Here is a 54,886-nt window from a genome sequence, read left to right on the forward strand (position 1 = left end):
CGCGGTAGGTGGCGTCGCCGTGGAACCACTGGCAGATGCCCGCTCCCATGATGATCATCGAGCGGCCGCCGGACTCCTCGGCGTTGCGGGCGAACTCGCGCGCGACCCGGATGCACTGCTCGGCGGGCACGCTGGTGCGCTCGGCCTGCCACGCCGGGGTGTACGGCGTCTCGGCGTCGTCGTAGCCGGTCGGCCACTCGCCGGGCAGGCCGTCGCGCGCTACGCCGTACTGGGCCAGCATCAGGTCGAACACGGTGGTGACCAGGTGGTCACCGACCCGTCGGGCCGGCACACCGCGGCGCAGCACCGAGCCGGACCCGTCGGCCTCGACGAACGCCGGCAGCAGGACCTCGACGGCCTCGCTGCCCTCGCCGCCCAGCGTCAGCGCCGGGGCCACGCCCTCGAGGTCGAGGTTCCACCGGCCCACGCCGCTCTCGGCGTAGCGGAAGCCCATCGAGCCGTTGGGGACGACCGGTTGACCGGTCGCTCCGTCGAGCAGCACCGTCTTCCAGGCGTCCTCGGGCGCGGCGTCGCCGAGGTCGGCGGCCGTGAGGAACTTGCCGGGAACCAGCCCGGCTCGCCCGCCGGCACCGTCGTGCTCCTCGAGCCGGACGAGGAACGGGAGGTCGGTGTACTGCTGCACGTAGTCGACGAAGAACGGCGTGCGCCGGTCGACGAAGAATTCCTTGAGCAGCACGTGCCCCATGGCCATCGCGAGCGCCGCGTCGGTGCCGGCCTGCGCAGGCATCCACTCGTCGGCGAACTTGGTGTTGTCGGCGTAGTCGGGGCTGACCGTGACCACCTTGGTGCCGCGGTAGCGGACCTCCGCCATCCAGTGGGCGTCGGGGGTGCGGGTGACCGGGACGTTGGAGCCCCACATCATCAGGTAGCTCGCGTCCCACCAGTCGCCCGACTCGGGCACGTCGGTCTGGTCGCCGAAGACCTGGGGGCTGGCGACGGGCAGGTCGGCGTACCAGTCGTAGAACGAGGTCATCACGCCGCCGATGAGCTGGATGAAGCGGGTGCCGACGCAGTGGGAGACCATCGACATCGCCGGGATCGGCGAGAACCCCGTGCAGCGGTCGGGACCGTGGGTCTTGATGGTGTGCACGTGTGCGGCCGCGACCATGTCGACGGCGTCGCGCCAGCTGACCCGCACCAGCCCGCCCTTGCCGCGCGCCTGCTGGTAGCGGCGCCGCTTCCCGGGGTCTCCGACGATCTCGGCCCACGCCAGGACCGGGTCGCCGAGCCGGTCGCGCGCCTCGCGGAACATCTCGACCAGCACCCCCCGGGCGTACGGGTACCGGACCCGGGTCGGCGAGTAGGTGTACCAGGAGAACGCCGCCCCCCGCGGGCAGCCGCGGGGCTCGTACTCCGGCCGGTCGGGACCGACCGACGGGTAGTCGGTCTCCTGGCTCTCCCAGGTGATGATGCCGTCCTTGACGTAGACCTTCCACGAGCAGGAGCCCGTGCAGTTCACGCCGTGCGTCGAGCGCACCACCTTGTCGTGGCTCCAGCGGTCGCGGTAGAAGACGTCACCGGAGCGGCCCCCCTCGCGGAAGACCGCGCGACCGTCGTCGGTCTCCTCCCACCGCGTGAAGAAGCGTCCGACCCGCAGCAGCGCCTCGCTGACGGAACCGTCCAGACCTGCCCGAGTGGTGTCGGTCACGCGTGCCAACCTAGGGAAGCCGGGACCGGGTGACAAGGATCCCGCGCGCGTCGGGTCCTTCTCCCCTGCTCGACCACGATCCGTCGTGCTGTGCTGGAGGTGATCGGCACCGGGAGGTCACCATGTCCACGACCGAGATCGTCATCGTCGTCGTGATCGCCCTCGTGGTGCTCGGCCTCCTGGCTCTCTCGATCCGGGTCGTCAAGCAGTACGAGAAGGGCGTCGTCTTCCGTCTCGGCCGGCTGCACGGTGTGCGCGAGCCGGGGCTCCGGATCATCATCCCCGTGGTCGACGTGATGCGCCGGGTCTCGCTGCGCACCGTGACGATGCCGATCCAGTCGCAGGGCATCATCACCCGCGACAACGTGAGCATCGACGTCGCCGGCGTCGCGTACTTCCACGTGGTCGACGCCGTGCGTTCGGTGGTCGCGATCGAGGACGTCGACGCCGCGATCAACCAGATCGCGCAGACCACGCTGCGCAACGTGGTCGGTCAGCACACCCTCGACCAGACGCTGTCGGAGACCGACAGGATCAACGCCAACATCCGCGAGATCCTCGACCGGACGACGACCGAGTGGGGCCTGCTCGTGACCCTGGTCGAGCTCAAGGACATCCAGCTCCCCGACACCATGAAGCGGGCGATGGCCCGCCAGGCCGAGGCCGAGCGCGAGAAGCGGGCCAAGATCATCGCCGCCGAGGGTGAGCACGCGGCCGCGGCGGAGCTGGGCGAGGCGTCCGACGTGATGATGGCCCACCCCCTGGCGCTGCAGCTGCGCAACCTGCAGAGCCTGATCGAGATCGGCGTGGACAAGAACACGACCGTGGTCTTCCCGGCGCCGCTGATGAGCACCGTCTCCGACCTCGGCATCTTCCTGCGTCGTGAGTCCGAGGCAGCCGAGGCCGCGAGCGCTCCGGAGCCGCACCAGGCGACGCCACTCGCCCGGGCCAGCGGCGTCTGATCCGAGCTGCGTGACCTCCGCCTCTGGACAGGGTGCTGCGCCCGGAGTCAGATGGAGGTGGAGAAGGCGTGCGATGAAGCGGACGTTGCTGCGACTCACCTGCGGCCTCGTGGCCGCGGCGCCGCTCCTCGTGGTGGGGGCGGCTCCGGCGTCGGTGCCGACCACGGCGGCGACCCCGCCCGCGCCCGCGTACGTCTTCACCGACCTCGGTGTCCTCGGCGGGCTCGACAGCCGCGGCCACGCGCTCGGCTCGTCGGGGTACGCCGCCGGCCTGGCCGACACCTCGCCCGGCAGCTGGATCTTCGGCTTCCACGCGTTCCGCTGGGAGCCCGTGCGACCCGGCGCCACCACCGGCACCATCGTCGACCTCGGCGCCCTCCACCGGAGGGATCTGAGCGCGGCCACCGCCGTCAACGCCTCCGGCGTGACGGTCGGGGTGTCGCTGCCTCCCACGGGCGGCAGCACCGCCTTCGTGTACGACGGGACCCTGCGGGCGCTCCCCGGCCTCGGCGGCCGGCTGAGCAGCGCCGCGGACGTCAACGACCGCGGACAGGTCGTCGGCGAGGCACGCCGGGCGAACGGCCGCGACCACGCCGTCCTGTGGCAGCCGCCCCGCGGCGCCGGTCAGGCCTTCGAGGTCGTCGACCTCGGCCGCCCGGCAGGTCGGTTCGCCACCTCGGCGACGGCGGTCAACGAGCGCGGCCTGGTCGTCGGGGCCGTGGCGGACCGCGACGGGTACGCCGTGGCCGCCGTCTGGACGCCCGACCGCCCGCACGGCAGCACGGGCACCTGGCTCGAGCTGCCCGTGGTGCCGGGCGCCACCGGCTCGGTCGCCGAGGACGTCAACCGCTCCGGTGTCGTCGTCGGCCAGGCCGACCCCCGCCGCGGCGACCGCGGGTGGCTGTGGGACGGCCGGATGCACCTGCTCCCACCGCTGCCGGGCGGTGACGCGACGTACGCCTACGGAGTCAACGACGCCGGGGTCACCGCCGGCTGCTCCAACGTCGCCGACTTCAGCGCCCGCGCCGTGCTGTGGCGGGACGGGCAGGCAATCGACCTGAACGACCTGATGCCGGCGTGGGCGGTGGAGGCCGGTTACGTGCTGCGCGAGGCGCACGAGATCAACGACCACGGCCAGGTCGTCGGGGTGGCCAGCATCGGCGACCACGCCCACGCCTTCCTGCTGACGCCCGCCGAGAACTGGTCTTGACCGGGCGTTTGGACGCCCGGTCGGCGGGACATCCCCAGATCGTGGTCACGATCATCGCGATCGACGGCCGCTCAGGGCCGTCGGAGGAGCGCAGGATCCTCGGCAGGGTCGACACCGACACACCGGTCGGGCAGGGCGACGAGCTCACGCTGCCCGGGGGCAGCAGGGTCGTCGTCATGGACGTCGTCGACCGCATCGACGGTCCCCGGTGGACACAGGTCGTCGCGGTCGTGGACAACTGGATCGACGACGGCTGAGGCTCCCCCGCCCGGCCGCGGCGTCGGTCAGCCGACGCCGTTTAGTTCGTCGACCACCGCGAAGAGATCGCCGCGGTCGTAGTAGTCGACGGCCACGAAGTTGGGCAGCTGCCCCCGCTCCTCCTCGCACTGCTCGAGCCTCGGCAGCAGCACGTCGCGGGCGTTGACCACCTCGGAGTTCTGCGGCACGTGCTTCCAGTCGTCGATCCAGTGGTTGACGAGGAACAGCGGCGCGCCCCGGCGCCCGCGGTTGGGTTCGCAGGTGAAGTCCCCGGGGCTCTCGAAGAGGAAGGGCGTGTCCTGGACGACGTCGAAGCCCTGGATCAGCCACGGCCAGCGCGCGCCTCCCCCGTGGTGCTCCATCAGGACGACCAGCCGGGTGCCCGCGTCGACCATCTCCCCCAGCGTGGGCCACGAGCCGTCGGCAGGGGGCGTCCAGACGTACGGCAGCAGGCCCGCCTCCTCGATCACACGGGCGGTGTCGGCCGGTGTGACCTCGTCCTGCACGAACAGGGTGACGACCTCGCGGGGGTGCTCGTCGAGCCACTGCCGCGTGTCGCGCAGGCTGTCGAGCCAGAGCGTCGAGCCGAGCTCGCACATGGCGTGGCAGAGGTACGGCGCCACCTCGCCGTGCGGCGCCAGCCCCACCGCACGCCGCAGCCGGAGCGCTGCGTCGACGGGACGGTCGCCGAACTCCGCCCGGGCCTGGGCCGACGACTCGGCGCGGAGGGTGTCGGCCGTGGCGACGATGCCGCGCCGGTCGGTGGGCTGGCCGTACCAGCTGTCGATCAGCAGCACCCGGACACCGGCGTCGAGCTGGGCGATGATCCCGTCGGGCTGCTCGGGCGCGAACCAGCCGAGCTCGCTCGCCGCGGACATGGAGTTGTGGGTCGCCGGGAAGACCACCTCGTCGTAGGCCCGGTCGCAGAGCTCGACGTACCCGTTGCAGGCCGATCCGTCGGCCCCCGACCCGCCTCCGCACCCGGCGAGCACCGACCCCACCAGCAGGAGCACCAGCCGCGCGCGCGTCACGCGCCCAAGGATGTCGTCCGGACAGCGGCTGGGCAACGGCCGGTCGGCGCCCGTGTCGCGAGCCTCACGTGGCGCGCGGGACCTCTGCCTCTCGGCGGCGGCGACGCCCGGGAGAAGAGTCGGACGCAGGAACCTGACGACTGGAGGTCCCCCATGTCCACCCCGAGCACCCCACCGGCACCGACGGCCTACCCCGCGCGTCTCGCCGTCGACTACACCGCGGAGCACGACCGGCTGAAGACCTTCTTCCGGGTCTTCCTGGTCATCCCCGTCGCCGTCGTGTACGGCGCACTCACCGCCGGCGCGACGCGGACGGTCTACGAGCAGGGCGGCGACGTGGTGCAGACGACGAGCGGCGGCATCGTCACCGGCCTGTTCACGGCGACGCTCCTGATGATCCTGTTCCGCCAGCGCTACCCGCGGTGGTGGTTCGACTTCGCACTCGAGCTCGCGCGGTTCGCGGCCCGGATCTGCGCCTTCCTCGTGCTGCTCACCGACGAGTACCCCTCGACGGTCGAGGAGCAGCAGGTGCACCTCGATCTCGACTACCCGGACGCCGAACGTGACCTGAACCGCTGGCTGCCCCTGGTGAAGTGGCTGCTGGTGGTCCCTCACGTGATCGTCCTGTTCTTCCTGACCATCGGCGCCTTCTTCGCGGTCGTCCTCGCCTGGTTCGCGATCCTGTTCACCGGGCGCTACCCGCAGGGCCTCTTCGACTTCGTCGTCGGCGTCGGGCGGTGGTGGCTGCGCGTCCAGGCCTACGCGTGGCTGCTGGTCACCGACCGCTACCCGCCGTTCTCGCTCGACTGAGCCGGCCGTCCGCGCTGCTCCGCCGATGAATCCGCCCGGGGGGCGGGAGTCGGTCACGTCGACATGGTCGGACGACACGGGGGGTGGTGTGGATGCGCAGGGTGGTTGCCTACGAGCTGGTCTCGCTGGACGGGGTCGCGGAGTCGCCGGACTCGTTCCTCTTCGACTTCGACGAGGTCATGCACGACCACCTGCGCGAGGTGATCGAGGAGCAGGACACCGTGCTGCTGGGCAGGCGCATGTACGACGAGTGGGCCGCCTACTGGCCGACGTCCGACATGCAGCCGTTCGCCGACTTCATCAACGCGGTGCCCAAGCACGTCGTCACCTCGACGCCGCTCACCACCCCGTGGACGAACGCGACGGCCCTCGACGGCACGTCGCTGGGCGCGTCGGTCGAGGAGCTGAAGCGCGAGGACGGCCGCGACATCGGCGTCCACGGCAGCATCGACCTCGCGCGCTCCCTGCTCCGGGCGGGCCTGGTCGACGAGCTGCGGCTGGTGGTCGCGCCGACCGTGGCGGGGAGGGGCCGACGCCTCTTCGAGGACGTCGATCTCACCCGGCTCGAGCTGCTGCGCTCGACGACCTCGCCGTCGGGAGCCCTGCTCGTCGACTACGCGGTCCGGCGTTAGGCGATCGCCCGGCGCCTACGAGGTGGCCGCGCCGAACAGGTTCACGCCGCTGGTCACCAGGAAGCTCTCCACGACCAGGCGCGGGCGGTCGCCGCCGTACGGGTTGCGGGGAGCCGTCAGCTCCGGGAACTCGGCCCACCGCTCGCAGAGCTCGAGCGGCGTCACCCCGTGCTCGTCGCAGAAGTCGGCCAGCGCCGCGCGCAGGACCACGATCTCGGCGTCGTCGAGACCCATGCCGTCACGCAGCTGCTGCTCCCAGCGCTTCACCAGGTCGGCACCCGACCCTGCTCCCGAGACCCTCCCCCGTGAGGGCCCCGGGAGCACCTGTGGACCGGTCACCCCGGCACCTGCCGCTGGGCGCGGTGATCTGTTCACGGCCCCGATGGTGGGGGTGCGGCCTCATCCGCGTACCAACGGAACATCAACGGACCATCAACGCTGGTTCCCGGGCCTTTCGACCCTGCTGCCCCGCCGGGTCGGGGTGGTAGCACGGCGGTGTGTCAGCAGTGGAGGCGACCGGGACCGTACCCCTCGTGCTCGTGGTCGACGACGACGAGAACACCCGGGTGGTCGTGCGCTGGCAGCTCGAGGCCGCCGGCTACGCGGTGTGCGAGGCCTCCGACGGGCCGACCGCGCTCCAGGTCATCGACACCCACGCCCCCGACCTGATGGTCCTCGACCTCACGCTGCCGGGCCTCGGCGGGCTCGACGTCCTGCGCCAGCTGCGCAGTGGCGACCACGCGGACCGCCCCGTCATCGTGCTGTCAGGGCGCGGCGGCGAGACCGACCGGATCGTGGGCCTCGACCTGGGCGCCGACGACTACCTGGTCAAGCCGTTCTCCCCGGGGGAGCTGGCCGCCCGGGTGAGGTCGGTGCTGCGGCGTACGGCGCCGCCCGAGCGCAACGTCCGCCTCACCGTCGGCGCCCTGGCCGCCGACCTCGGCAGCCGGACGGTGACCGTCCACGACCACGACGTCGCGCTGACCGCCCGGGAGTACGACCTCCTGCTCTTCCTGCTCCAGCACCCCCGCCAGGTCTTCAGCCGCGAGCAGCTGCTCGACCGGGTGTGGAACTCCCGCACGGAGTGGCAGGGCGATGCGACCGTGACCGAGCACGTCCACCGGCTCAGGAACAAGCTGGGCGACGGTGACGACCTGCCGGTCATCAAGACCGTGCGCGGGGTCGGCTACCTCCTGGCGCCGCCGCAATGACGACGGCCGACCTCGAACGCCTCCTCCGGCACCAGCAGAGGGTGCTCGAGATGTTCTGCCGCGCCGCTCCCCTGGACGAGACGCTGGCCGAGATCGCCTGCGCCCTCGAGGAACAGCTGGGCGACGTCCGCTGCGCGGTGCTGGTGGAACCCGCCAGTGGCCTCCCGGACGCCGTCGCGGCCGTCACGGACCCGCCGTCCACCGTTGTCGAGGAGTCCGGCTGGTCGCGGCCCGTCCGGGGCGGCGACGGCGAGGTCGTCGGCACCTTCGTGGTCCACCCCGCCGACCTGCGCCGGCCGTCGGCCCGGGAGCGCGACCTCGCCGACCGGTACGCCGAGCTGGCCGGCGCCGCCGTCGAGCACGCCCGCCTGGTCGGTGACCTCGTGGCGCACCAGCTGGCCCAGCGCGAGGCCGAGCTGGCCCGGGAGGCCGCCGAGCGTCACGGCCGGGCCAAGACCGAGTTCCTGGCGGCGGTGGCCGTCGAGCTGCGCACGCCGGTCCAGGCGATCACCGGGTTCGCCGAGCTGCTCGGCTCGCTCGACCTCGACGAACCCCACCGGCACGAGGCGTTGCGACGCATCGACCACGCCGCCCAGGACGTCCTGTCCGTGCTGGAGGACGTCGTCGACATCAGCCTGGTCGAGGCGGACGCACTCCCCCTCGCTCCCGAGCAGGTCGTCGTGGGCGACGTCGTGGCCGAGGCGACGCGACTCCTGGCGGAGGGTCCCGCGCGCCGACAGGTCGAGATCTGCGACCGGACAGCAGGCACCACCATCGTGGCGGACCGGCGGCGCCTGCGGCAGGTGCTCGTGCACCTGCTCACCGACGCGGTCCAGCACGGGCCGCCGGGCGGCCGGGTGTCGGTGAGCGCGGAGCGGACCGACGGTGAGGCACGCATCGACGTCGGGCGTCTCGACGGTCCCGGTGTCCCGGACCAGTTCCGGCCCCCCGTCTTCCAGCCGTTCCGGCGCGAGGACCCCGGCTGGGGCCGGGGGCAGGACGTCGAGGGCTTCGGGATCGGACTGGTCGTCTCCCACGCACTGGCGTCGGCCATGGGCGGTGGCCTGGAGATGGCCGTCGGCCCCGGCCACGGCACGGTGATGCGGCTGACCCTCCCCGCTGCCCCTCGCTGAGGGCCCGGGCGACGGATCAGCCGGCCGCCGGCTGGCCGTCCCACCAGGCGGAGACCGCCTCGGCCGCGGTGTCCGGCGCGTCGGCGACGAGGGCGTCCACGCCGCACGCGAGCAGGTCACGCGCCGCGCTGCGACCGTCGCCGAGGGCGGCGGGGTCGGTGCCGCGGCGGTGGTCGGTCGGCAGGAAGTGGTTCTCGTCGCGCAGCGTCCAGACGTGCACCGCGAGGCCCGCGTCGTGCGCGTCGACGACCAGGCCGGTCGGGCAGGTGCCCACCCCGCGGCTGTCCCGCGGGAGCACCAGCTCGTGGTGCACGCCCACCGCCACGGCGTACGACGCGACCCCGGCGAGCCCGGTGGGCGTGAGCAGCGGTCCCCGACGCTGCTCGACGCCGACCAGCTGCACCAGCGGGACCTCGGTGCGCCGGGCCAGGTCGCGCAGCAGGCCGGGGTCGAACGACTGCACCACGACGGGCGAGAGCGCGTGGTCGAGGCCGTGCCGGTCGAGCGTGGCGAGCAGGACGTCGATCACGTCGTACGCGGCGACCCGGTGGGGCTCCTTGACCTCGACGTGCACCCCGACCGGCCGGCCGCCCCGGCGCGACTCGTCCGCGGCGAGCTCGAGCACCTCGTCGAGCGTGGGCACGTCGTACCACCCGTCGTAGCGGGCGTTGTCCGGCCGCAGGTGCGGCATCCGCTCCAGCGCCCGCAGGGCCTTCACCTCGGCCAGGGTCAGCTCGCCGGCAAGCCGCCGGTCCGCGAGGTGCGGGTGGCGTCGGATGTCGGTGGTCAGGCGCAGGTCGTCCTCGTGCCGCGCCACCAGCACTCCGTCACGGGTGAGGACCACGTCGAGCTCGATGCGGTCGGCACCGAGGCGCAGTGCCTGGCGGTACGACGCGAGGGTGTGCTCCGGCCGGTACCCGGGAGCACCCCGGTGGCCGATCACGAGCGGGCGCTCCACGGGCATCAGCACGAGGCTCATGGCCCGAGCCTCGCGAGCGGAGGTGGCGCCGCCCCGACCGCGAGGTGACGGCCAGGTGATCGTCCCGCGGCAGTCAGGCGTCGCCCCGCCGTGGGCCCCCGGGCCTCAGTCCGGCGCGCCGAAGTGGGTGCGGCCGGTGAGGAAGATCGTGACGGTGAGGGAGAGCGACGGTGACGGCCCCCCGCCCCAGGACGTGTCCTCCGAGGTCACCCAGACCTGGAGCTGGTAGCGACCGTCGGCGGAGCGCAGCGCGCCGTCGTCGACCCAGCCGTGCGCCACGAAGGCGTCCTCGACCTCGTGACGCCAGGGGCGAGGTCGCGGCAGGGTGCCTGCGGCTGCGGCGGTCGTCGACGAGCGGAGGGTCGCCTCCACGGCGACGTCCGCGCCGTTGCGGCAGCTGCCGACGCGGGACAGGTCAGGGTCGTAGCCGGCCAGCACCGCCGTCAGCTGCGCCTCCAGCTCGGCGGTGCGCTCCTCGTCGACGACGGTGCACACGGCGCGACGTACCACGACGCTCGCCCCCGGGTCGTCGACGACGAGGACGACGAGTCCCGCCACCACGACGGCGGCAGCGAGAACCGAGGCTGCGGCCCGTGCGGCCAGCGAGACGGTCCCCATCGCGACATCCTCGCCGCGCCGGGACGGGGCGACGTGGTACGCGGGTCGCGGGTTCACCCAGATCGGGTAGGCGGCCACCTCGCTGCGGAGTCCGAGCAGCGCAGCGGGGCCCGCCCCCGGGTCAGCCGCCCGTCATCGCTCCCGTCAGAGGGCGGGAGCCGAGTCCGCGCTGCCGCGGACGCGATCGACGACCTCGCGCTCGATGAGGATCGGCAGGAAGTGGCGCACCTGGGCGTCGTCGTAGTGCCGGTAGGCGTCCTCCAGGTGGCGCTCGAGGACGTCGGAGGCCAGGTCGGGGAACCTGTCGCGCAGTCGTCGGGCGATGCCGTCCCTCGCCTGTCGGTCAGCGGGCTCCATGCCTCCCACTCAAACGGGCAGGAGCGAGGGTCGGCAAGGGACCTTGGACCCGTTCCGCCGGTGGTCGCGCCGGCCAATCCCCCGCCGCAGGGGACGTCGCCGCCGAGCGCCGCTGCGTACCGTGACGCCATGCTGCACAACGTCCGCGAGTACATCGACCGGCTCCAGATCGAGGGGCACACGATCGGTGAGGACCACGACGACGACCCCATCCTGCTCGACGCCGACGGGAAGGCCGTGGACACCTGGCGGGAGAACTACCCCTACGAGGAGCGGATGCCGCGCGAGGAGTACGAGGAGCAGAAGTACCTGCTGCAGATCGAGCTGCTGAAGTTCCAGAACTGGGCGAACGAGACGCGCACCAAGCACGTGCTGCTCTTCGAGGGGCGCGACGCAGCCGGCAAGGGCGGCACCATCAAGCGGTTCATGGAGCACCTCAACCCCCGCTACGCCCGCACCGTCGCGCTGACCAAGCCCAGCGACCGCGAGCAGAACCAGTGGTACTACCAGCGCTACGTGCAGTACCTCCCCACCGCGGGCGAGATGGTCCTGTTCGACCGGTCCTGGTACAACCGCGCCGGCGTGGAGCGCGTCATGGGCTTTGCCTCGCAGCCGGAGTACGAGCAGTTCATGGGCCAGACCCCGCTCTTCGAGCGGATGATCGTCGACAGCGGCATGTCGCTGACCAAGCTGTGGTTCTCCGTGACGCAGGGCGAGCAGCGCACCCGGTTCATCATCCGCCAGGTGGACCCGGTCCGGCAGTGGAAGCTCTCCCCCATCGACCTCGAGTCGCTCGACAAGTGGGAGGACTACACCGCGGCCAAGGAGGCCATGATCCGGCGTACCGACACCGAGTGGGCGCCGTGGACCATGGTGAAGAGCAACGACAAGAAGCGCGCGCGGATCAACGCGATGCGCGCCTTCCTGTCCCGGTTCGAGTACGAGGGCAAGGACGCCGACATCGTCGGCGCGCCCGACCCCCTCATCGTCCAGCGCGGCATCGACGCCGTCGGCGACTGACCGCCGAGGTGGGAGAAATGGCGACGTCAGGTGGGAGAAATGGCGATTCACCGTGACCTTTTCTCCCACCTCGGGTGACCATTTCTCCCACCTCGGGTGACCATTTCTCCCACCTCGGCGGTCAGCCGGCCCGCACGATCTGCTGCAGGGCCCACCGGTTGCCGTCGGGGTCCTCGAACCGCACGAACCTGCCCCACGGCTGCTCGTCGATGCCGTCGCAGTCGATCCCCCGGTCGCGCAGGTGGGCGAGGGCCGCGTCGGCGTCGTCGACGACGACCTGGATGAACTGCGAGGAGCCGTCGGTCATCATGTCGAGCCCGGTCCCGAAGCAGATCGAGCACGCGGAGCCGGGCGGCGTCACCTGGACGAACCGCAGCTCCGAGGAGACCACCCGGTCGTGGTCGACGCTCCAGCCCAGGCCGTCGCCGTAGAACGCGACCGACCGGTCGACGTCCGTGACGGCCAGCGGCACCAGCTCGATCCTGAAGTCCATGTCGTCCTCCACCGCAAGCGGTCCCCCATCAGGACCTCGTGCCTCCGACGGTAGGAGGGATTCAGGTCAGCTCCTGTCCGCAGGTCGAGCCGATCGTGGAGCGGCGTCCACCGTCACCCCGGCGGGTCAGGCAGCACGCCCACGACCTGGTCGGCCAGCAGGACGGCCACCCGCCGCTGCTCGAGGGTGGGGTGGCTGACCCGGGTCGAGGCGGTGACCAGGAAGTGGCCGACCACGCGGTTCCTGCGGTGGACCGGCACCGCGGCGTAGTCCTCGGTCGGCAGCCCCACCCGGTCGACGTCCACGTGGTGCCCGCCACGCGTCACGCTGCCGTCGTGGTCGATCACCGCGACCCGGGGGTCGTGCACCGCTCCCTCGACGAAGCGGCACGCGTCGGCGTGGAGCACCTCGGTGATGTGCTGCGCGACGACGCCGATCACGGCGGCCGGCGGAACGTCCCCGTCCGCCACGGTCTGGGCGACGCCGACCACGCCGTCGAGGTAGCCCGACCGGCGGGAGGCGGCACCCTGCTGGCGCCGCCCCCAGAGCGCCACCTCGGTGACCGCGAGGCTGATCACGACCAGCAGCACGGCGGCCTCGACGTCGTCGGCGCGGTCGATCGCAAAGGTCTGGTAGGGCTCGGTGAGGAAGAAGTCGAACCACAGCCCGCCCGACAGCGCCGCGAGCACCCCCGCCACGCGGTCACCGGTCGCGGCTGCGGCGACCACCCACAGCACCAGCACCAGCACCGCGGTCTCAGTCGTGACCGTGTCGCGCACCCCGGCCAGCACGGCACACGTGACCAGCGGCGCGAGCGCGGCCGCCACCCGGACCGCGGAGCGCGCCTGAGTCACTCTGTGCCAGAAACCCGGACCTGTCTGCTCCACTGCCTGCTCCCGTCCTCCCGGACCCCGAGTCCAGTGTCCCGCTGCCGGAGCCGGTGCGACCGTTCCCTGACGGAATCCTGACGGCGGTCCGCGCCACACCGACGAGGGCGGCCTCACCACCGCCGCGCTTGGATGGGGCCGTGAGCGAGCTCTGGTTGGTCCGGCACGGCGCGACGGAGTGGAGCAGCAACGGTCGCCACACCTCGACGACCGACCTGCCGCTGCTGCCCGAGGGCGAGGAGGCCGCGGCCGCGCTGCGGGACCGGCTCGCGGAGCGGGAGTTCGCGCTGGTCCTCACCAGTCCGCGACAGCGCGCGCGTCGTACGGCGGAGCTCGCGGGATTCCCCGACGCCGAGGTCGACGACGACCTCATCGAGTGGGACTACGGCGACTACGAGGGCGCGACCACCGCCGACGTGCGCGAGCGCCGTCCGGGCTGGACGATCTGGAACGGCGGCGCCCCCGGAGGCGAGACCGCCGAGCAGGTGCGCGCCCGGCTCGACCGCGTCGTCGCCCGGGTCCGGACCGTCGAGGGCGACGCGCTCGCCTTCGGGCACGCCCACGCGCTCCGGGCGCTCACGGCCCGCTGGCTCGAGCTCCCCGTCACCGACGGCCGGCACTTCAGGCTCGACACCGCGACCGTCTCGGTCCTGGGCCACGAGCGCGAGAGCCCGGTGCTGCTGCGCTGGAACAGCTGACGACGAGACGTCGGCTCAGACCTGCGCGGCGAAACGGTCGAGCAGCCCCTGCCAGCCTGCCGGGTCGTCGAACTGCGCGCGGAGCTCGGCCGCCGCGGCGCCGAGGTTCTCGAGCTTGCGGTGCTCGAGCTCGACCAAGGTGGAGGTCTCCGACAAGGCGGTGAACCGCAGCTCGAGCTCGGTGAGCTGCTCGGGGTCGTACTCCCACTGCGCGCTGATCTGCCAGTTGAGCACCACGCGCCCGGGCGGCTCCCAGACCAGCACGCGGCCCCAGTCGCAGCGGCTGCCTCCGGCGTCGACCTCGTACCACGCACCTCCCTCGCGTGGCTCGAGCACGAGGTCGGCGTAGGGCTCGGCACCGATGTGGTGGTCCGGGTTCCACCACCCGGCCATGTGGCGCGTGAACACCTCGAAGGCGCGCTCACGCGGCACCTCCACGCTCACCCGCTTGCGGACCGATTCCAGGCTCTCGACACTCATCTCCGGGTCTTCCTCTCGTGGTTGGGGTCGACGTCCTGCTCGGCGTACGCCTTGAAGGCGCCGAGGGCCTCACCCCAGAACCGGTCGAGGTAGGCGCGGACGGCGGCGATGCCGTCGGGGTCGAGCTGGTAGAGCCGGCGGGTCCCGACCGCGTGGTCGCGCACCAGTCCGGCGTCCTTGAGCACTCGCAGGTGCTGGGACACCGCCGGCCTGCTGACCGGCAGCAGGGCAGCCAGCTCGCCGACGGAGGTGGGCCCCTCGGCGAGCAGCTCGAAGACCGCTCGACGGGTCGGATCCCCCAGCGCCGCGAATGCGTCGGTGCGTGTCGCCACGCTTGGTAAGTTATGACTTACCAATAGGCGGCGTCAAGGTCGGACGTCGACGAAGCTCGCTGGAGCGCGGGTCGGCCCCGCCGGGCCCCCGGAGGCCCCTACCTCTGTGCTGCGGCCGCCGGAGAGGCCGCTCAGGGCGTCTCGGCGGCAGATCAAGGCCCCTCCGGCAGTGGAGGGGCCGGTCGTCGTACGGCGGGGGTCAGGCCCGCTTCGCGGTCGCCTTGTTCTTGTTCTTCTTGGCCTTCGCCGGGTTCCGGTCCCGCTCGACCGTGACGCCCTGCGCCTTCTGCGCGTCCCGGTAGGCCCGCCCCTTCTCCCCCGCGTCCACGGACGAGTCGGCCTCCAGGCGCTTCCCGTCGAGGAGCTCCACGGCCCACGTCGTGTCCTTCTCGTCCTGCTTCTTGAGGACGGCGAAGAACGGGCGAACCCGGGCGACGGTCCAGCCGTCCTCCGTGGTGGTACCGGCAGTCCAGTGGTTCGGCTTCGTGGTCATCTGCGTCTCGCTTCTCTGTTCCGGCCCCCCTCTCGGGGGCCGTGCTTGCTGACCATAGGTCACCCCCGACGCACGTCCCAGACGACGCGAGGTCGCCTCCGGGGTCCCGGCGGGGGCAGCGCTCGCCGCCCCTGCACATCGGGGCTCCACCCGGCTGCTGCGTGTCGGCGGCGCCGATCGGTCAGGATGGACCCGTGACGGCATCCGATGACGGCAGGCAGGCGCACTGGGAGGACGTGTACTCCTCGAAGGGCGTCGACGAGGTGTCCTGGTTCCAGCGCGACCCGGAAGTCTCGCTCCGCCTCGTGGCCGGCGCCCCCGGGTCCGTCGTCGACGTCGGCGCCGGGGCGTCGGTGCTGGTCGACCGCCTGCTCGAGGCCGGACGCACCGACGTGACGCTCCTCGACCTCTCCCCCGCCGCGCTCACCGTCACCCGCGAACGCCTCGGCCCGGCCGCCGACGGTGTCACCTTCGTCGCCGCGGACGTGGTCGGCTGGGACCCCGACCGCACCTTCGACTGCTGGCACGACCGTGCCGTCTTCCACTTCCTCACCGACCCCGCCCGGCAGGCGGCGTACGTCGCGACCGCCGGCCGGCTGGTCGCGCCCCGCGGTGCGGTGGTGCTCGGCACCTTCGCCGCCGACGGCCCCACCCAGTGCTCCGGACTCCCGACCGCGCGGCACGAGCCCGCCGACCTCGCGACGCTCTTCGCCCACGACTTCGACCTCGAGCACGCCGAGCGCGAGACCCACCGCACCCCGTGGGGAGCCGAGCAGCACTTCACCTGGGTCGTCCTGCGCCGCCGCTGACGGCCCGGGCAGCCAGACGGCCGGCCCGGTGGTCCCGAGGAACCACCGGGCCGGCCGGGGCGACCTGGTCAGGACGACGTGGTCAGTCGGTGACCACCGCCCGGAGGACGTCGACCTTCGCCGCCGACCGCGCCGGCCCGACGGCGGCCAGCACGCCGGCCACCGCCGCGACCGCGACGTAGACGAGGATCTGCCCGACGGGGACCGAGATCGCCTTGATCCCCTCGTCCTTGAGCACCTGCGACATCGCCAGCCCGATCCCGATCCCGAGCCCGGCACCGCTGACGGCGCCGATCAGCGAGATCACGGCGGACTCCCAGCGCACCATTGCCCGGACCTGGCCGCGGGTCATCCCCACGGCGCGCAGGAGGCCGAGCTCGCGGGTGCGCTCGAAGACCGACAGCGCCAGCGTGTTCACGATGCCCAGCAGGGCGATCATCACCGCGAGCGCCAGCATCACGGTCATGAAGGTGAGCAGCTGGTCGATGAACCCGCTGGTCTCCTCCTCGAAGCCCGCCCGGTCGAGCACCTTGGCGTCGGGGTGGTCGGCCAGCGCGGTCGCGATGCTGTCCTGGACCGCGTCCCGGTCGGCGCCGGGGTCGACCGTCACGAAGGCGCCCGCCACCAGCTGCGGGCCGGCCATCGCCTCCTGGGCCGCCCTGCTCACGACGTAGTCGTCGCTGATCCAGCCCTTGCCCGCGTAGACCGCGGCGACGTGCAGCCGGTGCCGGCCGGTCTCGGCGAACTCCGCGGCGACGGTGTCACCGACCGACCAGCCGTGCTGCTCCGCTGCGGCCGCGGAGACCATGACGTCGTCGGGCCCGAGGTCCTCGATCGCCCCCTGCGTCACGGCCAGGTTCAGCACCGTGTCGGCGGTGGCCGGGTCGATCGAGGAGTAGCTGGAGTCCTGCCCGGCGAAGCGGGCCTGCCCCCAGCCCTGGCCCGACACCTTGTCGACACCGTCGACGGCCTCCACGGCGGCCAGCACCGACGGGCTGTAGCCCGGCGCCTGCGCGCTCGCGGTGACGACGTACAGGTCGGCGTCGACGCGGTCGGAGAGCACGTCGCCGAACGACGCCTTGAGCGACGAGGCGAACACCCCCATGCTCACGACCAGCGCCAGGCCGATCATCAGGGCCGCAGCGGTGGCGGACGTACGACGCGGGTTGCGCGTCGCGTTCTGCCGGGCCAGGTCGCCCGGGAGCCCGCGCAGCCGCAGCGGTGCCGCGATCGCGGCCGCCAGCGGCCGGACGGCCACGGGCAGGGCGACGACCACGCCGAGCATCGCGGCGAGCAGCCCGAGCCCGAACAGCTTCATGCCGCCGTCGCCGTAGAGCGCGCCCAGCAGGCCGGCCGCGCCAGCAGCCAGCAGGGCGAGGCCGACCAGGCTGCGCAGCCGCGAGGACCGCTCGGCACCGGGGGCCGACTCGCGCAGCGCCTCGATCGGCAGCACCTTCGTGGCCCGGCGGGCCGGAACCAGCGCGGCGACGACGGTCACGCCGGTGCCGACCGCGAGGGCGATCACGAGCTGCGACGGCTCGACCTGCAGCGAGGTGAAGGGCAGCGCGAGGCCGATGGTGTCCATCAGCCACTTCAGCCCTCGGGCCACGCCCACGCCGAGCCCGAAGCCGATGGCGGAGGCGAGCAGCCCCAGCGCCAGCGCCTCGGTCAGCAGGGCGCCGAGCACCTGGCGGCGCCGGGCCCCGATCGCCCGCAGCAGCGCGATCTCGCGCTGCCGCTGGGAGACGGTCATCGTGAACGTGTTCCAGATGATGAAGCTGCCCACGAAGAGCGCGATCCCCGCGAAGATGCCGAAGAGGATCCCGACGATGCTGAAGTTCTTCTTGGTGGCGTCGGCGTTCTCCTTCGCGACCGCGGCTCCCGTCACCGCCTCGGCGCCGTCCGGGACCACCGCGGAGATCCGGTCGGCGAGCTCGGCCTGGCTCACGCCGTCCTCGGCGGCGGCGTCGATGTGGTCGAAGGCGCCGGGGGTGCCGAGCACCCGCTGGGCGGTGGCGGTGTCGAAGTAGGCCGACGTGGTGCCGCCGAGGTCGGTGATGCCGTCGCCGTAGCCGACCGTCCCCACGACTGTGAACTCGCGCGTCGGGCCCTGGAAGAGGACCTTGATCGTCGAGCCCAGCGGGATGTCGTGGTCCGCGGCGCTGGTGGCGTCGATCGCGACCTCGTGGCGGTTGGTCGGGGCGTGCCCGGTGAGCACCTCGACGTCACCGCGGAGCCCCTCGTCGGCCGGCATGCTGTAGCCGTTGGTGGGAGCGCCGCCGTTGGTGGTGATCGCGCGGCCGTCGGTGTCGGTGAGCAGGGCGTACCCCTGCACCGAGCCCTCGGCGACCCGGACGCCGTCGACGCCGCGGACCTGGTCGAGGACGTCCTCGGCGATCGGCCCGCGGTTGGTGCCGACCCCCTCGGTCTGGGCGTACGGCGCGTGGGTGCGCACGACGACGTCGGTGCCGGCCCCGATCTTGCCGAAGAGCATGTCGAAGGCGATCCCCATCGTGTGGGTGAGGATCAGCGTGCCGGACAGCAGGGCGACGCCGAGGGCGATCGACGCCGTCGTGAGGGCGAGGCGCAGCTTGTGCGCCAGCATGCTGCGGAGGGTTGCGGTCAACATCTCAGGCTCCCAGGGACTTCATGTGGTCGAGGACGTCCTCGGCGGACGGGGCGTGCAGCTCGTCGGCGAGGCGTCCGTCGGCGAGGAAGAGGACCCGGTCCGCGTACGCCGCAGCCTTCGGGTCGTGGGTCACCATCACGACCGTCTGGGCGAGCTCGTCCACCGCGGTGCGGAGGAAGCGGAGCAGCTCGGTGGACGACCGCGAGTCCAGCGCCCCGGTGGGCTCGTCGGCGAAGACGATCTCGGGGCGCGAGGCCAGGGCCCGCGCCGCGGCGACGCGCTGCTGCTGGCCGCCGGAGAGCTGGGACGGGCGGTGCTCGAGCCGCCCGCCGAGGCCGACGGTGTCGACGATCGAGGCGACCCAGTCGGCGTCGGGCCGGCGCCCGGCGATGCGCAGCGGCAGCACGATGTTCTCCGCGGCCGTCATCGTCGGCAGCAGGTTGAACGACTGGAAGATGAAGCCGATCCGGTCGCGCCGCAGCTCGGTCAGGCGTTTGTCACGCAGCGACGTGATCTCGGTGTCCCCGAGGAACACCTGGCCGGACGTCGGCCGGTCCAGGCCGGCGAGCACGTGCAGCAGGGTCGACTTGCCGGAGCCGGAGGGCCCCATGATGGCGGTGAAGCGACCGCGCTCGAGGGCGACGTCCACGTCGTCGAGAGCGGCGACGGCCGCCTCCCCCACGCCGTACAGCTTGGTGACGCCGACGGCGTGGGCGGCCGGGACGGTCATGCCGGTGGGCGTGGTGGCGGGGCCGGTGGTGGTGGGAGTGGTGGTCATCTCGGTCCTCCTGGGGAGTGGACCGTCCGGATCTCGGGCGGCACATGTCGAGCACACCTCGACCGGGCCGTCCCCGGCGATCGGGCTGGGCGCACCCCTGCGGGTCCTGGCCGCCCGGTCCGACCGGGTGGCACCGGGGGGCTGGCCCCACCCCCCCGGAGGGTGCTGACTCCCTCCCGTCGGGGCCGCGAAGCGAGCACACTTCTCGGATGGACGCCCGGTGGAGGTGGACCCCGACGCTGCGACGCCGCTCGCGCCGCGAGTGGCTGTCGGTCGGCGTCGTCGGCGGCGGGCTCGTGGCCTTCGTGGTGCTGACCTACCTCGCCGTGGTCGTCGGCGGGGGTGCCGTCACCGACGACACCGGGACGCCCTCGCTCGGCCTCTCGGTGCTCGCGACGGCCCTCGTCGCACTCGGCTTCGACCCGGTGCTCGGCCGTCTCGAGCGCTTCACCGCGCGGGTCGTGCAGCAGGGCCGGCCGGCGCCGTACGACGCGCTGCGGAGGTTCTCCGCGGTGGTCAGCGCCGACCAGCCCGCGGAGGACCTCCCGCTGCGGATGGCCCGGCTGCTCGCCGAGGGCACCGGTGCGGAGTGGGCTCAGGTGTGGGTGTCGGTCGGCGGTGCGCTGGTCCCGACCGCGACCTGGCCGCCGGAGGCGGAGCAGCGGCTGGCGGCGACCCCCGGCTGGGACCCCGGCACCCGCCGGCTCCCCGTGCTGCACGGCGGCGAGGAGCTCGGGCTGCTGGTGCTGCGCGAGCGCCCCGGAGCCGCCCTGACACCGGTCGAGCAGCGGCTCTTCGCGACGCTCGCGGGACAGGCCGGCCTGGTGCTGCGCGGGGCGCAGCTGCGCGGCGCGCTCGACCAGCGGCTCGCGGAGCTGTCGACCCGCGAGGCGGAGCTGCGGGAGTCGCGGGTCCGCCTGGTCGACGCCCAGGACGCGGCGCGCCGCCACCTGGAGCGCGACATCCACGACGGCGCGCAGCAGCACCTCGTGGCCCTCGCGGTCAACCTGCGGCTCGCCGCGGCCCTGGCGTCCTCCGACCCCGCGCGGGCCGTCGCCCTGCTCGACGAGCAGGAGGAGGCGGCGGCCGGGGCGGTGACCGCGCTGGCGCAGCTCGCCCGCGGCATCTACCCGCCGCTCCTGGAGGAGCAGGGCCTGGCGGCGGCGATCCGGGCCGCGGTCGGTGACGCCGCGGAGGTCGTGGCCGACTCCGGGACCCGCTACCCGCCCGCGGTCGAGGCGGCGGCGTACTTCTGCTGCCTCGAGGCCGTCCAGAACGCCACCAAGCACGCCGGCGTCGCCCGCGTGCGGGTCGAGCTGGGCGGTGGCCCCGACGAGCTGCAGCTGACGGTGGAGGACGACGGTGAGGGGTTCGACCCGACGGCCGCCGCGCCCGGCACGGGTCTCGCCAACATGCGCGACCGCGTCGACGCCGCCGGGGGCACGTGGGAGCTCGACACCGCCCCGGGTCGCGGGACCCGCGTGTGCGCCGTCCTCCCCGCCCGCGCCGCGGCCGGCTCCCCGGTGGGTGGCTGACGTGCTCGCCCGGCTGGCCTGGTCGCTCGTCGTCCTCGCCGCGCTGCTGGTCGCGGTCGACGTCGTGGTCGCCGCCCAAGCGGTGTCGCTGACGTCGGAGGTCGCGATCGCGGTGCACGGCTTCCCGTTCGTGCACGGCGCGGCCGTGGGCTCCACCCTCATGGGCGCGGTCATCGTCTCTCGCTACGAGCGGCACCCGATCGGCTGGTTGCTCAGCGCGGTGGGCATCCTCACCGCGGTCTCGCTGCTCACCGAGGGGTACGCCTACTGGGTCCAGGAGAGCGACGGCCCCGGCTCGGCGACCCTGGCCAGCGTCTCGGCGTGGGTGGCCCAGCTGAGCGGCGGCCAGGTGGTCGTCACGATGATCGCGCTGATGTACCTCGTCGCACCCGACGGCCACCTGCTCTCGCCCCGGTGGCGCTGGGCCGCGTACGTCCCTGCCACGGGCGCCCTGCTGTGCCTCGCCGCGATCCTGACGGTCGACGCCACGGAATTCGACCTGGTCGGCGCCGACGCCCGCTTCGGCGCCGTGCGTGTGGCGATGCTCAGCGTCGGCTTCCTGCTGATCACGGTCGGCGTGATGCTGGGCCTGGCCTCGATGGTGCGTCGGCTGGCGCTGAGTGTCGGCGAGGAGCGTCAGCAGCTGCTCCCCATCGCGCTCGCCGCGGCCCTGGCCGCCGTGGGGCTCGCGTTCCTCTTCGTCGGGCAGGCGCTCCGCGACGGGATGCCGACCTGGGTGTCCGGCGTGCCGCTCGCGGTCGCCTTCTTCCTGATGCCGATCCTCTTCGCGGTGGCCGTGCTGCGCTACCGGCTCTACGACCTCGACGTGATCATCAGCCGCACCGTCGTCGTCGCGGCCGGCGCGGGCTTCGCCGCCGTCGGCTACACCGTCCTCGTCGTGCTCGCGGGTCGCCAGGTCGAGGGGCGGACCGGCGGGCTGTGGCTGTCTCTGCTCGCGACCGCCCTGGTCGCGCTGGCCTTCCAGCCGCTGCGCCGTGGCGTCGTGCGCCTGGCCAACCGGGCGGCGTACGGCGAGCGGGCGCAGCCCTACGAGGCCCTCGCCGACTTCAGCCGGCGCCTCTCGGAGGCACCCGACCCCGACGCGCTGCTCCCGGCCGTCGCCGAGGCGGCGAGCCGCGCGGTCTCCGGCCGCGGTGCGCAGGCCCGCCTCGAGGTCCCCGGCAGCGAGCCGGTGACCGGGACGTGGGGCTGGTGGGCCGAGCCGGGCGACACCGCGCACGTGGTCCCCGTGCGCAGCGGGGACCGGCAGCTCGGAGAGATCGCCGTGGCACTCCCCCGCGGCCGCCACCTGCGGCCCTCGGACCTGCGGCTGCTCGAGGCGCTCGCCGACCAGACCGCCGTCGCGTTTCGCAACACCTCGCTCGCCGGGTCGCTCGCCGACCGCGTGAGCGAGCTCGCCTCCACCACGGCCCAGCTCGCGGCCTCGCGCCGGCGCCTGGTCGCGGCGGACGTCGCCGGCCGCCGGTCGCTCGAGGCGGCGATCGCCCGCGACGTGCTGCCGTTCATGGAGACGCTCCGCGCCGAGATCCGCCGGGCCCGGACGGCGGTGGCGGCCGGGGAGCCGGCCGACCTCGAGCGCCTGGTGGACGGCACCAACGAGGCGCTCGAGGCGCTGCGCGAGCTCACCCGCGGCGTCTACCCCACGCAGCTCGCGCGCGCCGGCCTCGAGCCGGTCCTGCGCTCGCTGGTCGCCCGGTCGGCGGTGGTGCGCTCGTTCTCCGCCGACGGGGTCGCCGGCCGCCGCTTCCCGCTGCCGGTGGAGCGCGCCGTCTGGTCGTGCTGCGCCGAGGTCGTCCGCGCGGCCGGCCCGGACCCGGTGGCGCTGGAGCTGGAGGCGGCTCCTGCGGCGCTGGTCGTGCGGGTGCGGGGTCCGCTCGGCGACCTGGACCCCGAGGTGGTCACCGACCGGGTCGCCGTCGTCGACGGCGCGCTGCGGCTCGGCGACGACCTGCTCGAGCTGACCGTGCCGGTGCCGGAGCAGGCGGTCACGGCTCAGTCGTGAGGCGGCTGGGCCTCCGCCCACGCCGCTCGCAGGCGGTCGGGGCCGAACGCCGCCTTGGGCACGTACGACGCGGCGCCGCACCCGGCAGCGTCGACCTGGTCCTCGTCGTACGTCGAGAGCAGGACGACGACCGGGGCGTGCGGGCGGGCGACGAGCTCGCGGGTGGCCTCGACGCCGTCGATGCCGGGGAGGTTGACGTCCATGAGCACGAGGTCGGGACGCAGCTCGTCGGCCACCACCAGCGACTCCTCGCCGGTGGTCGCGGACCCGACGACCACGAAGCCGTCGGTCGCCCCCACGACCGCCGCCATCGCGCGGCGGTAGGGCTCGCGGTCGTCGACCACCAGCACCCGCACGTCTCCCACAGGACACCTCCTCGGCCCCATCGTGCCCGCCCGGGCACGCCGGGACAGTGGGGCTGGCCGCACGGTCCTCAGGGGGCGGGCGCACCCCCGGTCGCCTCGAGGTAGGCGAGGACGGCCTTGACCCGGCGGTTGACGTCGGCCTCGTTGACGAGCCCGAGCTTGAGGAAGACCGACCCGACGTGCTTCTCCACGGCCCGCTCGCTCATGAAGAGCGCCTTGGCCGTGGCGGCGTTGCTGCGCCCGGTCGCCAGCTCGCGCAGCACCTCGAGCTCGCGCTCGGTGAGCGCGTCGAGCGCCGAGCCCCGCTCGGTGCTCTTGCGGGCGAGCAGCCCCTCGACGACCTTGGGGTCGAGCGCGGACCCGCCGCGGGCGACGTCGTGCAGCGCCCGGACCAGCTCGTCGACCTGGGTCACCCGCTCCTTCAGCAGGTAGCCGAGGCCCTCGACCCCGTCGGAGAGCAGGTCGAAGGCGTACTCCTCCTCGACGTACTGCGAGAGCACCACCACACCCGTGCCGGGGTGCTCGGCCCGGATCCGCCGGGCGGCGTCGATGCCCTCGGTGGTGAAGGTGGGCGGCATCCGGATGTCGGTGAGCACCGCGTCGGGGCGGTGCACCGCCACGGCGCGGTGCAGCGCCTCCGGATCGGCCACTGCCTCCACGAGCTCGATGTCGGCAGCCTCGTCGAGCAGGCCGGCCACCCCGGCGCGCACCAGGTAGTTGTCATCGGCGAAGACGACCCTCAGCGCCATGGCGTCACTGTAGGGGCCCGCGGCGCCGGTGCGCGGGGATCGCCGGGGTGGACCGGTCAGATCAAGAGTTGACCGGTAAACCATTCCCTGCTAGTTTACCGGTATACAACGACCTCTGGAGGAGGACAGAACCATGCAGTACGACCCCGCCGCCCACGGCCTCGCGCACCGGCTCACCAGCGAGCACGTGCTCAGCGCCCGCCCCGACGCCCCCGTCGTCCCCCACCGCGAGCGGCCGCAGTCGCTGGCGCGCACCCGCGGCGTCCTCGCCGGCGGGCTGCACCGTGTCGCCGGCTGGGTGGAGCCCGCCCCGCGGACCGCTCGGGCATGATCGGGGTGTGCGCTCTCCCGTGACCCTGCAGTCGATCGCCGACCGCGTGGGCGTCAGCCGGATGACGGTGTCCAACGCGTTCTCCCGGCCCGACAAGCTCTCGGCCGAGCTGCGCGAGCGGATCCTGGCCACGGCCGACGAGATGGGGTACGTCGGGCCCAACCCCTCGGCCCGCGCCCTGGCCCGGGGCCGCACCGGCACCGTGGGGCTCCTGCTCACCGACTCGCTGAGCGAGGCCTTCCGCGACCCGGTCGCCACCGAGTTCCTGGTGGCGGTGGCCGACGAGCTGTCCGACCGCGACCTCGCCCTGACGCTGATCACCAGCGGGAGCGGCGCCGACGCGGTGCCGGCGCGCGACGTCTCGATGGACGGCGCGCTGGTGTACGTCTGCCAGAAGGACTCCGAGGACGTCCACTGGCTGCGCAAGCGCGGCCTGCCGCTCGTCACCGTCGACCAGGAGGTCATGGACGACGCACCCAGCGTCAACGTCGACGACGCCTCGGGCGCCGAGGCCGCCGCCCAGTACCTCCTCGACCTCGGGCACCGGCGGATCGGCCTGCTCAACCTGCGCCCGACCGGGCACGCGGACGCCGGCCCCGACGACGTCGAGACGCTCGCCAACCCGCCGGCCGCCGAGCGCAACCGCGGCTGGCGCCGGGCCCTGTCCGCCGCCGGCGTGGAGCCGCTCGCCGCCGTCGCGGCGTTCCGCCCCGTCGAGGCGGCGTACGACGCGGCGCTCGCCCTGCTCGAGCGGCCGGACCGCCCGACCGGCCTGCTCTGCTTCTCCGACGCCTACGCCGCGCAGGCGATCCGCGCCGCGGAGTCGCTCGGCCTGCGGGTGCCCGAGGACCTCTCGGTCGTCGGCTTCGACGACAGCGCGCTCGCCGTGACCGTGCGTCCGCCCCTGACCACGGTCCGGCAGCCGATCGCCGAGAAGGGCACCCGCGCCGTGCGCGCCCTCCTGGCCCGGATGGCCGGGGAGCCGCTGCGCGAGGAGCGGGTGGTGCTGCCCACCGAGCTGGTCGTCCGCGACAGCACCGGTCCCGCACCCGCCCAGCCCTAGGCAGGCGCCGGAAGCGGCGTCGCCCCCTGCGGCACGTGGTGCACGCCCTTCTCCCTGCGCAGCAGCACGACCACCATCACCAGCGAGGTCAGCCCGATGAAGGGCGTGACGAGGGCCATCCACGCGCCGCCGTCGCCGGCGAAGGCGGCGAAGTCGTTGAAGCCGTGCACGAGCATCGCCCACACGAGGCTGCCGGTCGCGCGCCGCAGGAGGTAGAAGGTGCTGCCGGCCAGGAACGCCGTCAGCACCTGGTAGGTGGCGACCGGTCCGGCGCCGAAGACCCAGTTGGGCAGGTGCATCAGGCCGAAGCACGCGCACGTCCAGAACCAGACCCAGGGCTCGCTCAGCGAGCCGCGCAGCCCGGTGAGCAGCAGGCCGCGGTTGGCCATCTCCTCGCCGAAGCCCACGCCGATGCTGCCGAGCACCAGGTAGACGAGCATCTGCCCGGTCGTGTCGCTGAAGTCCTTGGTGAGCAGGACGAGCGCGGCCAGCAGCGCCATCAGCACGCCCGGGACGGCGGCCCAGCGGGGGACGCGCGCGGTCTCGACGATCGCCGGACGCCACCACCCCAGGACGCTGGCCAGGACCACCAGGACGAGGCACCCCACGACCAGGGGCATCACGTACCACGTCAGCAGCGTGTCGGCGGAGTCGCCGATGGCGTCGTAGTCGATGTCGTTGACGATCCACACGCCGTAGAACGCGGCGAGGTAGACCACCAGGCAGAGGACACCGATCAGCGGGCGCGGCTGGACCTTCACGGGGGGCTCCTGTCGTCGACCGCGCACCCCCCGGTTGCGGCAGGTTTCAACCAGCTGAGGGTACGGCAGCGGGCGGTCGGTGACACGCAGGTCCGGCAGCCTGACCGGCCGGGACCTTCGCCTCGTGCGCCCCGGTGCGCCCCGGCGGAGGCTGGAGCCATGGCCAACAACAACGGGGCAGGCGCGGCAAGCGGCGGCGCCATCTACGGGATCGGCATCTTCGGCGCCTGGGTCTACTTCTGGCAGCAGGCCGACGGCTTCTGGTGGTACCTGTGGGCGATCGTCGAGGGCATCTTCTGGCCGGCGTTCATGGTGTACGACGCGTTCGGCGCGCTCAACTGAACGGCGCCCGCCGAAGGACCCGCCGGGTCGGGACCGACGACCCTCTGCCGCGGCAGACCTGCCGCCCTACGGTCGAGCGGAGGAGGGACCCATGTTCTCCGTACGCATCCACGGCCGCGGCGGCCAGGGCGCGGTGACCGCGGCCGAGCTGCTGTCGGTCGCGGCCTTCGCCGAGGACCGGCACGCGCAGGCGTTCCCCACGTTCGGCTCCGAGCGCACCGGGGCACCGGTGGTGTCGTTCTGTCGGCTCGACGACCGCCCCATCCGGCTGCACGAGCCGGTCACGCGCCCCGACGCCCTGATCGTCCAGGACCCGACGCTGCTGCACCAGGTCGACCTCTTCGCCGGGCTCGACGACCGCGGCTACCTGCTGGTCAACACCTCGCACTCGCTGGAGGAGCTCGGCCTCGGCGACCTGGTCGCGCGCCTCTCCCCCGTGCACGTGGCCGCCGTGCCGGCGACCGAGATCGCCCGCGAGCACCTCGGCCGCCCGCTGCCCAACGCCGCGCTGCTCGGGGCCTTCGCGGGGCTCACCGGGCAGGTCACGCTCGCGTCGGTGGCCGACGCGATCCGCGGCCGCTTCCCGGGCGAGGTCGGCGCCGGCAACGTGCGCGCGGCGTGGGTCGCCCACGACCGGGTGCTCGAGCACCTCGCCGCGGTGCTGGCGCACCGGGACGGGAGCCGGGCCGATGCGTAGCCAGGTCGAGGGCTCCCAGGCCGTGGCCCGCGCCGTCACCCTGTGCCGCCCCGGCGTGATCGCGGCGTACCCCATCTCCCCGCAGACCCACATCGTCGAGTCGCTGTCCGACCGGGTGCGCACCGGCGAGCTCGCGCCGTGCGAGTACCTCATGGTCGAGTCGGAGTTCGGCGCGATGTCGGCGTGCATCGGCGCGTCCGCGGCCGGCGCCCGCACCTACACCGCCACCTCGAGCCAGGGCCTGCTGTTCATGGCCGAGGCGCTCTTCAACGCCTCGGGGCTCGGGCTGCCGATCGTGATGACGCTGGCGAACCGGGCGATCGGCGCGCCCATCAACATCTGGAACGACCACTCCGACGCGATGGCGATGCGCGACTCCGGGTGGATCCAGCTGTACGCCGAGTCCAACCAGGAGGCGGTCGACCTCCACGTGCAGGCGTTCCGGCTGGCCGAGACGCTCTCGGTGCCGGTGATGGTGTGCATGGACGGCTTCGTGCTCACCCACGCCACCGAACAGGTCGACCTGCCCGAGCAGGAGCAGGTCGACGCGTTCCTGCCGGCGTTCGTGCCCCAGCAGGAGCTCGACCCCGACGACCCGGTGACCATCGGCGCGATGGTCGGCCCCGAGGCCTTCGCGGAGGTCAAGTACCTGATGCACGCCAAGCAGGTCGCCGCGCTCGACGAGGTGCCGCAGATCGCGGCCGACTTCCGCGAGGCGTTCGGCCGCGACTCGGGCGGGCTCGTGCGTCCCTACCGCGTCGAGGGCGCCGAGACGGTCGTCGTCGCGCTGGGCTCGGTGCTCGGGACGCTGCAGGAGGTCGTCGACACCCTGCGCGACGCCGGCGTGAGCATCGGCGTGCTCGGCATCTCGTGCTTCCGGCCGTGGCCCTCGCACGAGGTGCGGACGGCGCTGGCCGAGGCGGAGCGGGTGGTCGTGGTCGAGCGCGCCTTCGCGGTCGGCGCCGGCGGCATCGTCGGGCAGAACGTGCGCGACGCGACCCGCGGCCTCGCCGCCGACGTGTACGACGTCGTCGCCGGTCTGGGCGGCCGGCCGGTGACGCGCGACTCCCTGAACCGCCTCCTCGACGACGTGCTGGGCGGCCGGCTCGACCCGCAGCGCCTGCACTTCCTCGACCTCGACCACGACCTCGTCCAGCGCGAGCTCGAGCGCTCACGGCGCGGCGAGCGGCCGGGACCCCACGCCGAGCACATGCTGCGCGACCTCGGCACGGTCGCGTCGGGTGCCTACGAGTAGCCGGCGACCAGGAGAAGAGGGAGGAACCGTGGCGTTCCAGGAGGTCAAGCTCTACCAGACCGGCACGTTCGTGGTCGGCAACCGCCTGCTCGACGACGACCAGCGCTCCGTGCAGGCCCGGATGGGCCGCAGCAACTCGCTGACGTCGGGCCACCGCGCCTGCCAGGGCTGCGGCGAGGCGCTCGGCGCCCGCTACGTGCTCGACGCCGCGATGCGGGCCACCGACGGCAAGCTGGTCGCGGTCAACTCGACCGGGTGCCTCGAGGTCTTCTCGACCCCCTACCCCGAGTCGTCGTGGCAGCTGCCCTGGCTGCACTCGCTCTTCGGCAACGGCCCGGCGGTCGCGTCCGGGGTCGCTGCTGCGCTGCGCGCGACCGGCCGCGACGACGTGCGCGTGCTCGGCCAGGCCGGGGACGGCGGCACCGTCGACATCGGCTTCGGCACCCTGTCGGGGATGTTCGAGCGCAACGACGACGTGCTCTTCGTCTGCTACGACAACCAGGGCTACATGAACACCGGGGTCCAGCGCAGCGGCGCCACCCCGCCCGCGGCGAGAACCGCCAACACCAAGGCCCTGGGGCCCGAGCCGGGCAACGCCTTCGGGCAGGGCAAGTTCGTGCCACTCATCGCGATGGCGCACGAGATCCCCTACGTCGCGACGGCGACCGTCGCGGAGCTGCGCGACCTCGAGTACAAGGTCGAGAAGGCGATGACCTTCCGTGGCGCCCGCTACCTGCACGTCTTCGTCCCCTGCCCGCTCGGCTGGGGGGCGGCGTCCTCCGACACGATCAGGCTGGCGCGGCTCGCCAAGGAGTCGGGACTGTTCCCGGTCTTCGAGGCCGAGGGCGGCGAGGTCACCGAGGTGTCGCACATCCGCCGGCAGGTGCCCGTGGAGGAGTACCTGCGCCCGCAGAAGCGCTACGCCCACCTGTTCGGCGATCCCGGCCGGCCCGACATCGTGGCCCGGCTGCAGGCTCTGGCGGACCACACGATCGAGCGGTTCGGGCTGGTCGACGCCGGCGACGGAGGTGACGAGTGATGGAGAAGCCCTTCGCGATCACCCTCGACGTCGGGTCGAGCCGTGCCAACAAGACCGGCTCGTGGCGCACCGAGCGCGCGGTCTACGTCGACCGGATGCCGCCGTGCAACGACGCCTGCCCCGCGGGCGAGAACGTCCAGCTGTGGCTGTACGACGGCGAGGAGGGCGGGGCCGGGTACGAGCGCGCGTGGCGCACGATCATGCAGGACAACCCGTTCCCCGCCGTGATGGGACGGGTCTGCTACCACCCGTGCGAGACGGCCTGCAACCGCGGCCAGCTCGACGAGGCGGTCGGCATCAACTCCGTCGAGCGGTTCGTCGGCGACGAGGCGCTGCGCCAGGGCTGGAGGGTCGAGGTCGAGGTGCCGGCGACGGGCCGGCACGTCCTGGTGGTCGGCGCCGGACCGTCAGGGCTGTCCGCGGCCTACCACCTCGCCCGCCTCGGGCACACGGTCACGGTCAAGGAGGCCGGCCCGATGGCCGGCGGCATGATGCGCTTCGGCATCCCCCGCTACCGGCTGCCGCGCGAGGTGCTCGACGCCGAGGTGCAGCGGATCCTCGACCTCGGGGTGACCCTCGAGCTCGACGCCAAGGTCACCGACCTGATGGCGGTCAAGGAGGAGTACGACGCCGTGTTCCTCGCCGTGGGCGCCCAGCTCGGCAAGCGGGCCTACCTTCCGGCCGGGTCCGCGGCGCACGTGCTCGACGCGGTCGACATGCTGCGCGGGCTCGAAGCGGGCGAGCAACCGCTCCTCGGCCGCCGGGTCGCCGTCTACGGCGGCGGCAACACCGCGATGGACGCCGCCCGGACCGCGAAGCGGCTCGGCGCCTCGGAGGCCGTGGTGGTCTACCGCCGCACCAAGGACCGGATGCCCGCCCACCCCTCCGAGATCGCCGAGGCCGAGGACGAGGGCGTGCTCTTCACCTGGCTGACCACGATCAAGCAGGTCGACGCCGGCAAGCTGGTCGTGGAGCGGATGGAGCTCGACGAGAGCGGCTTCCCGCAGCCGACCGGCGAGCTCGACGAGCTCGACGCCGACTCCCTGGTGCTGGCGCTCGGCCAGGACACCGACCTCTCCCTGCTCGACGGCGTGCCCGGGCTCGTCGTCGAGGACGGCGTCGTCAGCGTCGGCCCCGACCTGATGACCGGGTGCCCCGGCGTCTTCGCCGGCGGCGACATGGTGCCCGCCGAGCGGTCGGTCACCGTCGCGGTCGGGCACGGCAAGCGGGCCGCCCGCCACATCGACGCCTGGCTGTCGGGAGCCGCGCCTGAGCCCGCCCCGCGGCCGGCCCTGGCGTCGTACGACACGTTGAACACCTGGTACTACGCCGACGCGCCGCGCGCCCATCGGCCGCTGCTCGACCGGGCACGCCGCGAGTCGACCTTCGACGAGGTGGTGCTCGGTCACGACGAGTCGACCGCCCTGCTCGAGGCACGGCGCTGCCTGTCGTGCGGCAACTGCTTCAGCTGCGACAACTGCTACGGCGTCTGCCCCGACAACGCCGTGATCAAGCTCGGGCAGCCGGGCGAGAAGTACCTGATCGACCTCGACTACTGCAAGGGCTGCGGCCTCTGCGTGGCCGAGTGCCCCTCCGGCGCGATCCAGATGGTGCCCGAGGAGATCTGAGGCCGGGAGCCGGCCACCGACTGCATCGCCCCACCCCCGTGAGGGCGATGCGGTCGGTCAGCGGCTTCCGAGTCGCGCGTACTCCCGGTCGATGCGCGCGAGCTGTGCGGCCCAGAACTCCGGGTCGTCGCTGTCGAGAGCGGTGGTCCGGGCGATGTCGAGCAGGACGGCGGTCAGCGCGGCCTCGCGCTCGGCGGCCGCGGTCTGCGTCGCCTCCGGGGAGAACCACGCCAGCAGGCCGACCAGCACCGCGACCACCCCGGCCACCGCGGCGGCGTCCCAGCGGTAGTCCTCGGACACCAGCAGGGCCACGCACGTCAGCGCGGCCAGGCCGGCCAGCAGCCACAGCAGCATCTGGTGCAGCCGGCGGGCGCGCACGCGGTGACGGGAGGTAGCGACGAGGTCGCGCTGCACCCGCACCACACGGTCGGTCCACGGGTCGCGCTGCACGGCGGCGGACGAACTCACGGGCGGTCTCCTCGACGGGGGCTACACGCCCGAGCATGCACCGACGAGGTCCAGTCCGGTAGGGGTCAAACGTCCCAGACCTCCCAGCGGTCTGGTCAGGCGGTCGGATCCCCGGCCGCAAGAGTGAGGGTGCGCGGACCGGGGCGGAAGCCCAGGCCGCGGTACACGCGGCCGGGCACCGGGTAACCGTCGTCCCCGCGGGGACAGACCAGCCCGAGGGTCGCGCCCGCGTCGCGCGCCGCGGCCAGGGCAGCGAGGCTGACGGCTCCGGCGAGCCCCCGGCCCCGGTGCTCGGGGACGCACCCGACGGGCTCGACCAGGGCGACACCCGTGGCGGGGTCGAGCCAGGCCAGGCACGAGGCCACCAGCCCGTCATCGGCGTGCTCGACGACGACGTCCAGGTCGTGACGGTACGGCGGCGTCGCCATCAGGCGCTCGTACGCCCTGGTCGTCACGCGCGAGGTCACCGACCACGCGTCCCGGTGCACGGCGGCGCGCGCCTCGGCCTCGCCCGGTCGAACCGCCCTGAGCCGGTAGCCCGGAGGGACCGTCGGCGGCCGGAGCGACACGAGGTCGAGCGTGTGGTGGGTGAACCACGGCGCGTCGGTCTCGACGTACCCGGCCGTCGCCAGTCCTGACAGCAGGTGGTGCTCGGTCTCCAGCACGGACGTCGAGGGACCGGCGCCGGTCCGGCCCCGGGCCCACGCCACCAGCTCCGCCACCAGCTCGGGGCGCTGGGGGTCGACGCAGAGCTCGAGCCAGTCCGACGACTCCAGCCACGCCCAGGCATCGAGCCCGTCACGTCCGTGCACCACGGCGACGGGACCGTGCCGGAGCACCTGCGGCTCGGCGTACCGCGCACTCCAGGCGAGCTGCCCGGGGTGGTGCCGTGACTGCGGGGACCACAGTCGTGACGCCAGGGCCTGCATCGGTCCCAGCGCCTCGTCGATGCCCAGCTCGTGCATCAGCCCCCCACGACGTCGGCCACCCACCCGGCCACGGTGTCCGGGTCGTGGGCGAGCGCGGGTGTCGCCACCACCAGCTCGGTGCGCACGCGGCCGGGCTCGTCCGCGGCCGACCAGGGGCCGGTGAGCTGCAGCCCCTCGCGCTCCATGAACGCGAGCAGCCGGTCGTTGACCGTGGCGGCGTCGCCGGGCGCCCAGACCTCGAAGGTCGGGGTGTGCGGGGGCGTCGGGTGGGGCGTGAGCCCGCGGGACGCGAGCCCGTCGGCCAGGGCCCGCGCCCACGCCAGGCACTCGGCCATCCGCGGCAGGTGCTCGCGCAGCCCCACCAGGCCCGAGATCGCCTCCGGGGTCATCCGGAAGATGGTGCCGCCCATCCGCTTGCGCCACTGGCGCGCCTCGTCGAGGAAGTCCGACGGGCCGACCAGCGCCGCGCCCGCGAGACCGCCGAGTCCCTTGTAGAAGGACACGTACATGCTGTCGGCGAGCGCGGCGATGTCGGTGAACGGCCGGTCCCAGAAGGGCTGGGCCTCCCAGATCCGGGCGCCGTCGACGTGCAGGGCGACGCCCCGCTCGCGGGCGGCCGCGGACAGGGCGGTCAGCTCCTCCCAGGTCGGCAGGGCGCAGCCGGCGTCGCGCAGCGGCAGCTCGACCAGCACCGCCCCGAGTCGTCCCGGTACGGCGGCCAGCCGCTCTGCGGTGGACAGCGTCCGCCCGGTCGTCAGGTGGATCACCTCGAGGCCGTGGAGCAGCCGCGGCCCGTCGAGCTCGTGCACCAGCGGGTGGGCGAGGTCGGGCATCGCCACGCGGCGTACGCCGGCACGGTCGCACCAGACCCGCAGCGCGGCCTGCTGGGCCATGGTGCCGCTGGGAAAGAACGCGGCGCCCCCGGTGCCGAAGATCTCGACCAGCTGCTCCTCGAGCAGCTCCACCGCCCCACGCTCGGCGTACTGGTCGAACCACAGGTCGCGCCGCTCCGCCTCCGCCGCCAGCTCCGCCAGCACCTGCGCCGGCCGGGTGGGCTGGTGCCAGAAGACGGTGCGCTCGCAGGCGCGGGCGGCGGTGCGGTAGCGGTCCCAGTAGTCGTCGCTCACCGGGCCACCCTCGTCGGGTGGCCGGGCAGGCGCAAATCAGTTCCCGCCCTCAGGGCGCGAGCAGCACCAGCGAGCCGAGCGCGAGCAGCCAGCTCGCGAAGCTGCCGACCAGGAAGTACTCGGTGACCTGGTGGATCCGCGCCTGGTCCTCCTTCGACTGCAGCTCGGGGAAGCGCAGCAGGCCCTTGGCCGCGATCACGATGCTCGCGGCGGTGAGCTGGCCGGCCAGGCCGAGGCCGAGGATGAAGACCCGCTCCATCGGGCCGAGCAGGCGGCCGCCCTTGAGCGGCAGCTCGTCGTGGGCGGGGCGCTCGCGCCGCGACGGGTTCATGGTGCCGGTGGCCGTGAGCACGAGCCGGACCACGACGTTGCCCGTCGAGAGCTGCACGAGGAAGACCGCGGCCAGCAGCAGGAAGCGGGTCGGGTCGACGCCCTCGAGCACCGGCACCCCGACCGTGTCGAGCCAGTCGGCGACCAGCCCGCCGACGGGTGCGGCCTTCCCCGAGACGGCGACCGCGCCGGCCAGGGCGACCGCGATCACGAGCAGCGGCAGCCAGGCGGGGCCGCGCCCGAAGCCCCGGGTGACGGTCTGCCCCCACAGGATGACGACCGCGGCGATCGTGACGAGCGCCGCCACGTCGACCGGCTCGGTGAGGCCGGCGGCCAGCCCGACCAGCACGGCGGCGGCGGCGCCCACGCACTCGTCCACCACCGGCACCGGGCGCACGGCGTGGGCCAGGTCGGCCACCGCCACCCCGATCAGCAGCACCGCGATCCAGCTCATCAGCGCACCCCCCGCAGCAGGTCGTCGGCCGCGAGCAGCGCGGCCAGTCCATCGTGGCGCACCCGCTGCGACACCGCGGACGGCGACACCCCCTCCTCGCGCGCCAGCTCGACCTGGCTGCGCCCGGCGAGGACGCCGCGGAGCAGCCGCAGCGAGCGCTCCCCCAGTGATCCCAGCAGGTGGTCCCGACACACCAGCGCCGCGTTGACCGCCGCCGGGTCCGGACCCGCGGCCCCCTCCGCGCGCCGGTACGCCGTGCGCAGGTGGCGCAGCCCGGGACGCGCGGCGCCCTCCGCGGCAGCCTCGATGGCGTCGCGGGCCGCCCACCACCCGGGGCCGTCCTCGACCCGGGGGGACTCCGCGAGCACGCCGACCTCGCCCCACCCGATGCCGTGCCGCTGGTCGCAGGCGGGCAGCAGCGCCACACGCAGCCAGAGGGCGGCGTGCAGCGCGCTGCCGACGTCGTCGAAGCACCCCTGGTACTCGTCGCCGACGGTGATCCGCAGCGGCACGGTGGGCCCGAGGACCTCGTTGCCCTCGTCGAGCACCGCCACCAGCCGCTCGTGGAGGGCCGGCCGGTCGGCCGTCGTCCGCGAGCCGACCAGGTCGCCCAGCAGCGTCGCCGTCGTGCGCTTCATCTCGGGCATATGAAGATCATACCTTCATCTGATCAAAATGTAGGTATGTTCTTCACTCCCAGAAGACCCGGTCGACGACCGCGCGCGTGTGCCGGGTGTGCCGCAGGTAGTCGTTGACCAGGGCGTCGGTGTCGCCCGGAGGGTAGCCCATGATCGAGGCGACCGCCGCGCGCTCGCGGGCATCGCGCGGCAGCTGGTCGCCGGGGCGCCCGCGGACCAGCGTGACCGCGTTGCGGATCCGGCTCACCGTGCGCCACCCGTAGCGCAGGGCCTCGGCGTCCTCGGCGGAGAGCAGCCCGGCCTCGGCCGCCGCCTGCAGCGCGGTCAGGGTGCGCGGGGTGCGCAGGGACGGCACCTCGGCGGCGTGCCGCAGCTGGAGCAGCTGCACCGTCCACTCGATGTCGGCCAGTCCCCCTCGCCCGAGCTTGAGGTGGGTGTGCGGGTCCGCGCCCCGCGGCAGCCGCTCGGCGTCCACCCGGGCCTTGATCCGCCGGATCTCGACCACGTCGTCCTCGCTGAGGCCGGCGGCCGGGTAGCGCAGCGGGTCGACCAGCGCCGTGAACCGCTCGCGCAGGCCCGGGTCGCCGACCACCGCGTCGGCGCGGAGCAGCGCCTGCGCCTCCCAGACCCGCGACCACTTGGCGTAGTAGCCCGCGTAGGACTCGAGGGTGCGCACGAGCGGGCCCTGCCGGCCCTCGGGGCGCAGGTCGGCGTCGACCTCGAGGGCGGGGTCGCCGCCGGGGAGCGCCAGCAGGCGGCGCAGCTCGAGCGCCACCGCCTGGGCGTACGACGCCGCGTCGCCCGCGGCGGCGCCCTCGACCGGGTCGTGGACGAAGAGCACGTCGGCGTCGCTGCCGTAGGAGAGCTCGAAGCCGCCGTAGCGGCCCATGGCCACGATCGCCATCCGGGTCGGCGCGGCGTCGAGGCCGCGCGCCCCGCGCACCGCACGCTCGGCGACCTCGAGGGTCGCCTCGAGGGCGGCGTCGGTCAGCCGCGACAGGCCGGCGCCGACGTCGGCCACGTCGGTCTCGCCGAAGAGGTCGCCGACGGCGATGCGGAACAGCTCGCGCCGGCGGATCGCCCGCACCGCCCGGGCCGCCGCCTCGGGCTCGTCCTGACGCCGGGCGGTGGCGGTCATCTCGGTGGTCAGCGCCTCGGCCGGGAGCGGGGTGAGGTCCTCGCCCAGCATCCGCACCCCCCGCGGCTCGCGCTCGAGCAGGTCGGTGGCGTAGCGCGAGGTGGCCAGCAGCCGCGCGAGGCGCTCGGCCACCTGCCCCTCGTCGCGCAGCGTCGTGAGGTACCACGGGGTGTCGCCGAGCGACTCGCTGATCCGCCGGAACCCGAACAGCCCGGCGTCGGGGTCGGGGGCGTCGGCGAACCACTCGAGCATGACCGGGAGCAACGTGCGCTGGATCGCCGACGACCGCGAGACCCCCGCGGTCAGCGCCTCGAGGTGGCGCAGCGCGCCTGCCGGGTCGAGGTACCCCAGAGCGGCGAGCCGGTCCCCCGCCGCCTCCAGCGACAGCCGCGCACCCTCGCCCGGTATCCGGGCGACCGCCTCGAGCAGCGGCCGGTAGAAGAGCTTCTCGTGCAGCCGGCGCACCTCGCGGCGGTGGTGCTGCCAGGCCGTCTCGAGCTCCGCGGCCGGCTGGCGCTGGAAGCCCATGCTCCGCCCCAGCCGGCGCAGGGCGTCCTCGTCGCCGGGCACGACGTGGGTACGACGGAGCTGGTGCAGCTGGATGCGGTGCTCGAGCGTGCGCAGGAAGGCGTACGCCGCGTGCAGCGCCTCGCCGTCGCCGCGGTTGACGTAGCCGCCACGGGTGAGCTCGTCCAGGGCGCTCAGCGTGGCCGCGATGCGGAGCCGCTCGTCCGCGCGTCCGTGCACGAGCTGGAGCAGCTGCACGGCGAACTCGACGTCGCGCAGCCCGCCCGAGCCCAGCTTGAGCTGGCGATCGGCCTCGTGGGCCGGCAGGTGCTCGAGCACCCGGCGGCGCATCGCCTGCACGTCGGTCACGAACCCCTCGCGCTCGGCAGCCCGCCAGACCATCGGATCGACCATCGCGCGGTAGTCGCCGCCCAGCTCGAGGTCGCCCGCGACCGGGCGGGCCTTGAGCAGCGCCTGGAACTCCCAGGTCTTGGCCCAGCGCTCGTAGTAGCCGCGGTGGCTGGCCAGCGTCCGCACCAGCGGCCCGGACTTCCCCTCCGGGCGCAGCGCGGCGTCCACCGGCCAGATCGTCCCCTCGCCCGTGTGGTCGGAGCAGACCTGCATGAGGTGCCCGGCGAGCTGGGTGGCGGCGCGGGCAGCGGCCGCCTCGCCGATCCCGTCGACCGGTTCGAAGACGAACACCACGTCGACGTCGGAGACGTAGTTGAGCTCGTGGCCGCCGCACTTGCCCATCGCCACCACGGCCAGCCGGGTGCACCGGGCAGCGTCCCCGACCCGGGCGCGCGCCACCGCGAGGGCCGCCTCCAGCGTGCCGGCTGCCAGGTCGGACAGCTCGGCCGCGACGTCGTCGACGGAGTCGTGGTGGGCCAGGTCGCGGGAGGCGAGACGGAGCAGCACGCGGCGGTACTCCACGCGCAGCGCGTCGAGTGCCTCGCGGTCGGGCAGCGAGGCGACCGGCAGGTCGGCGTCGGCATCGGCGCCCACCGAGCGCAGCAGCCCCTCGCGGAGCACGAAGGCGGGGGTCCGGGTCGAGCCGAGTGTCGGGTCGGTCAGCTCGCGCCAGTGCGCCGGGTGGCGCTCGAGATGGTCGGCCAGCGCGGTGCTGGCGCCGAGCACCGAGAGCAGGCGCATCGCGGTGCCCTCGTCGTCGGCCAGCGCCCGGAGCAGGGCGGCGCGGTCCTCGGTGGCGTCGGCGAGCCGCACCAGCCCGTGCAGGGCCTGGTCGGGGTCGGCGGTCCGGCCCAGGATCGCCAGCAGCGGCTCGGTCACCTCGCCCAGCCCGGCCAGCCCGGCCAGCGAGCGCTCGGTGTCCTGGAACCCCAGGCGGAGGAGCTCGCCCTTGCCGGTGCTGGCCCGGGTCATCGTCGTGCCAGCTCGACCAGGCGCCCTGCCAGGGGGCGCCAGCAGCGGTCGAGCTCGGACTGCGCGGCCTCGACCTCGTCGAGCACCGCCTCGGAGTCGATGCCCTTCTCGAGGTGGTCGTCGCGGTCACCCGCGGCCCAGGAGACGAGCACGGCCCGGTCGATCTCGGGGTGGTGCTGCACGCCCCAGGCGCGGCGGCCGAAGCGCACCACCTGCACCTCGCCGCCGGGCATGGCCGCGAGCAGCGTGGCTCCGGGCGGGAGCGCGGTGACCACGTCGGAGTTCCACTGCAGGCCGCGCACGGTGCCGCCGGGCGCGGACGTCACGACCACCCCGAGCAGGTCGTCACCCTCCGCGTCGTCGGTCCACCCGAGGTCGAAGACCCCGACCTGCTGGCCGGTGGCGCAGGGCTCGACCTCGCCGCCGAGGGCGACCGCGAGCAGCTGGTGGCCCAGGCACACCCCGAGCGTCGGCACGTCGGTCTCGACGGCCGCCCGGAGCAGGTGCTTGACCGGGCCCAGCCACGGGGACGTCGCGTCGTCGTGGGCGCCCATCGACCCGCCCAGCACCAGCACCGCGTCGTACGACGGGAGGTCGGCCGCGGCAGGGACCTCGTCGCCGGCCCAGGGGCGGCACACGGCGAGGGTCGCGCCGGCCTCCTCGAGCCAGGTGCCGAGGTGGGCCGGCGGGCACTCCGGCTCGTGCTCGACGACGAGCACCACGGGTCGGTTCTCCACGGTCGCCAACCTAGCCAGCCCTCAGTCGGCGGTGTCGCCCGCGGCACCGGGCAGCAGCGCGACCAGGACCTGGAGGATGCCGACGATCGAGGGCAGGATCCCGAGGACCGACGCGGCGAGCAGCACCCCGACCAGCGCCTGGCACCCGCCGCTGAGGAGGCTCAGGGCGCGCAGCCGGGCGTTGCTGCGGTCGCGCAGCCCGACCGCGGCCACCACGCCCCCCGCCAGGGCCGCGACGCCGACGGCGAGGCCCCAGCGCACGGAGCCGCTGGCGACGGCGGCGCCCGACAGCGCGACCATCAGCCCGGCCAGCACCAGCGCGACCCAGAGCAGGGCCCGCAGCTGGGTGGTGCGGGCGGGACCGTAGGCGGTGGCCATCGGCGCCACGTCAGACGACCGGGAGCATCCGGTCGCGCTCGAACGCGGACACCTGGCCCCGGTACTCCTCCCACTCCTGGCGCTTGTTGCGCAGGAAGAAGTCGAAGACGTGCTCGCCGAGCGTGTCGGCCAGCAGCTCGGAGCTCTCCGCGATGCCGATCGCGTCGTACAGGCTCTTGGGCAGCGGGTCGATGCCCAGGCTCTGCCGCTCGCGCTCGGTGAGCGACCACATGTCGTCCTCGGCCTCGCGGGGCAGCTCGTAGCCCTCGGCGATGCCCTTCATGCCGGCCGCGAGCACCACGGCGTAGGCGAGGTAGGGGTTGCACGCGGCGTCGATCGTGCGCAGCTCGATGCGGGTCGACTGGCCCTTGGCCGGCTTGTACATGGGGACCCGGATCATCGCGGAGCGGTTGTTGTGGCCCCAGCAGATGTACGGCGGGGCCTCGTCGCCGCTGATCAGCCGCTTGTAGCTGTTGACCCACTGGTTGGTGACCACGCTGATCTCGCTGGCGTGGCGCAGGATCCCGGCGATGAACTGGCGGGCGGTGCGCGAGAGCTGGTACTCCGCGCCGGCCTCGAAGAAGGCGTTGCGGTCGCCCTCGAAGAGCGAGACGTGGGTGTGCATGCCCGAGCCCGGGTGCGTGGTGAACGGCTTGGGCATGAAGGACGCCCAGATCCCCTGGCTCAGCGCGACCTCGCGGACCACCGTGCGGAAGGTCATGATGTTGTCCGCGGTGCTCAGCGCGTCGGCGTAGCGCAGGTCGATCTCCTGCTGGCCCGGGCCGCCCTCGTGGTGGCTGAACTCCACGGAGATGCCCATCGACTCGAGCATCGTGATCGCCTCACGGCGGAAGTCGGCGCCCATCGACTGCGCGGTGTGGTCGAAGAAGCCGCTGCGGTCGACCGGCACCGGCTCGACGCCCGGCTGCGGGGTGTCCTTGAACAGGTAGAACTCGATCTCGGGGTGCGTGTAGAAGGTGAAGCCCTGGTCGGCCGCCTTGCCGAGCGTGCGCTTGAGCACGTGGCGCGGGTCGGCGTACGACGCGGACCCGTCGGGCATCACGATGTCGCAGAACATGCGGGCAGTCGACGGCCCCTCGCCGCGCCACGGCAGGATCTGGAACGTCGAGGGGTCGGGCTTGGCGAGCATGTCGGCCTCGTAGACGCGGGCGAAGCCCTCGATGGCCGAGCCGTCGAAGCCGATGCCCTCGGTGAAGGCACCCTCGAGCTCGGCGGGTGCCACCGCGACCGACTTGAGGAACCCGAGCACGTCGGTGAACCACAGCCGCACGAAGCGGACGTCACGCTCCTCGAGCGCCCGCAGCACGAAGTCTTCCTGCTTGCCCATGCGGGCACCCTATCGGCGTGCCGTCCGCACCGGACGAGGGTCTCGACACGCTCGACCGACGTCCAGGAAGGCAGCGCCGGACCGATCCGGGATAACGTGACGCGATGCCGAGGCGTGTCATCTTGTTCGAGCTCAACGAGGTCCCCTGGGAGATCCTCGACGACTTCGTCGCGTCCGACCCGCGGTCGGGCCTGGCCAGGGTCCTGCGGCGCTCGCAGTGCTTCACGACGATCGCGGCCGACCGGGGCCACCTCTCGCCGTGGACCACCTGGCCGACGCTGCACAGAGGCGTGAACGACGAGAAGCACATGATCGCCGCCTTCGGGCAGAGCCGGAAGCGCGCAGACCGTCGCTTCCCCCCGCTGTGGACCCTGTTGCACGAGGCAGGCGTCAGCGTCGGGGTCTGCGGGAACCTGCACACGTACCCGCCGCCGGAGGACCTGTCGTCGTACGCGTTCTGGCTGCCCGACGCGTTCGCCTCGGAACCCGTGGCGCATCCTCCCGAGCTCGTGGACTTCCAGCGGTTCAATCTCGCGATGTCTCGGGAGTCGGCGCGCAACGTCGACAGGCGGATCGCGAAGTCCGACGCCCTGCGGGTGCTCGGACACAGCCGGCGCCTCGGCCTGCGCCCCTCGACGTACGCCGCGGTCGCTGGCCAGCTGCTCGCCGAGCAGCGCAGCTCGAGCCGCAGCAACCGGCGCCGGACGATCCAGGCGGTGCTGCAGTTCGACGTCTTCGAACGCCAGCTCGCCCGCAGCCGGGCCCAGTTCGCGACCTTCTTCACCAACAACGTGGCCTCGGCGATGCACCGCTACTGGGCTGCGCACCGCCCAGGGGACTACGAGCAGCTCGGCCTCGGGCAGGACTGGGTCGAGACGTTCAGCGGGGAGGTGATGTGGGCGACCGGCCAGGCGGCGCGGATGATCGAGCGGCTCGCCGCCCGGGTCGACGACGATCCCGACGCCCAGCTCTGGATCGCCGCGAGCATGGGACAGCGCGCCACCATGGCCGAGAAGCTGGAGACGCAGCTCTACCTGACCGAGCCGGACCGGTTCGTCGAGGCGCTGGGGCTCCCCGGCCCCGCGGCCTGGCAACGGCGGCCCGCGATGTTGCCGCAGTTCAACCTCGTCGTCGAGGACGAGTACGTCGACACCTTCCGGGACGCCCTGCGCACGGTCGAGGTGGGCGGGGCGCCACTGGTCTTCAAGAGGTCGGCCGGGGGCTTCTTCTCCCTCGACTTCGGCCAGCCGAACCTGCACGACCGGGCTGACGCCGTGCGGATCGCCGGCGCCCCCCGGCCGCTCGCGGCGGTGGGTATCGAGGCGGTCGAGATCGAGGACCGTTCCGGCACCACCGCCTACCACGTGCCGGAGGGGGTCCTCGCCGTCTACGACCCCCGCCGGCCGGCGCCGGAGAGCGACGACCGGCCCGAGGTCTCGGTGCTGGAGGTGGCGCCGGCCATCCTGGAGGTCTTCGGTGTGACGCCACCACCGCACATGGTGCGCCCGGACGTGCTGGCCGGTCTGCTGCCGGCCTGAGGCGTCCCGGCGCGCCCGCGCGGCTGCGTTCGCCCCGAGGACGTGTCTCCCGAGCCGGAGCGCCTGCTGCGCGTCCTTTCGCATCCGATCTGGCGGCGTTGTGTGTGGTGTCGGTGTCCGGGTCCATGACGCAGGTCCGGTCCGGAAGGTTGCAACCGCCTCCCAGCGGGTACGTCGGGCGCATGGCCCGCTTCACCGCCACCACCAGTCGCCAGGCCGTCGTCCCCGCCGAGCGGGTCGAGGTCTGGCGGGTCCTCACCGATCCGCACCTGCTGCCGAAGCTGACGCCGTACCTCGACCGGATCCTCGTCGACGGCGACCGCTGGCGCTGGGAGATGTCCCGGCTTCCGGTGCTCAGCGTCTCGGTCGCGCCGTCGTTCACCGAGCGCATGGACTTCGACCCCCAGGAGCGGATCGACTTCACCCACGAGCCGCCACCGGGCACGACGGAGAAGGCCGCGGCCGAGGGCACCTACACCCTCGAGGAGGTCTCGCCGCGCGAGACCGAGCTCTCCATCGACCTCACCCTCACCGTCGACCTGCCTCTCCCCGGCGTCGCCGCCCCCGCGGTGGGCCGGGTGATGCAGGGCGTGCTCGACCGGATGGGCGAGAAGTTCGCCGAGAACCTGCTCGACCACCTCCGCTGAGAGTGCGCCTCGGGCAGGTCGCGGGTGGGCCAGACGGGGTCAGCGTGCCGGGACGTCCCGCTCGATCTCGGCCAGCCACGCAGTCGGGCTGGCGTCCGACGGCATCCGCCAGTCGCCACGGGGCGACATGGTGCCGCCGGGGCTCACCTTGGGGCCGTTGGGCAGCGCCGAGCGCTTGAACTGGCTGGCGAAGAACCGCTCGACGAAGACGACCAGCCACCGGCGGACCTCCGCGAGGTCGTAGGAGGTACGGCGCTCGTCGGGGAAGCCGGGGGGCCATTCGCCCTCCTTCTCCTCCCGCCAGGCGTGCCAGGCGAGGAAGGCCACCTTGCGCGGCCGGTAGCCCCGCCGCAGCACGTGGAAGAGCGTGAAGTCCTGCAGCGCGTAGGGGCCGACCGAGTCCTCGGTCGCCTGCACGTCCTGGCCCTCGTGCGCGGGGATCAGCTCGGGGGTGATCTTCTGGTCGAGCACCTCCTGGAGCACCGCGTTGGTGTCGTCCTCGAACTGGCCGCTGTCGATCACCCAGCGGATCAGGTGCTGGATGAGGGTCTTCGGCACCCCGCCGTTCACGTTGTAGTGCGACATCTGGTCGCCGACGCCGTAGGTGCACCAGCCGAGCGCGAGCTCGGAGAGGTCACCGGTGCCCAGGACGATGCCGCCGCGGTGGTTGGCCAGCCGGAAGAGGTAGTCGGTGCGCAGGCCGGCCTGCACGTTCTCGAACGTCGTGTCGTAGGCCTGCTCGCCCCGGGCGAAGGGGTGGTCGAGGTCGGTCAGCATCCGCTCGGCCGCGGGCCGGATGTCGATCTCCTCGACCGTGACGCCCAGCGAGTCGCAGAGGCGCCTGGCGTAGCCGCGTGTGGTGTCGCCGGAGGCGAAGCCCGGGAGGTTGAAGCCGAGGATGTCGCTGCGCGGGCGGCCCAGCCGGTCCATCGCCTTGGCGGCCACGATCAGCGCATGGGTCGAGTCGAGGCCGCCGCTCACGCCGATCACGACCTTGGGCTGGCCGATCGCGTGCAGCCGCTGCTCGAGGCCGGAGACCTGGATGTTGTAGGCCTCGTAGCAGTCGAGCGCGAGCCGCTCGGCGTCGTCGGGCACGAACGGGAACCGGTCGACCTTGCGGCGCAGCCCGATGTCGCCGCGCGGCGGGCTGAGCTCGAAGGGCACGGTCCGGAACGCCTCGGCCCGCGGTGCCAGCGTCCGGCGGTTGTCGTCGAAGGTCCCCTGCCGCTGCCGGTCCTGGCGGATCCGGTCGAGGTCGACGTCCACGACCGTGCGCCGCGGCCCGTCGGGGAAGCGCTCGGTCTCCCCCAGCAGCTCGCCGCACTCGTAGACCATCGTCTGGCCGTCCCACGACAGGTCGGTGGTCGACTCGCCCTGGCCCGCGGCGGCGAAGACGTACGCCGCGACGCAGCGCGCGCTCGCCGACCGCACGAGCAGGCGGCGGTCCTCGGCACGCGCGACGGTGATCGGGCTGCCCGAGAGGTTGAGGAGCACCGTGGCACCCGCGAGCGCGGCCTCGGCGCTCGGCGGGACCGGCACCCACATGTCCTCGCAGACCTCGGCGTGCAGGCGCAGGCCGGGGACGTCGGTGGCGTCGAAGACCAGGTCGGGTCCGAACGGCACGTCCTCGCCGAGCAGCCGGATCGTGGCGCCGCGGCGGTCGTCACCCGGCGCGAACCAGCGCCGCTCGTAGAACTCGCGGTAGGTCGGGAGGTACGACTTCGGCGCCACGCCGAGGACCCGGCCCCGGTGCACCACCACGGCGCAGTTGAGCACCCGGGTGCCGTGCGCGAGCGGCGCCCCGACCACGAACACCGGCAGCAGGTCGGCGGACCCCGCCACGACCTCGCCGATCGCCGACTCCACCGCGTCGAGCAGCGTGTCCTGCAGGAAGAGGTCGTCGATCGCGTAGCCGCACATCGACAGCTCCGGGAACACCGCGACCGCGACCCCGTCCTCGTGGCAGGCGCGGGCCTGCTCGAGCACCGTGCGCGCGTTCGCGGCCGGGTCGGCGACCGCGACCGGCACCGTGCACGCCGCGACGCGGGCGAACCCCTGGTCGTACGCCGAGGAGAACTCCACGTCGCGAGTCTAGGGCGCACCCGGCCGCCGGGCCCGACCGATGAGTCCGCGAGCCCGCGTGGGTCGGAACTGCCCCGACCGCCCTCCGACGGGAGCCGTGATGACGCTCGACAGCTCGATCAGCCCGTGCCTGTGGTTCGACGACGACCTCGAGGAGGCCGCCGAGTTCTACACCGCGATCTTCCCGAACTCCTCCCTCGGGCACTTCTCCCGCTACACCGACGTCGGGCCCGGCGAGCCGGGCCGGGTGATGGCCGGGGAGTTCACGCTCGACGGGCTGACCTTCCGCGGCATCAACGGCGGCCCCGACCTCGCGGGCTTCACCGAGGCGGTCTCCTTCAGCATCAGCTGCCGCGACCAGGCCGAGGTCGACCACTACTGGGACGCGCTTTCCGCGGGCGGCGAGGAGTCCATGTGCGGCTGGCTGCGCGACCGCTACGGCCTGTGGTGGCAGGTCGTGCCGGCCCGTCTCTACGACCTGGTCTCCGACCCCGACCCGGTGCGGGCGCGCGCGGCGACCGAGGCCATGCTGCAGATGCGCCGGATCGTGGTCGCCGACCTCGAGGCCGCCGCCGACGCCGCGGGCACCTCGTCGTGACCGGACACCTGCCCGAGGGCCTGTCTCCCGGGTCGGAACGCCGTGCGCGACATGGCCTAGCGTCGGCGGCATGCTCGAGCGGCCTGACCACACCTCCGACGACGAGGTCCTGGCCGCGGTCCGCGACCACTGGGCGCCCGCCGCTGCGTCGGTGACCCACCTCGCCGTCGGCTTCGGCGCCCACCACTGGCGGGTCGACGACCTGTTCGTGACCCTCGACGAGCCCTCGCCGAAGCACACGGCAGCGACCCTCGAGGCGGCGTACGCCACGGCGGCAGTGCTGCGCGCGCAGGGGCTGGAGCTCGTCCTCGCTCCCCTCCCGACGACCACCGGGGTGTTCACGCACCCGCTCGCGGCGGGATGGCTCAGCGTGACCCCGTGGGTCGACGCACCGCGGGCCGCGGCTCCCGCCGACGCCGCCCTGCTGGCCCCCCTGCACGCCGCCCCGCCGTCCCCGGGGCTCCGGACGTGGCGGCCGCTCGTCGGGCCCGGGCTCGCCGACGACCTCGCCCGCCGGCTGCGCGAGCCGTGGGTCGCGGGACCCCACGGCGAGGCTGCGCGCTCCGCCCTGCGCGAGCACCTGGATGACGTGGCCCGGTGGGTGGCCGACTACCACCGCCTCGCCGCCGCGACCGACCCCGCCACCTGGGTGACCACCCACGGCGAGCCGCACGAGCGCAACCTGCTCGCCGGCCCCGACGGCCCGCTCCTCGTCGACTGGGAGACCGTGATGCTGGCGCCACGCGAGCGCGACCTGCGCCAGTGCGGCCTGCCCGGCGACCCCGACCTGCTCCGGATGTTCGACCTCGAGTGGCGCCTCGACGAGATCAGCCAGTACGCCGCGTGGTTCGAGCAGCCGCACGGCGACGGCGAGGACGACCGGGTCTCGCTCGGCGGCCTGCGCCACGAGCTGACCCGCCCCGACCCGACGGCGACCGACGCGATCGTGTGACAGGCTTCCGCCCGTGACGGGGACGGGGATGCAACCGACGGTCGACGACGTGCCACAGTCGGCCTGGGTGCTGGGCTGGTCGAGCCTGGTGGGGCAGGTGGCGGCGCTGCTCGCCCGGGGCGTCACCGACGCCGACTCGGCCCTCCTCTCGGTGCCGCTGAGCGCGCTGGTGGTCGGCTGGGTCTCCTACGGCGTGCTCCGCGCGCGCCTCGTCCGCACGTGGTTCGCCGGCATCCTGCTGGGGCTCGGTGCGCTCCTGAGCGTGGTCGGGCTGCTCCTCGACCCGTCACCCGCCGACCTCGTGGGCGCGGTGACCGCCGTGGTGGCCTTCGTGGCGCTCCTCGCCTACACCCGTACCGACGCCTTCGCCCGGCTCCGCGAGGACCCGCGAGCCCTCGGCCAGGCGTTCGGCGCCCTGGTGCTGCTCGCCGTCACGGTCGGTGCGCTGGGCGGACTCGCCCTGGCGCCCGGCGACGAGCGGCAGGGGTCCGGCTTCAACATCCGCATCGGTCTCTAGCTAGCGGCGGTACTCCGCCCGCCACCGGGCCCCGCCGGGGTCGGCGGCCTCCTCGAGCGCCACCAGGGTCAGCCCGTCCGTGGCCAGCCCGGTCATGGTCTCCCGCGGGAGCGGGAACGGCGGGCCCTGGTCGAGAGGCCGGGCGCCGTCGGGTCGGAAGGCGATCGCGAGCAGGGTGCCGCCGTCGGCCACCAGCGAGCGGACCGCCGCGGCGGCCTGCGTCCGCGGCGGGTCCGGGATCGCCTGGAGGGTGAAGATCTCGACCACCAGGTCGAACCCGCCCACGAGCTCCTCCGGCAGGTCGAGGAGGTCGACCACCCGGAAGTCGGCGCCGGTGCCGGCGTGCCGCTCCCGGGCGATGCCGACGGCGGTCTCGGAGATGTCGAAGCCGACCGTGTCGAAGCCGAGACGTGCCAGGTGCGCGGCGTCGGCGCCGAGGCCGCAGCCCACGACGACGGCCCGGCCACCGCTTCCGCCGGGTGCCCGCGCGGCCGTCCACTCCGCGAGGAGGGGGTGAGGAGCGGTGCGGTCCCACGGCATGCCCACCGCGCCCGCTGCGCCCTCGGCGTACAGCCGGTCGAACCACGCGGTCGGCTCGCCACGCCCGATCGCCTCGCCGGACAGCTCGTCGGCCCGCAGGTCCCAGTCCCTGGTCATGGCGCGAAGCGTAGATCGCGCCACGTGAGCAGCGACACAGGTCGCCGCACGCAGCCCCGGGTCTAGCCTGAGTCAACGTCCGTGGACTCCACCCGGGAGCCGCGAGATGACACCGGAGGACTCACCCGTGAGCACTCAGAGCACGCCCGAGGAAGCCGCGCCGTACGGCACCGGCCCCGGCGCACCACCGGCCGCCCGCAAGCGCATCCGCACCCACCACCTGCGCGAGATGAAGGAGCGCGGGGAGAAGTTCGCGATGCTGACGGCCTACGAGCAGTACGCCGCGCAGACCTTCGACGAGGCCGGCATCGAGGTCCTGCTCGTCGGCGACAGCGCCAGCAACAACGTCTACGGCAACGAGACCTCGCTGCCGGTCACGGTCGACGAGCTGCTCCCCCTCACCCGCGCGGTGTCCCGTTCCGCGCCGCACGCGCTGGTCGTCGGCGACCTGCCGTTCGGCTCCTACCAGAGCTCGCCCGAGCAGGCGTACGCGACCGCCGTGCGCTTCCTCAAGGAGGGCGGTGCGCACTGCGTGAAGCTCGAGGGCGGCCGCGAGATGGTTCCGCAGATCGAGCTGCTCACGCGCGGCGGCATCCCGGTGATGGCCCACATCGGCTTCACCCCGCAGAGCGAGCACGCGCTCGGCGGCTACCGGGTCCAGGGCCGGGGCGAGGCGGCGCAGCGGGTGCTCGACGACGCCAAGGCGGTCGAGGCTGCCGGCGCGTTCGCCGTGGTGATGGAGATGGTGCCCGGCGACGTGGCCGCCCAGGTGACCCGTGAGCTCAGCATCCCCACCATCGGGATCGGCGCCGGCAACGGTTGCGACGGCCAGGTGCTCGTCTGGCAGGACGCCTTCGGACTGCGCACCGGACGGATGGCGAAGTTCGTGCGCCAGTACGCCGACCTGCACGGCGTGCTGCTCGAGGCCGCCCGCGCCTACGCCGACGACGTGAGGGCGGGCACGTTCCCGGGGCCCGAGCACACGTTCTGAGCGGGGACCGGGTCACTCGCACGGGCGGACCCGACTGGTCCGCGCGGCCCGGGTTTGCGCGAAGATGCCCGGCCGCGCCCGCACCGGGCGTACCGTCGAAGACCAGATGACCCCCGCCCTCACCGCGTCCCCGACCGACTCCGACCACGCGACCGTGCCGGAGCACCCGGAGCGGCCGTCGTTGCGCTCGGTGCTGGCCCGGGTGGGCTCGAGCCTGGTCTACGCCTGCGTCATCCCGATCACGCTCTTCTACGTCGTGATGACCGTGACCGACGTGTGGGTCGCGATCCTCGTCGCCCTGGCGTGGTCGTACGGCGCGATCGCGTTCCGCGCGCTGACCGGTCGCCGCCCGTCGGGGCTGCTGATCCTGGTCGCGATCGTGATGACGGCGCGCACGGCGCTCGCGATGGTGGCGGGCAGCACGTTCCTCTACTTCCTCCAGCCGATCATCAGCGACAGCCTCGTCGCCACGGCGTTCCTGCTCTCGCTGGCCACGGCCCGCCCGATGGTCGCCCGCCTGGCCGGTGACTTCTACCCGATGACGCCCGACGTGTCGGTGCGGCCGCGGATCCAGCGGTTGTTCCGCCACCTGACGCTGCTGTGGGCCGGGCTCTGCCTGGGCAAGGCGCTGCTCGTGCTGTGGCTCCTGCTCTCGCTGTCGGTCGAGAGCTTCGTGCTCGCCAACGGCATCTCGGTGGTCTCGCTGAACGTGCTCGCGATCACGCTGACCATCGGTGCGGCGGTGGTGGTGGCCCGCCAGGAGGGTCTGCTCGGCCCGCACCCCGTCCCGGTGCGCGCGACCGCCTGAGCGGTCGCGCGACCAGCCCGTCGGCGACGACCGGGCTACCGTGACGCCATGCGCGTCGTTCTCGTGGCCCTCGCCCTCGCCCTCGCCCTCCTCGCCCCGGCCGCGCCCGGAGCCGCCGGCACGCCCGAGCCCTCGCGCGCGACCGCCGGCGCCGCGACGAGCGCCCCCGGCCACCCACGGGCCCTGCCGGCCCTGCGCGTGCACCAGCAGGTGAAGGGCCTCTCCATCGCCTGGGACGTGCAGCCGATCGGGCACCGCCGCCTGCTGATCACCGAGCGCGACACGGCGCACCTGATCCTCTGGAACGGCAGCAAGCACCGCGTCCGCTTCCCCAGCAACCGGATCTGGGTCTCCGGCGAGACCGGCCTGATGTCGATGGCGATCGACCCGAGGTTCGGGCGCAACCACCGCTTCTACACCTGCTCCGGCTGGGTCAAGAAGGGCGGCGGGCACGACGTCCGCGTCAACGCCTGGCGGCTCACCCACCACGGCAAGCGCGCGCGGTACGTCGAGACCCTGGTTGCGGGCTTCCCGACCACGTCCGGGCGGCACGGCGGCTGCCGGCTGCTGATCACGTCCAACGGCTCCATGCTCGTCGGCACCGGAGACGCCGCCGACGAGGACAACCCGCGCAACCTGAAGTCGCTGGGCGGCAAGACCCTTCGGCTCGACCGGATGACCGGGCGTCCCTGGCCCACCAACCCCTTCATCGACGCGAAGAACCACCGCAAGCGCTACGTGCAGACCTACGGCCACCGCAACGTGCAGGGCCTCTCCGAGCGCAGGGACGGCAGCCTCTGGTCGATCGAGCAGGGCACCTACCGCGACGACGAGGTCAACCGGCTGCGCAACGGGGGCGACTACGGCTGGCAGCCCGGCCCCGGGTACGACGAGAGCCCGCCGATGACGGACTTCTCCCTGCCCGGCCGGCAGATCGGGGCCCGGTGGAGCTCCGGCGACCCCACACTGGCGACCTCCGGCGGGTCGTGGGTCTACGGCAAGCAGTGGGGCCGCTACAACGGGACGCTGGCCGTCGCCGCCCTGAAGGCGAGTCGGATCGTCTTCATGAAGTTCGACAGCAGCGGCAAGCTGAAGTGGACCAAGGCCCCTGCCCGGCTGCGTGACTTCGGCCGGCTGCGCTCGGTCACCCAGGCCGCGAACGGCGACCTGCTGGTGACGACCGACAACGGCGACGACGCGGTCCTGCGGGTCTCGCCGCGCTGACGTCGGTCGGGCTACGCGGTCCAGCCGAGCCAGGCCCCGCCGGCGGTCATCGCCGCGAACCAGAGGACCGCGCCCACCACCGGGATCGCCGGCACCCAGCGCGGGTGCAGCGACCACCAGGCGATGGCCACGAGCAGGAGCAGGGCCCACAGCACCAGCAGCACGACCACGGCCCAGGCGGGCGCCAGCAGCCCGCTCGCGGCGTACAGGAAGAACAGGCAGGCCATGCCCGCCATCCCGACGAACGGCCACGGGGAGGCCGGTGGCCGCACGGGGTCCGGACCGGTCGTCACCTCAGTCCTCGAGCTTGCCGTCCCACCAGTCGTCGTCGGCGTCCCACTTCTCGTTGCGCTCCTGGGCCTTCTGCAACGCGTGCTCGGCCTCCTCGCGCGTGTCGTAGGGGCCGAGCCGGTCGATCGGCGGGCAGAGGTCGGGCCCCTGCTCGACCCGGTGGTGCTTCACGCAGAACCAGTAGCCGCTCATGGTCACCATGACTACCACGGGGCCCGAGGGTCGGTCAGCGTCGACCGGCAGGCGGGTTGAAGGCCCAGAGGGTCCAGCGGTCGGCGGCGCGCAGGGCGCTGGTCAGGCTCGAGCGGGAGATCTGGATGGGAGGCACGGGAAGCATGGGTGTTCCTTTCCGGGACGGGAGGTGCGTACCCCTCCCCCAACGGCAGGGGGCGCGGGGTTGTGCCCCGATCCGGTCCCGCGTCACGGTGAACCGGGTCACGCCCCCGACCGGCGTGCCCTAGGCTGAGCGGGCGGATGGGCTGGCCGGGCGACCGCGTGGACCCGCGAGGGTCCCCGAGGAAGGTCCGGGCTCCACAGGGCAGGGTGGTGGCCAACAGCCACCCGGGGAAACCCGCGGGACAGTGCCACAGAGAACAGACCGCCGCTCCTCCGGGAGCGGTAAGGGTGAAACGGTGGTGCAAGAGACCACCAGTGCACCGGGTGACCGGTGCAGCTCGGCAAACCCCACCTGGAGCAAGGTCAAGAAGCTCCGCGCCTCCGGGCGCGGGGCGCGCACACGTTCGAGGGCGGCCCGCCCGAGTGTGCGGGTAGACCGCTGGAGGCGGCCGGCAACGGTCGTCGTAGATGGATGGTCGCCACTCCCCGGAGACGGGGACGTACAGAACCCGGCCTACAGGCCAGCCCGTCCGCACCCCCCTCTCCCGGGGCTCGATGCAGGATCACCGCTCCGGGGTGATGGCCCGCCCGGTCCCCAGGTCGAGACTGGCAGAGACGGTCGGCCTCCGCCGACCGGGGCATGCGCCTCGGGAACGTGCCCGAGTGGGGAGCGTCATGGCAACCGGATCCGATGAGCGACGACGTTCGTCGACGGGGTTGGCGCCTGCCCGCGTCGAAACAGGGAGAGGGAACTCCGCGGTGGCGAGCGCCGCCCCCTCGGGAGAAGTTCCCGTCAATGGGCCCGGGGGGTGCCCAGAAGGGAATCTGTCATGCGACAGAAGACGTCTTCACGCGCGCGCCGCTTCGTCGCGGCCATGGCGGCGGTGCTGGTCGTACCCGCACTGACCGTCCTGTCATTCATGACGCCTGCCCAGGCAGCCGACCCGGACAGCGTCAGCCTCACCCTCACGGGGTGCCGCCTGGCGCCCGGGGTGACCCTGCCCACCAGTGCGGGCGACTTCATCTGTCCGGACGAGGACTACACGAGCGGCAACCTGGGCAAGCTCTGGAACGAGCTGGACCTGGTGCCGTACCGGTTGATCGCGCAGGCCGGGAACTCCGCGCCTGAGACGCAGACCTACACGATCGCCGTCGTGCTGGACGCGGTGGACGAAGGCCGGCCCGGCTACGACGTGCTCTCCGAGCCGGAGATCAACGCCGGGCTGTCCGACGCCACGTGCGAGCTGGACAGCGTCGGACCCCAGGAGCCGACCTACGGGTTCGGGGGCATCGACGAGTCCGCGTACCGCCTGCTCACGCTCACGCAGCCGAAGAACAGCACCTGCGTCCTGGACTACTACGGGCGTCTCGCCCTCGGCTCGCACCTCTTCCCCGGGTCGGCGCTGCACGCCAACCTGGCGACCGAGGCCCTGACCACCGGCGGTGTCGGCGCCCGGGACGTCAGCATCCCCGTCAAGGAGATCGAGCCCCAGGACCTGTCCAAGGACATGACCGCCAGCCAGGGCACCGACTACACCTGGGACGTCTGGAAGGAAGCGACCCCGACCACGGCCGAGATCGAGAACACCTGTGAGGCGGCCACCGGACACGCGACCTTCCCGGTCGACGTCACGGTGAGCTGGGAGCGCAACCCGGCCACACCCGGCATGGTCGACATCATCACGCACGTGTACGCCATGAACCCGGCACACCGGACGATCACCGTCGACGTGACCGACAAGATCTACACCGGCTCGTTGACGCCCGGCCAGGGCACGTTGCTCGACACGGCAACGGCAACCAACGTGGACGTCCCGGCCAACACGACCACGCTGGTGCTGACGCACACCACGACCGCACCGGCCACGGTGACCCAGGTCAACGACGTCGCCACCGCGACGTACACCGACAAGGTCACCGGCATCGAGGTGCCGGGCACCACCGAGGCCACGGCCTTCGGGACCGTCCAGCAGAACGGCCCGGTGACCAACGCCACGGCGACGGTCACCGACGTCGAGGAGGTCACGGGTAGCGGCCTGAGCTTCTCGGTCGACTCGGTCTCCGGCGCGACCGGCGCCTTCGACGACGCCTACGAGCTGGGCAGCGACACCACGGGACCCGTCTCGTGGACGTCCGACGAGCAGTCGGGCGAGGGCTCGGTGACGTTCGGGAAGACGATCCTCGCTGACACGGGCACGATCGGCGACGGGACGCTCTCCGACGCCGCCGTGCTGACCGGTTCCGACGGCTACACGACCGGCGGCACCGGTGATGCGGCTCTCGCGCTCGCCATCGAGGTCGACACCTCGGCGACCCTGACCATCGACAAGACCATCGACGACGTGCTCCAGGGCGAGGAGACGGCGACGTTCTCCTTCGACGTCGTCAACGAGTCCGACGCCGTCGTGAAGACGGAGACCCTCACCTTCGGCGCCGGTCAGACGTCGAAGTCCGTCGAGGTGATCGGCCTCGAGCCGGGCGCCTACTCGGTCGAGGAGACCCCGGCGGCCGGCTTCACGGGTGACGGACCGAAGAGCGTCGACCTGAGCGGGTCCATCTGCTCGGGCGCCGTCAGCTTCGACAACGAGGCGGTCCCCGCGTCCGCGAAGGTCCAGAAGGTCACCGTCCCGGCAGGCTTCGAGGCCGATTGGACGTTCGACCTGATGTCCGGTGAGACGGTGCTGGAGTCGGTCACCACGACCGGCGACGGCTACGTCCCGTTCGAGACTGACCTCGGCGAGGGCACCTACACCGTCGTCGAGAACGATCAGGACGGCTGGGCCAGCGACGGCGGCAGCGCCGGCTGCACCTTCACCGTGGACCTGCCGGCCGACGCCGCCAAGGCGTTCGCCTGCGAGTTCACCAACACCTACGACCCGAGCGTGACCATCGAGAAGAAGGGCGACGAGCTCAGCAAGGTCGGTGATGACGTGAACTACACGATCACCGTGACCAACACCGGGTCCACCGGTGGCGACGCGGGCGCACCGAGCCTGGTGTGCGACGTGACCGACCCGCTGATCGCGTTCGAGAAGACCGTCACCCTCGCTGCCGGAGCCTCGGACACGTCCCAGGTGGGACCGTTCACGATCCCCGGCGGCGCCGATGACCCGTTCACCAACACGGCCGCGGTGTCGTGCCACTACCCCGGACTGACCGCCGCGGTGGCGACGGGCTCCTCGGCCTGGGACACCAACCTGTTCCAGCCGTCGATCACGGTGGACAAGACGGGACCGGAGTACGCCAAGGTCGGTGACACCGTCACCTACTCGGTGACGATCACCAACACGTCCTCGGCGGACACGCCGGCGATGGACCTCACGTCCTTCTCCGACACCCTGGTCGAGAACATCGACCCTCCGGACGCGTGCGACACGCTCGCGCCCGCGGGTGAGACGGGCGACTCCTGCAGCTTCGACTACACCTACACGGTGAAGGCGGGCGACGGGACGAGCCTGAAGAACGAGGCCACCGCGGTCTACAACCCGCGGGGCTTCCCGAACGAGATCAAGGCGAGCGACGACCACGTCG

Annotated in this window: 57 protein-coding genes and 1 other RNA gene (2 of these 58 only partly in view); 29 read left to right on the plus strand and 29 right to left on the minus strand. The window is 73.3% G+C overall.

Annotated elements, in window-relative coordinates:
• Positions 1-1,669 carry the 5' portion of a nitrate reductase subunit alpha gene (locus ACFPGP_RS10780; protein ID WP_378589939.1) on the minus strand. 2,048 nt of this gene lie to the left of the window's left edge, so only the first 1,669 of its 3,717 coding nucleotides appear in the window; its start codon is at positions 1,667-1,669; the stop codon falls past the left edge of the window.
• A gap of 122 nt (positions 1,670-1,791) precedes the next feature.
• On the opposite strand from ACFPGP_RS10780, the gene ACFPGP_RS10785 reads away from it, so the two are divergent.
• The 3 genes from ACFPGP_RS10785 to ACFPGP_RS10795 all read left to right on the plus strand — a co-directional run bounded on the left by ACFPGP_RS10785 (position 1,792) and on the right by ACFPGP_RS10795 (position 4,098).
• Positions 1,792-2,631, plus strand: coding sequence for a slipin family protein (locus tag ACFPGP_RS10785; protein ID WP_378589941.1), 840 nt, complete (start codon positions 1,792-1,794; stop codon positions 2,629-2,631).
• Positions 2,632-2,704: 73 nt separating this feature from the next.
• On the plus strand, positions 2,705-3,841 hold the full coding sequence (locus ACFPGP_RS10790) for a DUF3466 family protein (RefSeq protein ID WP_378589943.1): 1,137 nt from the start codon (positions 2,705-2,707) through the stop codon (positions 3,839-3,841).
• A complete protein-coding gene (locus ACFPGP_RS10795; RefSeq protein ID WP_378589944.1) occupies positions 3,838-4,098 on the plus strand; it encodes a hypothetical protein in 261 nt (86 codons plus the stop codon). The genes ACFPGP_RS10790 and ACFPGP_RS10795 overlap by 4 nt, the downstream gene beginning before the upstream one ends.
• Before the next feature lie 27 nt (positions 4,099-4,125).
• On the opposite strand, the gene ACFPGP_RS10800 is transcribed toward ACFPGP_RS10795, so the two are convergent.
• Positions 4,126-5,130: a PI-PLC domain-containing protein gene (locus tag ACFPGP_RS10800; RefSeq protein ID WP_378589945.1), complete on the minus strand. Its 1,005-nt coding sequence runs from the start codon at positions 5,128-5,130 to the stop codon at positions 4,126-4,128.
• Positions 5,131-5,283: 153 nt separating this feature from the next.
• Here ACFPGP_RS10800 and ACFPGP_RS10805 point away from each other — a divergent pair, with 153 nt between their 5' ends.
• A complete protein-coding gene (locus ACFPGP_RS10805; RefSeq protein ID WP_378589946.1) occupies positions 5,284-5,940 on the plus strand; it encodes a DUF4389 domain-containing protein in 657 nt (218 codons plus the stop codon).
• A gap of 92 nt (positions 5,941-6,032) precedes the next feature.
• Positions 6,033-6,572 carry a dihydrofolate reductase family protein gene (locus ACFPGP_RS10810; protein WP_378589947.1) on the plus strand — a complete coding sequence of 180 codons (540 nt, stop codon included), beginning with the start codon at positions 6,033-6,035 and terminating at the stop codon, positions 6,570-6,572.
• A 15-nt stretch (positions 6,573-6,587) separates the two neighbouring features.
• On the opposite strand, the gene ACFPGP_RS10815 is transcribed toward ACFPGP_RS10810, so the two are convergent.
• Entirely contained in the window at positions 6,588-6,911 is a 324-nt protein-coding gene (locus ACFPGP_RS10815) for a hypothetical protein (protein WP_378589949.1), read from the minus strand.
• Positions 6,912-7,069: 158 nt separating this feature from the next.
• Here ACFPGP_RS10815 and ACFPGP_RS10820 point away from each other — a divergent pair, with 158 nt between their 5' ends.
• Both ACFPGP_RS10820 and ACFPGP_RS10825 read left to right on the plus strand, forming a co-directional pair.
• Positions 7,070-7,783 carry a response regulator transcription factor gene (locus tag ACFPGP_RS10820; protein WP_378589950.1) on the plus strand — a complete coding sequence of 238 codons (714 nt, stop codon included), beginning with the start codon at positions 7,070-7,072 and terminating at the stop codon, positions 7,781-7,783.
• The gene (locus ACFPGP_RS10825; protein ID WP_378589952.1) at positions 7,780-8,916 is read left to right on the plus strand and encodes a sensor histidine kinase; all 1,137 of its coding nucleotides are present in this window, start codon (positions 7,780-7,782) and stop codon (positions 8,914-8,916) included. Before ACFPGP_RS10820 ends, ACFPGP_RS10825 begins: the two co-directional genes overlap by 4 nt.
• A 16-nt stretch (positions 8,917-8,932) precedes the next feature.
• Here ACFPGP_RS10825 and ACFPGP_RS10830 read toward each other — a convergent pair whose 3' ends face one another.
• From ACFPGP_RS10830 to ACFPGP_RS10840, 3 genes are all read right to left on the minus strand, one after another.
• The gene (locus ACFPGP_RS10830) at positions 8,933-9,895 is read right to left on the minus strand and encodes a glycerophosphodiester phosphodiesterase family protein (RefSeq protein ID WP_378589954.1); all 963 of its coding nucleotides are present in this window, start codon (positions 9,893-9,895) and stop codon (positions 8,933-8,935) included.
• Between the two features lie 105 nt (positions 9,896-10,000).
• Complete coding sequence (locus ACFPGP_RS10835) at positions 10,001-10,513, minus strand: hypothetical protein (protein WP_378589956.1); 513 nt, start codon at positions 10,511-10,513, stop codon at positions 10,001-10,003.
• A 144-nt stretch (positions 10,514-10,657) separates the two neighbouring features.
• Positions 10,658-10,870, minus strand: a complete 213-nt coding sequence (locus tag ACFPGP_RS10840) for a three-helix bundle dimerization domain-containing protein (protein WP_378589958.1) — start codon at positions 10,868-10,870, stop codon at positions 10,658-10,660.
• Positions 10,871-10,999: 129 nt separating this feature from the next.
• Between ACFPGP_RS10840 and ppk2 the strand changes: the two genes are divergently transcribed.
• Positions 11,000-11,890, plus strand: coding sequence for a polyphosphate kinase 2 (ppk2, locus tag ACFPGP_RS10845; RefSeq protein WP_378589959.1), 891 nt, complete (start codon positions 11,000-11,002; stop codon positions 11,888-11,890).
• 121 nt (positions 11,891-12,011) lie between these two features.
• Here the strand turns inward: ppk2 and ACFPGP_RS10850 are convergent, their stop codons facing one another.
• Together ACFPGP_RS10850 and ACFPGP_RS10855 are read right to left on the minus strand one after the other, a co-directional pair.
• Positions 12,012-12,383 (minus strand): VOC family protein, encoded by a 372-nt coding sequence (locus ACFPGP_RS10850; RefSeq protein WP_378589961.1) that lies wholly within the window; start codon positions 12,381-12,383, stop codon positions 12,012-12,014.
• A 113-nt stretch (positions 12,384-12,496) separates the two neighbouring features.
• Complete coding sequence (locus ACFPGP_RS10855) at positions 12,497-13,237, minus strand: DUF4118 domain-containing protein (RefSeq protein WP_378589962.1); 741 nt, start codon at positions 13,235-13,237, stop codon at positions 12,497-12,499.
• Between the two features lie 173 nt (positions 13,238-13,410).
• On the opposite strand from ACFPGP_RS10855, the gene ACFPGP_RS10860 reads away from it, so the two are divergent.
• Complete coding sequence (locus tag ACFPGP_RS10860; RefSeq protein ID WP_378589964.1) at positions 13,411-13,968, plus strand: histidine phosphatase family protein; 558 nt, start codon at positions 13,411-13,413, stop codon at positions 13,966-13,968.
• Between the two features lie 15 nt (positions 13,969-13,983).
• On the opposite strand, the gene ACFPGP_RS10865 is transcribed toward ACFPGP_RS10860, so the two are convergent.
• The 3 genes from ACFPGP_RS10865 to ACFPGP_RS10875 form a co-directional block, all read right to left on the minus strand.
• Positions 13,984-14,448, minus strand: coding sequence for an SRPBCC family protein (locus ACFPGP_RS10865; protein WP_378589966.1), 465 nt, complete (start codon positions 14,446-14,448; stop codon positions 13,984-13,986).
• Complete coding sequence (locus ACFPGP_RS10870; protein WP_378589968.1) at positions 14,445-14,780, minus strand: ArsR/SmtB family transcription factor; 336 nt, start codon at positions 14,778-14,780, stop codon at positions 14,445-14,447. Before ACFPGP_RS10870 ends, ACFPGP_RS10865 begins: the two co-directional genes overlap by 4 nt.
• 199 nt (positions 14,781-14,979) lie before the next feature.
• Entirely contained in the window at positions 14,980-15,273 is a 294-nt protein-coding gene (locus ACFPGP_RS10875) for a hypothetical protein (RefSeq protein WP_378589969.1), read from the minus strand.
• Between the two features lie 194 nt (positions 15,274-15,467).
• Here ACFPGP_RS10875 and ACFPGP_RS10880 point away from each other — a divergent pair, with 194 nt between their 5' ends.
• Positions 15,468-16,082 carry a class I SAM-dependent methyltransferase gene (locus ACFPGP_RS10880; protein ID WP_378589971.1) on the plus strand — a complete coding sequence of 205 codons (615 nt, stop codon included), beginning with the start codon at positions 15,468-15,470 and terminating at the stop codon, positions 16,080-16,082.
• A gap of 82 nt (positions 16,083-16,164) precedes the next feature.
• Here the strand turns inward: ACFPGP_RS10880 and ACFPGP_RS10885 are convergent, their stop codons facing one another.
• Together ACFPGP_RS10885 and ACFPGP_RS10890 are read right to left on the minus strand one after the other, a co-directional pair.
• Positions 16,165-18,711, minus strand: coding sequence for an ABC transporter permease (locus ACFPGP_RS10885; protein WP_378589972.1), 2,547 nt, complete (start codon positions 18,709-18,711; stop codon positions 16,165-16,167).
• 1 nt (position 18,712) lies between these two features.
• A complete protein-coding gene (locus ACFPGP_RS10890; RefSeq protein ID WP_378590127.1) occupies positions 18,713-19,441 on the minus strand; it encodes an ABC transporter ATP-binding protein in 729 nt (242 codons plus the stop codon).
• Between the two features lie 257 nt (positions 19,442-19,698).
• On the opposite strand from ACFPGP_RS10890, the gene ACFPGP_RS10895 reads away from it, so the two are divergent.
• Positions 19,699-21,024 (plus strand): GAF domain-containing sensor histidine kinase, encoded by a 1,326-nt coding sequence (locus tag ACFPGP_RS10895; protein WP_378589974.1) that lies wholly within the window; start codon positions 19,699-19,701, stop codon positions 21,022-21,024.
• The gene (locus ACFPGP_RS10900) at positions 21,017-23,047 is read left to right on the plus strand and encodes a hypothetical protein (RefSeq protein ID WP_378589976.1); all 2,031 of its coding nucleotides are present in this window, start codon (positions 21,017-21,019) and stop codon (positions 23,045-23,047) included. Before ACFPGP_RS10895 ends, ACFPGP_RS10900 begins: the two co-directional genes overlap by 8 nt.
• On the opposite strand, the gene ACFPGP_RS10905 is transcribed toward ACFPGP_RS10900, so the two are convergent.
• Both ACFPGP_RS10905 and ACFPGP_RS10910 read right to left on the minus strand, forming a co-directional pair.
• Positions 23,038-23,412: a response regulator gene (locus ACFPGP_RS10905; protein ID WP_378589977.1), complete on the minus strand. Its 375-nt coding sequence runs from the start codon at positions 23,410-23,412 to the stop codon at positions 23,038-23,040. The genes ACFPGP_RS10900 and ACFPGP_RS10905 overlap by 10 nt on opposite strands.
• Before the next feature lie 68 nt (positions 23,413-23,480).
• Positions 23,481-24,161: a response regulator gene (locus ACFPGP_RS10910; RefSeq protein WP_465263260.1), complete on the minus strand. Its 681-nt coding sequence runs from the start codon at positions 24,159-24,161 to the stop codon at positions 23,481-23,483.
• Between the two features lie 133 nt (positions 24,162-24,294).
• Between ACFPGP_RS10910 and ACFPGP_RS10915 the strand changes: the two genes are divergently transcribed.
• Entirely contained in the window at positions 24,295-24,492 is a 198-nt protein-coding gene (locus ACFPGP_RS10915) for a hypothetical protein (protein ID WP_378589979.1), read from the plus strand.
• Positions 24,493-24,499: 7 nt separating this feature from the next.
• Positions 24,500-25,555 carry a LacI family DNA-binding transcriptional regulator gene (locus ACFPGP_RS10920; RefSeq protein WP_378589981.1) on the plus strand — a complete coding sequence of 352 codons (1,056 nt, stop codon included), beginning with the start codon at positions 24,500-24,502 and terminating at the stop codon, positions 25,553-25,555.
• On the opposite strand, the gene ACFPGP_RS10925 is transcribed toward ACFPGP_RS10920, so the two are convergent.
• Entirely contained in the window at positions 25,552-26,316 is a 765-nt protein-coding gene (locus ACFPGP_RS10925) for a CPBP family intramembrane glutamic endopeptidase (protein ID WP_378589983.1), read from the minus strand. The two genes, ACFPGP_RS10920 and ACFPGP_RS10925, sit on opposite strands and share 4 nt — an antisense overlap.
• Positions 26,317-26,475: 159 nt before the next feature.
• On the opposite strand from ACFPGP_RS10925, the gene ACFPGP_RS10930 reads away from it, so the two are divergent.
• From ACFPGP_RS10930 to ACFPGP_RS10950, 5 genes are all read left to right on the plus strand, one after another.
• Positions 26,476-26,658 (plus strand): hypothetical protein, encoded by a 183-nt coding sequence (locus ACFPGP_RS10930; protein WP_378589985.1) that lies wholly within the window; start codon positions 26,476-26,478, stop codon positions 26,656-26,658.
• Between the two features lie 91 nt (positions 26,659-26,749).
• Positions 26,750-27,355, plus strand: a complete 606-nt coding sequence (locus ACFPGP_RS10935) for a 2-oxoacid:acceptor oxidoreductase family protein (protein WP_378589986.1) — start codon at positions 26,750-26,752, stop codon at positions 27,353-27,355.
• Complete coding sequence (locus tag ACFPGP_RS10940; protein ID WP_378589988.1) at positions 27,348-28,610, plus strand: transketolase C-terminal domain-containing protein; 1,263 nt, start codon at positions 27,348-27,350, stop codon at positions 28,608-28,610. Before ACFPGP_RS10935 ends, ACFPGP_RS10940 begins: the two co-directional genes overlap by 8 nt.
• A gap of 28 nt (positions 28,611-28,638) precedes the next feature.
• On the plus strand, positions 28,639-29,649 hold the full coding sequence (locus ACFPGP_RS10945) for a thiamine pyrophosphate-dependent enzyme (RefSeq protein ID WP_378589990.1): 1,011 nt from the start codon (positions 28,639-28,641) through the stop codon (positions 29,647-29,649).
• Positions 29,649-31,277: an NAD(P)-binding protein gene (locus ACFPGP_RS10950; RefSeq protein ID WP_378589992.1), complete on the plus strand. Its 1,629-nt coding sequence runs from the start codon at positions 29,649-29,651 to the stop codon at positions 31,275-31,277. The genes ACFPGP_RS10945 and ACFPGP_RS10950 overlap by 1 nt, the downstream gene beginning before the upstream one ends.
• Before the next feature lie 57 nt (positions 31,278-31,334).
• Here ACFPGP_RS10950 and ACFPGP_RS10955 read toward each other — a convergent pair whose 3' ends face one another.
• The 9 genes from ACFPGP_RS10955 to ACFPGP_RS10995 form a co-directional block, all read right to left on the minus strand.
• The gene (locus ACFPGP_RS10955; RefSeq protein ID WP_378589993.1) at positions 31,335-31,745 is read right to left on the minus strand and encodes a hypothetical protein; all 411 of its coding nucleotides are present in this window, start codon (positions 31,743-31,745) and stop codon (positions 31,335-31,337) included.
• Between the two features lie 95 nt (positions 31,746-31,840).
• Positions 31,841-32,710, minus strand: a complete 870-nt coding sequence (locus ACFPGP_RS10960) for a hypothetical protein (protein WP_378589995.1) — start codon at positions 32,708-32,710, stop codon at positions 31,841-31,843.
• Positions 32,710-33,801, minus strand: coding sequence for a threonine aldolase family protein (locus tag ACFPGP_RS10965; RefSeq protein WP_378589996.1), 1,092 nt, complete (start codon positions 33,799-33,801; stop codon positions 32,710-32,712). The genes ACFPGP_RS10960 and ACFPGP_RS10965 overlap by 1 nt, the downstream gene beginning before the upstream one ends.
• Positions 33,802-33,850: 49 nt before the next feature.
• Positions 33,851-34,585, minus strand: coding sequence for a hypothetical protein (locus ACFPGP_RS10970; protein WP_378589998.1), 735 nt, complete (start codon positions 34,583-34,585; stop codon positions 33,851-33,853).
• Positions 34,585-35,232 (minus strand): SatD family protein, encoded by a 648-nt coding sequence (locus ACFPGP_RS10975; RefSeq protein ID WP_378590000.1) that lies wholly within the window; start codon positions 35,230-35,232, stop codon positions 34,585-34,587. Before ACFPGP_RS10975 ends, ACFPGP_RS10970 begins: the two co-directional genes overlap by 1 nt.
• A 43-nt stretch (positions 35,233-35,275) precedes the next feature.
• Positions 35,276-38,251: a bifunctional [glutamine synthetase] adenylyltransferase/[glutamine synthetase]-adenylyl-L-tyrosine phosphorylase gene (locus ACFPGP_RS10980; RefSeq protein WP_378590002.1), complete on the minus strand. Its 2,976-nt coding sequence runs from the start codon at positions 38,249-38,251 to the stop codon at positions 35,276-35,278.
• Positions 38,248-38,988, minus strand: a complete 741-nt coding sequence (locus tag ACFPGP_RS10985; RefSeq protein WP_378590003.1) for a type 1 glutamine amidotransferase — start codon at positions 38,986-38,988, stop codon at positions 38,248-38,250. Before ACFPGP_RS10985 ends, ACFPGP_RS10980 begins: the two co-directional genes overlap by 4 nt.
• A 21-nt stretch (positions 38,989-39,009) precedes the next feature.
• Positions 39,010-39,366, minus strand: coding sequence for a hypothetical protein (locus ACFPGP_RS10990; RefSeq protein WP_378590005.1), 357 nt, complete (start codon positions 39,364-39,366; stop codon positions 39,010-39,012).
• Between the two features lie 10 nt (positions 39,367-39,376).
• A complete protein-coding gene (locus ACFPGP_RS10995) occupies positions 39,377-40,714 on the minus strand; it encodes a glutamine synthetase family protein (protein ID WP_378590007.1) in 1,338 nt (445 codons plus the stop codon).
• A 104-nt stretch (positions 40,715-40,818) separates the two neighbouring features.
• On the opposite strand from ACFPGP_RS10995, the gene ACFPGP_RS11000 reads away from it, so the two are divergent.
• Both ACFPGP_RS11000 and ACFPGP_RS11005 read left to right on the plus strand, forming a co-directional pair.
• On the plus strand, positions 40,819-42,252 hold the full coding sequence (locus ACFPGP_RS11000) for a hypothetical protein (protein ID WP_378590009.1): 1,434 nt from the start codon (positions 40,819-40,821) through the stop codon (positions 42,250-42,252).
• A 182-nt stretch (positions 42,253-42,434) separates the two neighbouring features.
• Positions 42,435-42,899: an SRPBCC family protein gene (locus ACFPGP_RS11005; protein WP_378590010.1), complete on the plus strand. Its 465-nt coding sequence runs from the start codon at positions 42,435-42,437 to the stop codon at positions 42,897-42,899.
• 39 nt (positions 42,900-42,938) lie between these two features.
• Here ACFPGP_RS11005 and ACFPGP_RS11010 read toward each other — a convergent pair whose 3' ends face one another.
• Positions 42,939-44,981, minus strand: coding sequence for an NAD(+) synthase (locus ACFPGP_RS11010; RefSeq protein ID WP_378590012.1), 2,043 nt, complete (start codon positions 44,979-44,981; stop codon positions 42,939-42,941).
• A gap of 100 nt (positions 44,982-45,081) precedes the next feature.
• Between ACFPGP_RS11010 and ACFPGP_RS11015 the strand changes: the two genes are divergently transcribed.
• From ACFPGP_RS11015 to ACFPGP_RS11025, 3 genes are all read left to right on the plus strand, one after another.
• Entirely contained in the window at positions 45,082-45,579 is a 498-nt protein-coding gene (locus ACFPGP_RS11015; protein WP_378590014.1) for a VOC family protein, read from the plus strand.
• 70 nt (positions 45,580-45,649) lie between these two features.
• Entirely contained in the window at positions 45,650-46,531 is an 882-nt protein-coding gene (locus ACFPGP_RS11020) for a phosphotransferase family protein (RefSeq protein WP_378590016.1), read from the plus strand.
• 13 nt (positions 46,532-46,544) lie between these two features.
• Positions 46,545-47,048: a hypothetical protein gene (locus tag ACFPGP_RS11025; RefSeq protein ID WP_378590018.1), complete on the plus strand. Its 504-nt coding sequence runs from the start codon at positions 46,545-46,547 to the stop codon at positions 47,046-47,048.
• On the opposite strand, the gene ACFPGP_RS11030 is transcribed toward ACFPGP_RS11025, so the two are convergent.
• Positions 47,049-47,705 (minus strand): class I SAM-dependent methyltransferase, encoded by a 657-nt coding sequence (locus tag ACFPGP_RS11030; RefSeq protein WP_378590020.1) that lies wholly within the window; start codon positions 47,703-47,705, stop codon positions 47,049-47,051.
• A gap of 106 nt (positions 47,706-47,811) precedes the next feature.
• Between ACFPGP_RS11030 and panB the strand changes: the two genes are divergently transcribed.
• The 3 genes from panB to ACFPGP_RS11045 all read left to right on the plus strand — a co-directional run bounded on the left by panB (position 47,812) and on the right by ACFPGP_RS11045 (position 50,728).
• Positions 47,812-48,696 (plus strand): 3-methyl-2-oxobutanoate hydroxymethyltransferase, encoded by an 885-nt coding sequence (panB, locus tag ACFPGP_RS11035; RefSeq protein ID WP_378590022.1) that lies wholly within the window; start codon positions 47,812-47,814, stop codon positions 48,694-48,696.
• A gap of 106 nt (positions 48,697-48,802) precedes the next feature.
• A complete protein-coding gene (locus tag ACFPGP_RS11040; protein ID WP_378590024.1) occupies positions 48,803-49,504 on the plus strand; it encodes a VC0807 family protein in 702 nt (233 codons plus the stop codon).
• Between the two features lie 48 nt (positions 49,505-49,552).
• Positions 49,553-50,728, plus strand: coding sequence for a PQQ-dependent sugar dehydrogenase (locus tag ACFPGP_RS11045; protein ID WP_378590026.1), 1,176 nt, complete (start codon positions 49,553-49,555; stop codon positions 50,726-50,728).
• A gap of 11 nt (positions 50,729-50,739) precedes the next feature.
• Here the strand turns inward: ACFPGP_RS11045 and ACFPGP_RS11050 are convergent, their stop codons facing one another.
• Positions 50,740-51,021, minus strand: coding sequence for a hypothetical protein (locus ACFPGP_RS11050; RefSeq protein ID WP_378590028.1), 282 nt, complete (start codon positions 51,019-51,021; stop codon positions 50,740-50,742).
• Position 51,022: 1 nt separating this feature from the next.
• Complete coding sequence (locus ACFPGP_RS11055) at positions 51,023-51,220, minus strand: hypothetical protein (RefSeq protein ID WP_378590030.1); 198 nt, start codon at positions 51,218-51,220, stop codon at positions 51,023-51,025.
• Positions 51,221-51,494: 274 nt separating this feature from the next.
• On the opposite strand from ACFPGP_RS11055, the gene rnpB reads away from it, so the two are divergent.
• Positions 51,495-51,888: RNase P RNA component class A (gene rnpB / locus ACFPGP_RS11060), an RNA gene on the plus strand.
• Between the two features lie 297 nt (positions 51,889-52,185).
• Positions 52,186-54,886 carry the 5' portion of a DUF7507 domain-containing protein gene (locus tag ACFPGP_RS11065; protein WP_378590032.1) on the plus strand. Its footprint extends 1,214 nt past the window's final position, so only the first 2,701 of its 3,915 coding nucleotides appear in the window; it begins with the start codon at positions 52,186-52,188; its stop codon lies off the right edge, out of view.

Origin of the sequence: Nocardioides taihuensis (assembly GCF_042657275.1) — a bacterium.
GTDB classification, from domain to species: Bacteria; Actinomycetota; Actinomycetes; order Propionibacteriales; family Nocardioidaceae; genus Nocardioides; species Nocardioides taihuensis.

Excerpts from the sequence above, each read along its gene's own strand:
- ACFPGP_RS10785 (WP_378589941.1), top strand. The coding sequence starts at position 1,792 with ATGTCCACGACCGAGATCGTCATCGTCGTCGTGATCGCCCTCGTGGTG.
- ACFPGP_RS10790 (WP_378589943.1), top strand. The coding sequence starts at position 2,705 with ATGAAGCGGACGTTGCTGCGACTCACCTGCGGCCTCGTGGCCGCGGCG.
- ACFPGP_RS10805 (WP_378589946.1), top strand. The coding sequence starts at position 5,284 with ATGTCCACCCCGAGCACCCCACCGGCACCGACGGCCTACCCCGCGCGT.
- ACFPGP_RS10810 (WP_378589947.1), top strand. The coding sequence starts at position 6,033 with ATGCGCAGGGTGGTTGCCTACGAGCTGGTCTCGCTGGACGGGGTCGCG.
- ACFPGP_RS10825 (WP_378589952.1), top strand. The coding sequence starts at position 7,780 with ATGACGACGGCCGACCTCGAACGCCTCCTCCGGCACCAGCAGAGGGTG.
- ACFPGP_RS10830 (WP_378589954.1), bottom strand. The coding sequence starts at position 9,895 with ATGAGCCTCGTGCTGATGCCCGTGGAGCGCCCGCTCGTGATCGGCCAC.
- ACFPGP_RS10835 (WP_378589956.1), bottom strand. The coding sequence starts at position 10,513 with ATGGGGACCGTCTCGCTGGCCGCACGGGCCGCAGCCTCGGTTCTCGCT.
- ACFPGP_RS10840 (WP_378589958.1), bottom strand. The coding sequence starts at position 10,870 with ATGGAGCCCGCTGACCGACAGGCGAGGGACGGCATCGCCCGACGACTG.
- ppk2 (WP_378589959.1), top strand. The coding sequence starts at position 11,000 with ATGCTGCACAACGTCCGCGAGTACATCGACCGGCTCCAGATCGAGGGG.
- ACFPGP_RS10850 (WP_378589961.1), bottom strand. The coding sequence starts at position 12,383 with ATGGACTTCAGGATCGAGCTGGTGCCGCTGGCCGTCACGGACGTCGAC.
- ACFPGP_RS10865 (WP_378589966.1), bottom strand. The coding sequence starts at position 14,448 with ATGAGTGTCGAGAGCCTGGAATCGGTCCGCAAGCGGGTGAGCGTGGAG.
- ACFPGP_RS10875 (WP_378589969.1), bottom strand. The coding sequence starts at position 15,273 with ATGACCACGAAGCCGAACCACTGGACTGCCGGTACCACCACGGAGGAC.
- ACFPGP_RS10885 (WP_378589972.1), bottom strand. The coding sequence starts at position 18,711 with ATGTTGACCGCAACCCTCCGCAGCATGCTGGCGCACAAGCTGCGCCTC.
- ACFPGP_RS10890 (WP_378590127.1), bottom strand. The coding sequence starts at position 19,441 with ATGACCGTCCCGGCCGCCCACGCCGTCGGCGTCACCAAGCTGTACGGC.
- ACFPGP_RS10895 (WP_378589974.1), top strand. The coding sequence starts at position 19,699 with ATGGACGCCCGGTGGAGGTGGACCCCGACGCTGCGACGCCGCTCGCGC.
- ACFPGP_RS10910 (WP_465263260.1), bottom strand. The coding sequence starts at position 24,161 with ATGGCGCTGAGGGTCGTCTTCGCCGATGACAACTACCTGGTGCGCGCC.
- ACFPGP_RS10915 (WP_378589979.1), top strand. The coding sequence starts at position 24,295 with ATGCAGTACGACCCCGCCGCCCACGGCCTCGCGCACCGGCTCACCAGC.
- ACFPGP_RS10930 (WP_378589985.1), top strand. The coding sequence starts at position 26,476 with ATGGCCAACAACAACGGGGCAGGCGCGGCAAGCGGCGGCGCCATCTAC.
- ACFPGP_RS10935 (WP_378589986.1), top strand. The coding sequence starts at position 26,750 with ATGTTCTCCGTACGCATCCACGGCCGCGGCGGCCAGGGCGCGGTGACC.
- ACFPGP_RS10940 (WP_378589988.1), top strand. The coding sequence starts at position 27,348 with ATGCGTAGCCAGGTCGAGGGCTCCCAGGCCGTGGCCCGCGCCGTCACC.
- ACFPGP_RS10950 (WP_378589992.1), top strand. The coding sequence starts at position 29,649 with ATGGAGAAGCCCTTCGCGATCACCCTCGACGTCGGGTCGAGCCGTGCC.
- ACFPGP_RS10960 (WP_378589995.1), bottom strand. The coding sequence starts at position 32,710 with ATGCACGAGCTGGGCATCGACGAGGCGCTGGGACCGATGCAGGCCCTG.
- ACFPGP_RS10970 (WP_378589998.1), bottom strand. The coding sequence starts at position 34,585 with ATGAGCTGGATCGCGGTGCTGCTGATCGGGGTGGCGGTGGCCGACCTG.
- ACFPGP_RS10975 (WP_378590000.1), bottom strand. The coding sequence starts at position 35,232 with ATGCCCGAGATGAAGCGCACGACGGCGACGCTGCTGGGCGACCTGGTC.
- ACFPGP_RS10980 (WP_378590002.1), bottom strand. The coding sequence starts at position 38,251 with ATGACCCGGGCCAGCACCGGCAAGGGCGAGCTCCTCCGCCTGGGGTTC.
- ACFPGP_RS10990 (WP_378590005.1), bottom strand. The coding sequence starts at position 39,366 with ATGGCCACCGCCTACGGTCCCGCCCGCACCACCCAGCTGCGGGCCCTG.
- ACFPGP_RS10995 (WP_378590007.1), bottom strand. The coding sequence starts at position 40,714 with ATGGGCAAGCAGGAAGACTTCGTGCTGCGGGCGCTCGAGGAGCGTGAC.
- ACFPGP_RS11000 (WP_378590009.1), top strand. The coding sequence starts at position 40,819 with ATGCCGAGGCGTGTCATCTTGTTCGAGCTCAACGAGGTCCCCTGGGAG.
- ACFPGP_RS11005 (WP_378590010.1), top strand. The coding sequence starts at position 42,435 with ATGGCCCGCTTCACCGCCACCACCAGTCGCCAGGCCGTCGTCCCCGCC.
- ACFPGP_RS11015 (WP_378590014.1), top strand. The coding sequence starts at position 45,082 with ATGACGCTCGACAGCTCGATCAGCCCGTGCCTGTGGTTCGACGACGAC.
- ACFPGP_RS11020 (WP_378590016.1), top strand. The coding sequence starts at position 45,650 with ATGCTCGAGCGGCCTGACCACACCTCCGACGACGAGGTCCTGGCCGCG.
- ACFPGP_RS11030 (WP_378590020.1), bottom strand. The coding sequence starts at position 47,705 with ATGACCAGGGACTGGGACCTGCGGGCCGACGAGCTGTCCGGCGAGGCG.
- panB (WP_378590022.1), top strand. The coding sequence starts at position 47,812 with ATGACACCGGAGGACTCACCCGTGAGCACTCAGAGCACGCCCGAGGAA.
- ACFPGP_RS11040 (WP_378590024.1), top strand. The coding sequence starts at position 48,803 with ATGACCCCCGCCCTCACCGCGTCCCCGACCGACTCCGACCACGCGACC.
- ACFPGP_RS11045 (WP_378590026.1), top strand. The coding sequence starts at position 49,553 with ATGCGCGTCGTTCTCGTGGCCCTCGCCCTCGCCCTCGCCCTCCTCGCC.
- ACFPGP_RS11055 (WP_378590030.1), bottom strand. The coding sequence starts at position 51,220 with ATGGTGACCATGAGCGGCTACTGGTTCTGCGTGAAGCACCACCGGGTC.